The sequence below is a fragment of the Micromonospora sp. NPDC051924 genome, assembly GCF_055586005.1.
In genome coordinates, this window is record NZ_JBVJJA010000023.1 from 1 (window position 1) to 57,671 (window position 57,671).

The 57,671-nt window shown below is 72.9% G+C and carries 47 protein-coding genes (1 of these 47 running past the window's edge); 27 read left to right on the forward strand and 20 right to left on the reverse strand.

Annotation, left to right across the window (positions count from 1 at the left end; translation table 11 throughout):
- Positions 1–98 precede the first annotated feature (98 nt).
- On the reverse strand, positions 99–566 hold the full coding sequence (locus tag ACZ6S5_RS19170; RefSeq protein WP_466002140.1) for a cytidine deaminase family protein: 468 nt from the start codon (positions 564–566) through the stop codon (positions 99–101).
- Positions 567–631: 65 nt separating this feature from the next.
- Positions 632–1,192: a CGNR zinc finger domain-containing protein gene (locus tag ACZ6S5_RS19175; RefSeq protein ID WP_466002142.1), complete on the reverse strand. Its 561-nt coding sequence runs from the start codon at positions 1,190–1,192 to the stop codon at positions 632–634.
- Between the two features lie 58 nt (positions 1,193–1,250).
- On the opposite strand from ACZ6S5_RS19175, the gene ACZ6S5_RS19180 reads away from it, so the two are divergent.
- Together ACZ6S5_RS19180 and hrpA are read left to right on the forward strand one after the other, a co-directional pair.
- Entirely contained in the window at positions 1,251–2,552 is a 1,302-nt protein-coding gene (locus tag ACZ6S5_RS19180; RefSeq protein WP_466002144.1) for an MFS transporter, read from the forward strand.
- Positions 2,553–2,596: 44 nt separating this feature from the next.
- Positions 2,597–6,592 (forward strand): ATP-dependent RNA helicase HrpA, encoded by a 3,996-nt coding sequence (gene hrpA, locus ACZ6S5_RS19185; protein ID WP_466002146.1) that lies wholly within the window; start codon positions 2,597–2,599, stop codon positions 6,590–6,592.
- Between the two features lie 3 nt (positions 6,593–6,595).
- On the opposite strand, the gene ACZ6S5_RS19190 is transcribed toward hrpA, so the two are convergent.
- Complete coding sequence (locus ACZ6S5_RS19190; protein WP_466002148.1) at positions 6,596–7,525, reverse strand: LysR family transcriptional regulator; 930 nt, start codon at positions 7,523–7,525, stop codon at positions 6,596–6,598.
- A gap of 35 nt (positions 7,526–7,560) precedes the next feature.
- Between ACZ6S5_RS19190 and ACZ6S5_RS19195 the strand changes: the two genes are divergently transcribed.
- The 4 genes from ACZ6S5_RS19195 (at position 7,561) to ACZ6S5_RS19210 (ending at position 12,634) form a co-directional block, all read left to right on the forward strand.
- The gene (locus ACZ6S5_RS19195) at positions 7,561–8,292 is read left to right on the forward strand and encodes a succinate dehydrogenase cytochrome b subunit (protein ID WP_466002150.1); all 732 of its coding nucleotides are present in this window, start codon (positions 7,561–7,563) and stop codon (positions 8,290–8,292) included.
- Between the two features lies 1 nt (position 8,293).
- The gene (locus tag ACZ6S5_RS19200) at positions 8,294–10,228 is read left to right on the forward strand and encodes a fumarate reductase/succinate dehydrogenase flavoprotein subunit (RefSeq protein WP_466002152.1); all 1,935 of its coding nucleotides are present in this window, start codon (positions 8,294–8,296) and stop codon (positions 10,226–10,228) included.
- Positions 10,225–10,986 carry a succinate dehydrogenase/fumarate reductase iron-sulfur subunit gene (locus ACZ6S5_RS19205; RefSeq protein ID WP_466002154.1) on the forward strand — a complete coding sequence of 254 codons (762 nt, stop codon included), beginning with the start codon at positions 10,225–10,227 and terminating at the stop codon, positions 10,984–10,986. The genes ACZ6S5_RS19200 and ACZ6S5_RS19205 overlap by 4 nt, the downstream gene beginning before the upstream one ends.
- Before the next feature lie 505 nt (positions 10,987–11,491).
- Entirely contained in the window at positions 11,492–12,634 is a 1,143-nt protein-coding gene (locus tag ACZ6S5_RS19210; protein ID WP_466002156.1) for an MBL fold metallo-hydrolase, read from the forward strand.
- 12 nt (positions 12,635–12,646) lie between these two features.
- Here ACZ6S5_RS19210 and ACZ6S5_RS19215 read toward each other — a convergent pair whose 3' ends face one another.
- Positions 12,647–14,158: a deoxyguanosinetriphosphate triphosphohydrolase family protein gene (locus ACZ6S5_RS19215; protein WP_466002158.1), complete on the reverse strand. Its 1,512-nt coding sequence runs from the start codon at positions 14,156–14,158 to the stop codon at positions 12,647–12,649.
- Between the two features lie 87 nt (positions 14,159–14,245).
- Here ACZ6S5_RS19215 and ACZ6S5_RS19220 point away from each other — a divergent pair, with 87 nt between their 5' ends.
- Positions 14,246–16,750, forward strand: a complete 2,505-nt coding sequence (locus ACZ6S5_RS19220; protein WP_466002160.1) for a Tex family protein — start codon at positions 14,246–14,248, stop codon at positions 16,748–16,750.
- Between the two features lie 227 nt (positions 16,751–16,977).
- Positions 16,978–17,406, forward strand: a complete 429-nt coding sequence (locus ACZ6S5_RS19225; protein WP_466002328.1) for a hypothetical protein — start codon at positions 16,978–16,980, stop codon at positions 17,404–17,406.
- On the opposite strand, the gene ACZ6S5_RS19230 is transcribed toward ACZ6S5_RS19225, so the two are convergent.
- A complete protein-coding gene (locus ACZ6S5_RS19230; RefSeq protein ID WP_466002162.1) occupies positions 17,369–18,379 on the reverse strand; it encodes a DUF389 domain-containing protein in 1,011 nt (336 codons plus the stop codon). The genes ACZ6S5_RS19225 and ACZ6S5_RS19230 overlap by 38 nt on opposite strands.
- A 235-nt stretch (positions 18,380–18,614) precedes the next feature.
- On the opposite strand from ACZ6S5_RS19230, the gene ACZ6S5_RS19235 reads away from it, so the two are divergent.
- Positions 18,615–19,544, forward strand: coding sequence for an NAD(+)/NADH kinase (locus ACZ6S5_RS19235; protein ID WP_466002164.1), 930 nt, complete (start codon positions 18,615–18,617; stop codon positions 19,542–19,544).
- Between the two features lie 3 nt (positions 19,545–19,547).
- Here the strand turns inward: ACZ6S5_RS19235 and pgm are convergent, their stop codons facing one another.
- Together pgm and glgC are read right to left on the reverse strand one after the other, a co-directional pair.
- Positions 19,548–21,191 (reverse strand): phosphoglucomutase (alpha-D-glucose-1,6-bisphosphate-dependent), encoded by a 1,644-nt coding sequence (pgm, locus tag ACZ6S5_RS19240; RefSeq protein ID WP_466002166.1) that lies wholly within the window; start codon positions 21,189–21,191, stop codon positions 19,548–19,550.
- A gap of 28 nt (positions 21,192–21,219) precedes the next feature.
- Positions 21,220–22,452, reverse strand: a complete 1,233-nt coding sequence (gene glgC / locus ACZ6S5_RS19245) for a glucose-1-phosphate adenylyltransferase (RefSeq protein ID WP_466002168.1) — start codon at positions 22,450–22,452, stop codon at positions 21,220–21,222.
- A gap of 95 nt (positions 22,453–22,547) precedes the next feature.
- Between glgC and glgA the strand changes: the two genes are divergently transcribed.
- Positions 22,548–23,756, forward strand: coding sequence for a glycogen synthase (gene glgA / locus ACZ6S5_RS19250; protein ID WP_466002170.1), 1,209 nt, complete (start codon positions 22,548–22,550; stop codon positions 23,754–23,756).
- 8 nt (positions 23,757–23,764) lie between these two features.
- Here glgA and ACZ6S5_RS19255 read toward each other — a convergent pair whose 3' ends face one another.
- The gene (locus ACZ6S5_RS19255; RefSeq protein WP_466002172.1) at positions 23,765–24,706 is read right to left on the reverse strand and encodes a LysR family transcriptional regulator; all 942 of its coding nucleotides are present in this window, start codon (positions 24,704–24,706) and stop codon (positions 23,765–23,767) included.
- A 71-nt stretch (positions 24,707–24,777) separates the two neighbouring features.
- Between ACZ6S5_RS19255 and ACZ6S5_RS19260 the strand changes: the two genes are divergently transcribed.
- From ACZ6S5_RS19260 to glgB, 4 genes are read left to right on the forward strand one after another with little or no spacing between them, the layout of a single operon-like run.
- The gene (locus ACZ6S5_RS19260) at positions 24,778–25,722 is read left to right on the forward strand and encodes an NAD-dependent epimerase/dehydratase family protein (RefSeq protein WP_466002174.1); all 945 of its coding nucleotides are present in this window, start codon (positions 24,778–24,780) and stop codon (positions 25,720–25,722) included.
- Positions 25,715–26,596 (forward strand): aldo/keto reductase, encoded by an 882-nt coding sequence (locus ACZ6S5_RS19265; protein ID WP_466002176.1) that lies wholly within the window; start codon positions 25,715–25,717, stop codon positions 26,594–26,596. The genes ACZ6S5_RS19260 and ACZ6S5_RS19265 overlap by 8 nt, the downstream gene beginning before the upstream one ends.
- A gap of 59 nt (positions 26,597–26,655) precedes the next feature.
- Positions 26,656–28,752 (forward strand): alpha-1,4-glucan--maltose-1-phosphate maltosyltransferase, encoded by a 2,097-nt coding sequence (locus ACZ6S5_RS19270; protein WP_466002178.1) that lies wholly within the window; start codon positions 26,656–26,658, stop codon positions 28,750–28,752.
- Entirely contained in the window at positions 28,740–30,842 is a 2,103-nt protein-coding gene (glgB, locus tag ACZ6S5_RS19275; RefSeq protein WP_466002180.1) for a 1,4-alpha-glucan branching protein GlgB, read from the forward strand. The genes ACZ6S5_RS19270 and glgB overlap by 13 nt, the downstream gene beginning before the upstream one ends.
- Positions 30,843–30,897: 55 nt before the next feature.
- Here glgB and ACZ6S5_RS19280 read toward each other — a convergent pair whose 3' ends face one another.
- Positions 30,898–31,938 carry an App1 family protein gene (locus ACZ6S5_RS19280; RefSeq protein WP_466002182.1) on the reverse strand — a complete coding sequence of 347 codons (1,041 nt, stop codon included), beginning with the start codon at positions 31,936–31,938 and terminating at the stop codon, positions 30,898–30,900.
- 290 nt (positions 31,939–32,228) lie between these two features.
- On the opposite strand from ACZ6S5_RS19280, the gene tnpB reads away from it, so the two are divergent.
- The 5 genes from tnpB (at position 32,229) to ACZ6S5_RS19305 (ending at position 37,916) form a co-directional block, all read left to right on the forward strand.
- The gene (gene tnpB, locus ACZ6S5_RS19285; RefSeq protein ID WP_466002184.1) at positions 32,229–33,608 is read left to right on the forward strand and encodes an IS607 family element RNA-guided endonuclease TnpB; all 1,380 of its coding nucleotides are present in this window, start codon (positions 32,229–32,231) and stop codon (positions 33,606–33,608) included.
- A gap of 17 nt (positions 33,609–33,625) precedes the next feature.
- Positions 33,626–35,236, forward strand: coding sequence for a hypothetical protein (locus ACZ6S5_RS19290; RefSeq protein WP_466002186.1), 1,611 nt, complete (start codon positions 33,626–33,628; stop codon positions 35,234–35,236).
- A 22-nt stretch (positions 35,237–35,258) separates the two neighbouring features.
- Positions 35,259–36,056 (forward strand): peroxide stress protein YaaA, encoded by a 798-nt coding sequence (gene yaaA / locus ACZ6S5_RS19295; protein ID WP_466002188.1) that lies wholly within the window; start codon positions 35,259–35,261, stop codon positions 36,054–36,056.
- Between the two features lie 104 nt (positions 36,057–36,160).
- Positions 36,161–36,832 (forward strand): hypothetical protein, encoded by a 672-nt coding sequence (locus tag ACZ6S5_RS19300; RefSeq protein WP_466002190.1) that lies wholly within the window; start codon positions 36,161–36,163, stop codon positions 36,830–36,832.
- Positions 36,833–37,013: 181 nt separating this feature from the next.
- Positions 37,014–37,916 (forward strand): TAXI family TRAP transporter solute-binding subunit, encoded by a 903-nt coding sequence (locus ACZ6S5_RS19305; protein WP_466002330.1) that lies wholly within the window; start codon positions 37,014–37,016, stop codon positions 37,914–37,916.
- Positions 37,917–37,931: 15 nt separating this feature from the next.
- Here the strand turns inward: ACZ6S5_RS19305 and ACZ6S5_RS19310 are convergent, their stop codons facing one another.
- The 3 genes from ACZ6S5_RS19310 to ACZ6S5_RS19320 all read right to left on the reverse strand — a co-directional run bounded on the left by ACZ6S5_RS19310 (position 37,932) and on the right by ACZ6S5_RS19320 (position 40,410).
- Positions 37,932–39,353, reverse strand: coding sequence for a sensor histidine kinase (locus ACZ6S5_RS19310; protein ID WP_466002192.1), 1,422 nt, complete (start codon positions 39,351–39,353; stop codon positions 37,932–37,934).
- 10 nt (positions 39,354–39,363) lie between these two features.
- Positions 39,364–40,032, reverse strand: a complete 669-nt coding sequence (locus ACZ6S5_RS19315; protein ID WP_466002194.1) for a response regulator transcription factor — start codon at positions 40,030–40,032, stop codon at positions 39,364–39,366.
- A gap of 66 nt (positions 40,033–40,098) precedes the next feature.
- Positions 40,099–40,410 carry a hypothetical protein gene (locus ACZ6S5_RS19320; protein WP_466002196.1) on the reverse strand — a complete coding sequence of 104 codons (312 nt, stop codon included), beginning with the start codon at positions 40,408–40,410 and terminating at the stop codon, positions 40,099–40,101.
- Between the two features lie 56 nt (positions 40,411–40,466).
- Between ACZ6S5_RS19320 and ACZ6S5_RS19325 the strand changes: the two genes are divergently transcribed.
- Positions 40,467–40,805 (forward strand): DUF952 domain-containing protein, encoded by a 339-nt coding sequence (locus ACZ6S5_RS19325; protein WP_466002197.1) that lies wholly within the window; start codon positions 40,467–40,469, stop codon positions 40,803–40,805.
- Between the two features lie 151 nt (positions 40,806–40,956).
- Positions 40,957–41,499: an acyltransferase gene (locus ACZ6S5_RS19330; protein ID WP_466002199.1), complete on the forward strand. Its 543-nt coding sequence runs from the start codon at positions 40,957–40,959 to the stop codon at positions 41,497–41,499.
- Positions 41,500–41,562: 63 nt separating this feature from the next.
- Here the strand turns inward: ACZ6S5_RS19330 and ACZ6S5_RS19335 are convergent, their stop codons facing one another.
- Complete coding sequence (locus tag ACZ6S5_RS19335; protein WP_466002201.1) at positions 41,563–43,320, reverse strand: CDP-glycerol glycerophosphotransferase family protein; 1,758 nt, start codon at positions 43,318–43,320, stop codon at positions 41,563–41,565.
- A 463-nt stretch (positions 43,321–43,783) separates the two neighbouring features.
- Here ACZ6S5_RS19335 and ACZ6S5_RS19340 point away from each other — a divergent pair, with 463 nt between their 5' ends.
- Positions 43,784–45,814: a DUF6541 family protein gene (locus tag ACZ6S5_RS19340; protein WP_466002203.1), complete on the forward strand. Its 2,031-nt coding sequence runs from the start codon at positions 43,784–43,786 to the stop codon at positions 45,812–45,814.
- Between the two features lie 71 nt (positions 45,815–45,885).
- On the opposite strand, the gene ACZ6S5_RS19345 is transcribed toward ACZ6S5_RS19340, so the two are convergent.
- Together ACZ6S5_RS19345 and ACZ6S5_RS19350 are read right to left on the reverse strand one after the other, a co-directional pair.
- Entirely contained in the window at positions 45,886–46,845 is a 960-nt protein-coding gene (locus ACZ6S5_RS19345) for a Gfo/Idh/MocA family protein (protein ID WP_466002205.1), read from the reverse strand.
- Positions 46,842–47,942 carry a DegT/DnrJ/EryC1/StrS family aminotransferase gene (locus ACZ6S5_RS19350; RefSeq protein WP_466002207.1) on the reverse strand — a complete coding sequence of 367 codons (1,101 nt, stop codon included), beginning with the start codon at positions 47,940–47,942 and terminating at the stop codon, positions 46,842–46,844. The genes ACZ6S5_RS19345 and ACZ6S5_RS19350 overlap by 4 nt, the downstream gene beginning before the upstream one ends.
- A 220-nt stretch (positions 47,943–48,162) precedes the next feature.
- Between ACZ6S5_RS19350 and ACZ6S5_RS19355 the strand changes: the two genes are divergently transcribed.
- The gene (locus tag ACZ6S5_RS19355) at positions 48,163–49,305 is read left to right on the forward strand and encodes a lysylphosphatidylglycerol synthase domain-containing protein (RefSeq protein ID WP_466002209.1); all 1,143 of its coding nucleotides are present in this window, start codon (positions 48,163–48,165) and stop codon (positions 49,303–49,305) included.
- A gap of 69 nt (positions 49,306–49,374) precedes the next feature.
- On the opposite strand, the gene ACZ6S5_RS19360 is transcribed toward ACZ6S5_RS19355, so the two are convergent.
- From ACZ6S5_RS19360 to ACZ6S5_RS19375, 4 genes are read right to left on the reverse strand one after another with little or no spacing between them, the layout of a single operon-like run.
- Positions 49,375–50,559 (reverse strand): glycosyltransferase family 4 protein, encoded by a 1,185-nt coding sequence (locus tag ACZ6S5_RS19360; protein WP_466002211.1) that lies wholly within the window; start codon positions 50,557–50,559, stop codon positions 49,375–49,377.
- Between the two features lie 11 nt (positions 50,560–50,570).
- A complete protein-coding gene (locus ACZ6S5_RS19365) occupies positions 50,571–51,038 on the reverse strand; it encodes an acyltransferase (protein ID WP_466002213.1) in 468 nt (155 codons plus the stop codon).
- The gene (locus ACZ6S5_RS19370; protein ID WP_466002215.1) at positions 51,035–51,967 is read right to left on the reverse strand and encodes an NAD-dependent epimerase/dehydratase family protein; all 933 of its coding nucleotides are present in this window, start codon (positions 51,965–51,967) and stop codon (positions 51,035–51,037) included. The genes ACZ6S5_RS19365 and ACZ6S5_RS19370 overlap by 4 nt, the downstream gene beginning before the upstream one ends.
- 29 nt (positions 51,968–51,996) lie before the next feature.
- On the reverse strand, positions 51,997–53,133 hold the full coding sequence (locus tag ACZ6S5_RS19375) for a DegT/DnrJ/EryC1/StrS family aminotransferase (protein ID WP_466002217.1): 1,137 nt from the start codon (positions 53,131–53,133) through the stop codon (positions 51,997–51,999).
- Between the two features lie 118 nt (positions 53,134–53,251).
- Between ACZ6S5_RS19375 and lhgO the strand changes: the two genes are divergently transcribed.
- Positions 53,252–54,448, forward strand: a complete 1,197-nt coding sequence (lhgO, locus tag ACZ6S5_RS19380; protein ID WP_466002219.1) for an L-2-hydroxyglutarate oxidase — start codon at positions 53,252–53,254, stop codon at positions 54,446–54,448.
- A 126-nt stretch (positions 54,449–54,574) separates the two neighbouring features.
- Here lhgO and ACZ6S5_RS19385 read toward each other — a convergent pair whose 3' ends face one another.
- A complete protein-coding gene (locus tag ACZ6S5_RS19385; RefSeq protein WP_466002332.1) occupies positions 54,575–55,183 on the reverse strand; it encodes a TetR/AcrR family transcriptional regulator in 609 nt (202 codons plus the stop codon).
- Positions 55,184–55,403: 220 nt separating this feature from the next.
- Between ACZ6S5_RS19385 and ACZ6S5_RS19390 the strand changes: the two genes are divergently transcribed.
- The 3 genes from ACZ6S5_RS19390 to ACZ6S5_RS19400 form a co-directional block, all read left to right on the forward strand.
- Positions 55,404–56,297 carry an ABC transporter permease gene (locus ACZ6S5_RS19390; RefSeq protein WP_466002221.1) on the forward strand — a complete coding sequence of 298 codons (894 nt, stop codon included), beginning with the start codon at positions 55,404–55,406 and terminating at the stop codon, positions 56,295–56,297.
- Complete coding sequence (locus ACZ6S5_RS19395; RefSeq protein ID WP_466002223.1) at positions 56,290–57,108, forward strand: ABC transporter ATP-binding protein; 819 nt, start codon at positions 56,290–56,292, stop codon at positions 57,106–57,108. Before ACZ6S5_RS19390 ends, ACZ6S5_RS19395 begins: the two co-directional genes overlap by 8 nt.
- 143 nt (positions 57,109–57,251) lie before the next feature.
- A protein-coding gene (locus ACZ6S5_RS19400) for an SDR family NAD(P)-dependent oxidoreductase (protein WP_466002225.1) crosses the window boundary here: on the forward strand, positions 57,252–57,671 show its start. It continues 1,092 nt past the right edge of the window; only the first 420 of its 1,512 coding nucleotides appear in the window; it begins with the start codon at positions 57,252–57,254; its stop codon lies off the right edge, out of view.

Below are 57,671 nucleotides of genomic sequence, written 5' to 3' on the forward strand. Positions count from 1 at the left end.
ACATCGACCGCCGCACCTACAAGGCCACCACCAACATCGACGTCGTCACCAACGAACCTTGACAGGCCAGCCACCGGCCTAACTGAACGGCGTTGGGACTAGCCCTCCGCGCTCTGCCGGCTACCCGGCACGACCGGCATCGGCCACACCCCGGTACGCGGCGCCGCCGGCACCTCCACCTGGTGATCCGACCAGACGTACGTCTCCGGCAGCAGGTCGGCCACGGGGACCGCGCGCAGTCCGTCCGGCGGGCCGACGATCACCTTGATCGACGGGAAGTAGTCGAGGAGCACCTGGCGGCAGCGGCCGCAGGGCGGGATGACGCCCCGACCCCGGTCGCCGACCGCGACGATGGCCTCCACCTCGCCCGCGCCCGCCGTGGCGGCCGCGCCGATCGCCACCACCTCGGCACAGGGTCCGCCGGTGAAGTGGTAGACGTTCACGCCGCTGAAGACCCGGCCGTCGGTGGTCCGCACGGCGGCGGCGACGGTGTGGTTGTCGCTGCGGCACCGCAGCTTGGCGACGGCGGTGGCGGCCTGCACGAGCGCCCGGTCGATGTCCCGCATGATCAGCCCGTCCCCTCGTCGACCCCGGTCGGCGAAACTCTAGCCCGTCCGGGCCGCGACCCCGCTCAGGCAGGCCGGGCCCGCTGCCGGTACGCCCGCATCTTGGCCCGGCTGCCGCAGATGCTCATGGTGCACCAGCGGCTGCGCCCGGCCGGGCTGCGGTCGTAGTAGACCCAGCGGCACTCGTGCGCGGTGCACGCCTTCAACCGGGGCCAGGTGCCGTCCGCGACCGCGGTCAGGATGCTCCGGCCGACCTCGGCGACCACCGCGGACACCCCCGGCAGTCCCGGCAGGGGCACCGGACGCGCCTGCCCGGCGGGATCGATGCGGACGGTCAGCGGCGCCTGGCGGAACTGCGCGTCCAGCGCGGCGAGCACCTCGGCCGGCACGTCGGTGCCGGTGTGCGCCTGGCAGACGGCGCGGATCGCCTCCCGGAGCCGGCGCGCCGCGTCGACGTCGGCCGGGCCGAGGGTCAGCCCTGGCAGGCCATGTGCCGCGCAGAAGGCCGCCAGGTCGTCGACGGTGCGCAGATTGTCGCGGGCCATCTCGATGTCGACCGTGTTCGCCAGGTCCTGCACGAGCGCCAGCGCCGCTGGGGCGGGAGCACGGTCGCCGGGCTGGGTCACCACAGCAGCTTACCGCTATGGCACCATCATCCGGTAACCGTTACTGGAAGGAGCCGCAATGGTGGTAACGAGGTCCAGCCTGTTCGCCCGCAACCGTGACTTCCGCCGGTTCTGGGCCGGCCACACCGTGTCGGTGGTCGGCACGCAGGTGACCGCGGTCGCGCTGCCCCTGGTGGCGTCATTGACCCTGGCGGCCGGGACGGCCGGCGTGGCCGCCGTCGCCACCGCCGCGTACCTGCCGAACCTGCTGCTGCCACTGCTGGCGGGGCACTGGCTGGAACGCCGCCGGCGGCGGCCGGTCATGGTGGTGGCGGACCTGGTACGCGCCGCCGCGCTGACCGTCGTCCCCGTCGCCCACCTCGCCGGCGTTCTCTCCGTACCGCTGCTGGTCGCGGTCGCCCTGGCCGTCGGCGCGGCGAGCGTGCTGTTCGACATCGGCAGCTTCGCGTACGTGCCGTCGCTCGTCGACGAGGCCGACCTCACCGCGGCGAACCGGGCCATCCAGGGTTCCAGCACCGCCGCCCAGGTGACCGGGCCCGGGCTGGCCGGCGGGCTGACCCAGCTCGTCGGGCCGCCGCTGGCCGTGGCCGTGGACGCGGTGAGCTACCTCGCCAGTGCCGTCGGGGTGGCCGGGGCACGCCGGCCCGAGCCCGTCCCGCCCCGGGACGACGCCACCGGAATCCTCGCCGGGCTCCGGGCCGTCACGGTCAACCCCTGGCTGCGGGCGCTCACCGCGCACGCCACGATCTACAACGGCGCGAGCCAGATCCTGACCGTCAACCTGGTCGTGTACGCCGTCACCGACCGCGGCCTCGGCCCCGGGCTGTTCGGCCTGGCACTGAGCGCCGCCGGTGCCGGTGCCTTCCTCGGCGCCCTCGCCGCGCCCCGGGTGGCCACCCGGCTCGGCTACGGCCGGGCGTTCGCCGCCGCGCTGACGCTCTCCACCGGGACGCCGCTGCTGATCGCCGTCCTGCCCGGCACCGGGCTGGCCGCCACCCTCGCACTGGTGCAGTTCGCCAGCGGGGTCGGGCTCGGCACCGCGAACGTCCTGTCGGTGACGCTGCGGCAGATCGTCATGCCGCGCGGCGGCCTGGCCCGGAGCAACGGCGGGTACCGCCTGCTCACCTTCGGCGTGCTGCCGCTCGGCAGCGCCCTCGGTGGGGTGCTCGGGCAGACCGCGGGCAACCGGATCGGCGTGGCGGTCGGCGCAGCCGGCCTGGCCCTGTCGGCGGTGCCGATGTTCACCCGCCGGATCCGGTCGCTGCGCACCCCGGCCGACGCGCGGGCGGGGACCGCCGGGCCGATGGTCGAGGCAACCGGCCGGGAGCACGACCGGGCACGCCCGGCCGGTCGCCGGTAACCCGGGAGCGGTACGGCGCGCGCCTGCCTATCCTTGGCGACGACATGCAGAATCCAGCCGCACCCGCCGTACCCGAGACCGCCCGCGACCTGCACCGCCGCCTCTCCCCCCTGATGTTCCGCGACCAGCGCCGGCTGCAGCGACGCCTCGACGGGGTCCGGAAGCTGCGGGACCCCCAGCGGCGCGACGCGGCGCTCGCCGACATCGCGGCCGAGGTGGCCCGGGCCGAGGCGCGGCTGGCCGCCCGGCGGGCCGCCGTGCCGACCATCACCTACCCGGCGCAGCTGCCGGTCAGCGAGCGCAGGGACGACATCGCCGCCGCGATCCGCGACCACCAGGTGGTGATCGTGGCCGGCGAGACCGGGTCCGGCAAGACCACCCAGCTGCCCAAGATCTGCCTGGAGCTGGGGCGCGGCATCAACGGCCTGATCGGGCACACTCAGCCGCGCCGGCTGGCCGCCCGGACGGTCGCCGACCGGATCGCCGAGGAACTCGGCACCGAGCTGGGCGACGTGGTCGGCTACAAGGTCCGCTTCACCGACCAGGTCAGCGAGCACAGCCTGGTCAAGCTGATGACCGACGGCATCCTGCTGGCCGAGTTGCAGACCGACCGGATGCTGCGCCAGTACGACACGCTGATCATCGACGAGGCGCACGAGCGCAGTCTCAACATCGACTTCATCCTCGGCTACCTCAAGCAGCTGCTCCCCCGCCGCCCCGACCTCAAGGTGGTCATCACCTCGGCGACCATCGAGACCGACCGGTTCGCCAAGCACTTCGCCGACGCCGAGGGCAACCCGGCGCCGATCGTGGAGGTGTCCGGCCGGACCTACCCGGTGGAGGTGCGCTACCGGCCGCTGGTCGAGGTCACCGAGGCCGAGGAGGAGGACGAGGCCGACGAGGAGAACGTCCGGGACCAGATCCAGGCCATCGGGGACGCGGTCGAGGAGCTGGCCGCCGAGGGGCCCGGCGACGTCCTGGTCTTCCTCAGCGGCGAGCGGGAGATCCGGGACACCGCAGACGCGCTCGGCAAGCTGGTGCAGAAGAAACGCGCACTGCTGGGCACCGAGATCCTCCCGCTGTACGCCCGGCTCTCCACCGCCGAGCAGCACCGGGTCTTCGCCCCGCACACCGGGCGCCGGGTGGTGCTCGCCACCAACGTCGCGGAGACCTCGCTGACCGTGCCCGGCATCAAGTACGTGGTGGACCCGGGCACGGCCCGGATCTCCCGCTACTCCAGCCGGCTCAAGGTGCAGCGGCTGCCGATCGAGCCGGTGTCCCAGGCGAGCGCCAACCAGCGCAAGGGCCGCTGCGGGCGTACCTCCGACGGCATCTGCATCCGGCTCTACGACGAGCAGGACTTCGCGTCCCGGCCGGAGTTCACCGACCCGGAGATCCTGCGCACCAACCTGGCCTCGGTCATCCTCCAGATGACCTCGATCGGGCTCGGCGACATCGGCGCGTTCCCGTTCATCGACCCGCCGGACCGGCGCAACATCACCGACGGCGTCAACCTGCTGCACGAGCTGGGCGCGCTGGACCCGGCGGAGGCCGACCCGGCGAAGCGGCTCACCGCGCTGGGCCGGCGGCTGGCGCAGCTCCCCGTCGACCCCCGGCTGGCCCGGATGGTCCTGGAGGGCGAGCGCAACGGCTGCGCCACCGAGGTGATCGTGATCGCCGCCGCGCTCTCCATCCAGGACCCCCGCGAGCGGCCGGCGGACAAGCAGGCCCAGGCCGACCAGGCGCACGCCCGGTTCGCCGACAAGGAGTCGGACTTCGTCGCGTACCTCAACCTGTGGCGGTACCTGCGCGAGCAGCAGCGGGCCCTGTCCTCCAGCGCCTTCCGCCGCATGTGCAAGGCGGAGTACCTCAACTACCTGCGGGTCCGCGAGTGGCAGGACATCGTCAGCCAGTTGCGCCAGGTGCTGCGTACCTCGGACAAGGGGGACGGCCGGCGCGGGGCCGGCGCGGACCTGCCGGAGGAGATCGACACCCCGAAGGTGCACCAGTCCCTGCTGCCCGGCCTGCTCTCGCACATCGGGCTCAAGGACGCCCAGAAGAACGAGTACCTGGGGGCGCGCGGCGCGAAGTTCGGGATCTTCCCCGGCTCGGCGCTGTTCCGGAAGCCGCCGCGCTGGGTGATGGCCGCCGAGCTGGTGGAGACCTCCCGGCTCTGGGGCCGGGTGGCCGGCCGGGTCGAGCCCGAATGGGTGGAGCCCCTCGCGCAGCACCTGGTCAAGCGCAGCTACAGCGAGCCGCACTGGGAGAAGAAGCAGGCCGCGGTGATGGCCTACGAGAAGGTCACCCTGTACGGCATCCCGCTCGTCACCTCTCGCAAGGTCAATTTCGGTCGGATCGACCCGAGCCTGAGCCGTGAGCTGTTCATCCGGCACGCCCTGGTGGAGGGCGACTGGCAGACCCACCACCAGTTCTGGCAGGACAACCAGCGGCTGCTCGCCGAGGTGGAGGAGCTGGAGAACCGGGCCCGGCGGCGGGACATCCTGGTCGACGACGAGACCATCTTCCAGTTCTACGACCAGCGGATCCCCGCCGACGTGGTCTCCGGCCGGCACTTCGACACCTGGTGGAGGAAGACCCGCCGGGAGCGCCCGGACCTGCTCACCTACCACCGTGACCTGCTGATCAACTCCGGTCGCGGCGCGGTGGACGAGGCCGACTACCCGGACGAGTGGCGGGCCGACGCGGTGACCCTCCCGCTGACGTACACCTTCGACCCGGGCACCCCGACCGACGGCGTCACCGTGGACATCCCGCTGCCGCTGCTCAACCAGGTGCCCGGGGAGAGCTTCGACTGGCAGGTGCCCGGCCTGCGGGAGGAGCTGGTCGTCGCGCTGATCCGGTCGCTGCCCAAGGCGATCCGGCGCAACTTCGTCCCGGTGCCCGACTTCGCGCGGGCCGCCCTGGCCGCGATCACCCCCGGCGAGGAGCCGCTGCTGGACGCGCTCACCCGGCAGCTGCGCCGGATGACCGGCGTGACCGTGCCGCCGGAGGCCTGGGACCTGACGAAGCTGCCGCCGCACCTGCGGGTGACCTTCCGGGTGCTCGGCGAGGACGACAAACCGGTCGCCGAGGGCAAGGACCTGCCGGCCCTGCAACGCCAACTCCGCCAGGAGGTACGCCAGGTCGTCGCGGCCGCCGCGCCGGACGTCGCCCGGACGGGCCTCCGTGAGTGGAGCATCGACGATCTTCCTCGCACCATCGAGCAGGTCCGCGCCGGGTACGCGGTGACCGCGTACCCGGCGCTGGTCGACGAGGGCGCCACCGTCGGGGTGAAGGTGTTCGACTCCCCCGGCGAGCAGGAGGCCGCGCACTGGGCCGGCACCCGCCGGCTGCTCCGGCTCACCGTGCCCTCCCCGGCGAAGTTCCTCCAGGGGCGCCTCTCCAACGAGGCCAAGCTGGCGCTGTCTCGCAACCCGCACGGCGGGGTGCAGGCGCTGATCGAGGACGCGGCCGGGGCCGCGATCGACAAGCTGATGGCGGACGCGGGCGGCCCGGCCTGGGACGCCGAGGGCTTCGCCGCGCTGCGCGACAAGGTCCGCGCCGACCTGGTCGACACCGTGGTCGAGGTGATGAACCGGGTCCGCCAGGTGCTTGCCGCCGCGTACGCGGTGGAGCAGCGGCTCGGCGCGACGCGGAACCTGGCCGTGGTGGCCGCCCTGGCCGACATCCGCAACCAGCTCACCGGCCTGGTGCACGCCGGCTTCCTCACCGAGGCCGGCTACGCACGCCTGCCCGACCTGCTGCGCTACCTCACCGCGATCGAGCGCCGGCTGGACCGGCTGACCGGCAACCCGCAGCGGGACAAGCAGCAACAGGACCGGATCGCCGTGGTGCAGCGCGAGTACCAGGACATGCTGGCCGCGCTCCCGCCGGCGAAGCGGCAGTCGGCGGCGGTCCGGCAGGTCCGCTGGATGATCGAGGAGCTGCGGGTGAACGTGTTCGCGCAGGCGCTGGGCACCCCGTACCCGGTGTCGGAGCAGCGCATCTACCGGGCGATGGACGAGGCCGAGGGGCGCTGACGATCAGAGCGGCTCCACGCCCGCCGGGAGCTGGTCGGCCGCGGTCGCGTCGTGGACGTACTCGAGCAGGATCCGGCGCAGCTCGCGCCCGGCGTGGGTGGGCACCACGTCCCGGCGGCGGGCCACCGCGATGGTCCGGCGTACGCCGGGCGGGGCGAGCCGGGTGACCCGGATGCCGGCCCGCCGGGCCACCACGATGCCGGGGACCAGGGCGGCGCCGAGCCCCGCCTCGACGAAGCTGAGCACGGCGTCCATCTCCCCGCCGTCCACCGACAGGGTGGGCTCGAAGCCCGCCTCGCGGCACGCCTGGAGGGTGGCGTCGCGCAGGTCGTAGCCCTCGCGGAACATGACCAGCGGCTGGTCGCGCAGGTCGGTGATGCGCAGTTCGCCGGTGACCGGGTCGGCGGGCAGCGGCTCCACCGAGGCGACCACCAGGCTCTCCCGCAGGATCGGGTCGGCGCGCAGGCCGGGGTCGATGCCGGCGGACGGCATGATGATCAGCGCCAGGTCGAGGTCGCCGCGGAGCAGGTCGCGGACCAGGTCCTGCGAGCCGCCCTCCTCCACCCGCAGGTCGACGGTGGGGTGGGCGTCACGGAACCGGCGCAGCACCGGGGGCGCCAGCGACGTGGCCAGGCTGGGGGTGGCGCCCAGCCGGACCCGGCCCCGGCGCAACCCCACCAGCTCCTGCACCTCGCGGGTGGCGGTGTCGACGTCGGCGAGGATCCGCTTGGCCAGCGGCAGCAGCACCTCGCCCGCGGCGGTGAGGGCGATGTTGCCCCTTACCCGTTCGAAGAGCGGGGCCCCGAGGTCGGTCTCCAGGGCGTGAATTTGCTTACTCAACGAGGGCTGGGTGATGCCGACAAGGTCGGCCGCTTGGGTGAAATGTCGTACTTCTGCGACCGCGACGAAGTACCGGAGCTGGTGGAGCTGCATCTAGATAGCTTATGGCTATCAAGACTGCGAGGTCGATGCATTGGACGACTGATCAAACTGCTCATAGCGTCGGGCACGTGGTACTCACGAAAACTCGGTCGCCCATCCGCTCGAACGTCGGCCTCAAGGCCGTCATGGCGGTGACGGGCATCCTCCTTGTGCTGTTCCTGATCCTGCACATGCTCGGGAACCTGAAGATCTTCACGGGCGAGACCTCGTTCGACCACTACGCGCACTGGCTCCGTGAGATCGGAACGCCGCTGCTGCCGTCGACCTGGTACCTGTGGATCCAGCGCACCGTGCTCACCGTCGCGGTGCTCGCCCACATCACGTCGGCCACCGTGCTGGCGATGCGGGCCCGGGCCGCGCGGCCGGTGCCGTACGCGCACCGCAGGAAGATCCACGTGAACTACGCGGCCCGCACCATGCGCTGGGGTGGGGTGATCATCCTGCTCTTCGTGATCTACCACATCCTGGACCTGACCACCGGTCACCTGAACCCGCAGGGCGACCCGGCCAACCCGTACGGCAACGTGGTCGCCGACTTCGCTCCGGAGCGCTGGTACGTCACCCTCTTCTACGTCCTGGCCGTCGTCACCATCGGCTTCCACCTGCGCCACGGCGCGTTCAGCGCCTTCCGCAGCCTCGGCCAGCAGACGCCGAAGGGTGAGCGCCGGGCCAAGACCGCCGCGCTGGCGTTCGCCGTCGTGCTGACCGCCGGCTACCTGGTGGTCCCGTTCGCCGTACTCACCGGATTGGTGGCCTGACATGGATCTCTACACCGAGGGCGACCCGATCGCCGACACCCGGGCCCCGGGCGGCCCGATCGAGACCCGGTGGGAACGCCACCGGTTCGAGATGAAGCTGGTCAACCCGGCCAACCGCCGGAAGCTGACGGTGATCGTGGTGGGCACCGGCCTGGCCGGCGGCTCGGCCGCGGCGACCCTGGCCGAGCAGGGCTACCAGGTGAAGTCCTACTGCTACCAGGACAGCCCGCGCCGGGCCCACTCGATCGCCGCGCAGGGTGGCATCAACGCCGCCAAGAACTACCGCAACGACGGCGACTCGGTGCACCGGCTCTTCTACGACACCGTCAAGGGCGGCGACTTCCGCTCCCGGGAGTCGAACGTGCACCGGCTGGCCGAGGTCTCGGTCAACATCATCGACCAGTGCGTCGCCCAGGGCGTGCCGTTCGCCCGCGAGTACGGCGGCCTGCTGGACACCCGCTCCTTCGGCGGCGCGCAGGTACAGCGCACCTTCTACGCCCGGGGCCAGACGGGCCAGCAGCTGCTGCTCGGCGCGTACCAGGCGCTGGAGCGGCAGATCGGCCTGGGCAACGTGGAGATGAACGCCCGCCACGAGATGCTGGAGCTGGTGATCGTCGACGGCCGGGCCCGCGGCATCGTGGTGCGCGACCTGGTCACCGGTGAGATCAGCACCGAGATGGCCGACGCGGTCGTGCTCGCCTCCGGCGGCTACGGCAACGTCTTCTACCTCTCCACGAACGCCAAGGGCTGCAACGTCACCGCCTCCTGGCGGGCGCACCGCAAGGGCGCGTACTTCGCCAACCCCTGCTACACGCAGATCCACCCGACCTGCATCCCGGTCTCCGGCGACCACCAGTCGAAGCTGACCCTGATGAGCGAGTCGCTGCGCAACGACGGCCGGGTGTGGGTGCCGAAGGCCAAGGGCGACGACCGCGCCCCGCGGGACATCCCCGAGGGCGAGCGGGACTACTACCTGGAGCGGATCTACCCCTCCTTCGGCAACCTGGTCCCTCGGGACATCGCCTCCCGGGCCGCGAAGAACGTCTGCGACGAGGGTCGCGGCGTCGGCCCCGGCGGGCTCGGCGTCTACCTGGACTTCGCCGACGCGATCAAGCGGCTCGGCCGCACGGCCATCGAGGCGAAGTACGGCAACCTCTTCGAGATGTACGAGCGGATCACCGGCGAGGACCCGTACGAGGTCCCGATGCGGATCTACCCCGCCGTGCACTACACGATGGGTGGCCTCTGGGTCGACTACGACCTGCAGTCGAGCATCCCCGGCCTGTTCGTGATCGGTGAGGCCAACTTCTCCGACCACGGCGCGAACCGGCTCGGCGCCTCGGCGCTGATGCAGGGCCTGGCCGACGGCTACTTCGTGCTGCCGAACACCCTGGCCAACTACCTGGCCTCCGGCTCGCTGGAGAAGGTCGACGCCAGCCACCCGGAGGCGGTGGCGGCGCGTACCGAGGTCGAGGCGCGGCTGCAGAAGCTGCTGGCGATCAACGGCGACCGGACCGTGGACTCGTTCCACCGGGAGCTGGGCCAGATCATGTGGGAGCACTGCGGCATGGAGCGCAGCGAGGCCGGGCTGCGCAAGGCGATCGACGAGATCCGTACCCTGCGCGACGAGTTCTGGCAGCGGGTCCGCGTCCCGGGCGACGGCGAGGGGCTCAACCAGTCGCTGGAGAAGGCCGGCCGGGTGGCCGACTTCTTCGAGCTGGCCGAGCTCATGTGCATCGACGCCCTGCACCGCGAGGAGTCCTGCGGCGGCCACTTCCGGGCCGAGCACCAGACCCCGGACGGCGAGGCGCAGCGCGACGACGACCGGTTCGCCTACGCGGCGGCCTGGGAGTACACCGGCACCGGTCAGCCCGTGCTGCACAAGGAAGACCTGAAGTTCGAATACGTCCACCCGACGCAGCGGAGCTACAAGTGAATCTGACCCTGCGCATCTGGCGCCAGAAGGGCCCTGGGGACAAGGGTCAGATGGTGACCTACCAGGTGCAGGACGTGTCCCCGGACATGTCGTTCCTGGAGATGCTCGACGTGCTCAACGAGCGGCTGATCCTCGATGGCGGGGAGCCGGTCGCGTTCGACCACGACTGCCGCGAGGGCATCTGCGGCATGTGCAGCCTCATGATCAACGGTGAGGCGCACGGGCCGCAGCGCGGCACCACCGCCTGCCAGCTGCACATGCGGCAGTTCTCCGACGGGGACACGATCGACATCGAGCCGTGGCGGGCCCGGGCCTTCCCGGTCGTCAAGGACCTGGTGGTCAACCGGAACGCCTTCGACAAGATCATCGCCGCCGGCGGTTATGTCACCGCGCCGACCGGCAGCGCCCCCGAGGCGCACTCCACCCCGGTGGCCAAGGCCGACGCGGACGCCGCCTTCGAGTCGGCCGCCTGCATCGGCTGCGGCGCCTGCGTGGCCGCCTGCCCGAACGGCTCCGGCATGCTGTTCACCGCCGCCAAGATCACCCAGCTCTCACTGCTGCCGCAGGGCCAGCCCGAGCGGTACACCCGGGTGATCGGCATGGTGGACGCGCACGACGAGGCCGGCTTCGGCGGCTGCACCAACATCGGCGAGTGCGCGGCGGCCTGCCCGAAGGGCATCCCGCTCAACACCATCGGCCGGCTCAACCGGGACTTCCTCAAGGCGACGTCCAGGCGCGCCGGCACCCCCGGCTCCTGAGCCCCGCTTCGGCCCACCGCCGTCCGACCCACCCGACCGCCGTGCCCCGCACCGGGGCGCGGCGGTCGCCCTTTTCCGGGGTACGCGGATGCCTCCGCCGGGCGGCCACACGGTCCTCGACTACCCTTCGAGCGGAGTCGTTTGTGACGTCACCCGCTGGACGGCATCCCGGCCGGGTGCGGCGGCGCGGGAAGCGCGGCGTGAGTCGTTTGCGATATCCGCTCGAAAGGCGCGCAGAACCAGGTGACGCCCGCCGCGGGCCGGTTCAGGTCCCCCCTCGCGGGTAGCAGTCCCATGGACGGCACCGACGAGGGGACCCCCGAACCCGGCCGGCGAGGCGGTCCGGGGCGGCTGGCTGCCCGACCTGTCCCGGGCGGTCCGGGCGCTGGGCGGGGCGACGGCGACGGCCGGCGCAGCGGTGCTGCGCCGGCTGCGCTGAGGCCACGCGCGAACCCGGCGTCCGGGTGGATACGGTGTACTGCGGGAGACGGCGGAGGGACGGATCATGCAGGCACCGGCGGACCGGGCACTGGACCGGGCACTCGGCAGGCGGATGTGGCGGATGACGGGGCTGGCCGCGGTGGCCGGCCTGGCGTGGGCGGCCCGGGACGTCCCCGCCCAGCTCGGCGGCCGGCTCACCGGCGCCCGGGCGGAACGCGCCGCCCGCTCCCCGCAGTACCGGGACGGCACCTTCCACAACGCGGAGAGCACCCGCACGATGGTCGCCGACCCGGGTCGCAACCTGCTCAAGGAGCTGGTCTTCGGCAAGCAGAAGCGGCGGCCCACCGCGTCCGTCCCGCTGCTGCGCCCGGCCGAGGCGGCCCCGGCCGACACCGAGCGCGAGCTGGCCGTGGTCTGGTACGGCCACGCGTCGGCGCTGATCGAGATCGAGGGGCACCGGGTGCTGCTCGACCCGGTGTGGAGCGACCGCTGCTCCCCGTCCAACCTCATCGGCCCGCGCCGCATCCACCAGCCGCCGGTACGCCTCGACGAGCTGCCCCGGGTCGACGCCATCCTGATCTCGCACGACCACTACGACCACCTGGACCTGGACACGGTCCGGGGCCTGCTCGCCCACCAATCCGCGCCGTTCCTGGTCCCGCTCGGCGTCGGCGCCCACCTCGACCGGTGGGGCGTGCCGGCGGAGCGGATCGTCGAGCTGGACTGGTCGGAGCAGCACCGGCTCGGCGGGCTGACCATCACCGCCACCGCCGCCCAGCACTTCTCCGGGCGCGGGCTGCGCCGCGACGGCACGCTGTGGAGCTCCTGGGTGGTCGCCGGAGCGCACCGGAAGGTCTTCTACACCGGCGACTCCGGCTACTTCGACGGCTACGCCGCCATCGGTGCGGAGCACGGCCCGTTCGACGTCACGCTGATGCAGATCGGGGCGTACGACCGGGCCTGGCCGAGCATCCACATGTTCCCCGAGGAGGCCGTCGCCGCCCATCTCGACCTGCGCGGCGGGCTGTTCCTTCCGGTGCACTGGGCCACCTTCAACCTCGCCCTGCACGACTGGTCCGAGCCGGTGGACCGGCTCTGGGCCGAGGCGAAGGCCCGCGACGTCCGGCTGGCGGTGCCGCGGCCCGGCGAGCGGGTGGTGGTGGACGACCCGCCGCCGGTGGACGGCTGGTGGCAGGCGGTCGCCTGAACCGCCCAGGTCTCAGAGCACGAACGCGTCGGTCCAGAGGGCACCCGAGCGGCCGGAGAGGGCGTCCAGCATCGCCACCGCCTGGCCGTCGGTGAGCTGCGCGACGAAGTCGACGATCGCCCGCCCCCGGGCCCGGCCGATCCGGTCCGGCGTACGCGGGTGCAGCTCGGCCTCGGCCAGCTCGACCAGGTCGTGCAGCCGGCGGGGCAGCCGCGACTCCTCCTCCGGGTCCAGCAGCCACTCCCAGAGCGCCTCCACCAGGGTGCCCAGCAGCCGGGCCTGGCCGCGCTGGTGCAGGGCCAGGTCGGGGCGGGCCAGCACGAAGCGGTGGTGGACGAACTTGAGCACCTGCACCTCGTGCCACTGCGGCCGGGCCAGCAGCACGTAGCCGGAGCGGACGTCCGGGTCGGGGGTGACCGTGATGGCGTCGACGAAGCGGGTGGACCAGCGGGCGGAGAACCGGGCCACGTACTGCTCCGCCTCGATGGAGCCGTCGAAGGGCAGCGCCAGCAGCCCCTCCACCAGCTCCTCCCGGACGTGCTCGACGGCGGCGGCGAACGCCTCGTCGTCGGCGATCCAGGCGTCCTTGCGGTGCAGCTGGCGGCGCAGCCGCTCGATCGCGGCCCCGGGCCGCCGGCCGGCCGAGGTCAGCGCCGAGGAGGTGATCGACCGGAAGTGCCCGCACTCCCGTTGCCAGGCCATCAGCTCGGCCGCCACCGCGCCCTGCTGGAGCACCCCGACCCGGTAGAAGTCCTCCACGTCGTGAATGGCGTACGCGATGTCGTCGGCGGTGTCCATGACGGACGCCTCCGGGGTCTGCTGCCAGTCCGGGATGCGCCCGACGAACGGCTCCCGGGCCTGGCGCAGGTCGTCGACCTCGGTGCGGTACGCGCCGAACTTCACCGAGCCGCTCTCCGGGTCGTCTGGTGGGGCGGCCGCGCCGCGCGGCGCCGGGTCCAGGTGCCGCGGGTGCGGATCCGGATGGTCCAGCCGCGTCCACGGATACTTCAGCATCGCCGCCCGGACCGCCGCCGTCAGGTCCAGGCCGGTGGTGGCCGCACCGCGGATCTCGGTGCTGGTGACGATCCGGTACGACTGCGCGTTGCCCTCGAACCCGTCGGGCAGCCCGAGCCGCTGCCGGGCCAGCCGGTCCAGCACCCGCTCCCCCAGGTGCCCGAAGGGCGGGTGGCCGAGATCATGGGCGAGCGCGGCGGCCTCCACCACGTCCGGGTCGCAGCCGCCCAGCTTCTCCAGCAGGTCCCGGTGCGCCGGGTCGGCGGTCAGCCGCTCGGCGATCGCCCGCGCCACCTGGGCGACCTTGAGGCTGTGGGTGAGCCGGTTGTGCACCAGCAGACCCGAGCCGCCCGGGCTGATCACCTGGGTCACCCCGTTCAGCCGGGCGAAGAACGGCGACCCGACGATCCGGTCCCGGTCGGCCCGGAACGGGCTGGCGGCCAGGTCGCCCAGCGCCCGGGCGCTGCCGCCGAAGAGTCGGCGGGCCCGCGGATCCGCAGGTACGTCCATGATCGCCACGCTAGCGCAGCCGACCGGCCGGCAGCGACGGGTCCGGCCCGGCGGGTGCGGCGTGCGCCGTCGGGCGCGGGCGGCAGAATGCAGGACGGAACCCACCCGAGAAGGCGGATCAAGATCGTGACCCAGTCTGTTCATCAGCGGATCGCCGAGGAGCTCGGCGTCGCCGAACGCCAGGTGCGGGCGGCCGTGGAGCTGCTCGACGGCGGCGCCACCGTGCCGTTCATCGCCCGTTACCGCAAGGAGGCCACCGGCCTGCTCGACGACGCGCAGCTGCGCACCCTCGAGGAGCGGCTGCGCTATCTGCGCGAGCTGGACGAGCGGCGCGCCGCGGTGCTGGAGTCCATCCGCAGCCAGGGCAAGCTCGACGAGGCCCTGGAAGCGCAGATCATGGCCGCCGACTCGAAGTCCCGGCTGGAGGACATCTACCTCCCGTACAAGCCGAAGCGGCGGACCCGGGCGCAGATCGCCCGCGAGGCCGGCCTGGAGCCGCTGGCCGACACGCTGCTCGCCGACCCGTCCCAGGACCCTCGGGGCACGGCCGCCGGCTTCGTGGACGCCGAGAAGGGGGTGGCCGACGCCGCCGCCGCGCTGGACGGCGCCCGGGCCATCCTCATCGAGCGCTTCGGCGAGGACGCCGACCTGATCGGCACGCTGCGCGAGCAGATGTGGTCGCGGGGCCGGCTGATCTCCCGGGTACGCGAGGGCCAGGAGAGCGCCGGTGCCAAGTTCGCCGACTACTTCGACTTCGCCGAGCCGTACCCGAAGCTGCCCTCGCACCGGATCCTCGCCATGTTCCGGGGCGAGAAGGAGGGCGTGCTCGACCTGACCATGGACCCGGAGGCCGATGGCGACGCCGACGCCGTGGTCACCGGCCCGACCCGCTACGAGGCGGCGATCGCCGGCCGGTTCGGGATCAGCGACCAGGGCCGCCCGGCCGACCGGTGGCTGGCCGACACGGTGCGCTGGGCCTGGCGTACCCGGATCCTCATCCACCTCGGCGCCGACCTGCGGATGCGGCTCTGGCAGGCGGCCGAGGAGGAGGCCGTCCGGGTCTTCGCCACCAACCTGCGCGACCTGCTGCTCGCCGCGCCCGCCGGCGCCCGGCCCACCATGGGGCTGGACCCGGGCCTGCGCACCGGCGTGAAGGTGGCGGTGGTCGACGCCACCGGCAAGGTGGTCGCCACCGACACCATCTACCCGCACGAGCCGCGCCGGCAGTGGGACGCCTCGCTCGCCACCCTGGCCTCGCTGGCCGGGGCGCACGGCGTGGAGCTGGTGGCCATCGGCAACGGCACCGCCAGCCGGGAGACCGACAAGCTCGCCGGCGACCTGATCAAGCGGCACCCGGAGCTGAAGCTGACCAAGGTGGTGGTCTCCGAGGCCGGCGCGTCGGTCTACTCCGCCTCCGCGTACGCGTCGCAGGAGCTGCCCGGGCTGGACGTGTCGCTGCGCGGCGCGGTCTCCATCGCCCGCCGCCTCCAGGACCCCCTCGCCGAGCTGGTGAAGATCGACCCGCGCTCGATCGGCGTCGGGCAGTACCAGCACGACCTGTCCGAGGTGAAGCTGTCCCGGTCGCTCGACGCGGTCGTCGAGGACTGCGTCAACGGGGTCGGCGTGGACGTCAACACCGCCTCCGCCCCGCTGCTCACCCGGGTCTCCGGCATCGGCGCCGGGCTGGCGGAGAACATCGTGCTGCACCGGGACGCCAACGGGCCGTTCCGCACCCGCGCCGAGCTGAGGAAGGTGGCCCGGCTCGGGCCGAAGGCGTTCGAGCAGTGCGCCGGCTTCCTGCGCATCCCGGGCGGGGACGACCCGCTGGACTCCTCCAGCGTGCACCCCGAGGCGTACCCGGTGGTGCGCCGCATCCTGGCCCACACCGGGCAGGACCTGCGCGCCCTGATCGGGCGGTCGGCGATCCTGCGCGGCCTGCGGGCCACCGACTTCGTCGACGACACGTTCGGCCTGCCCACCGTCACCGACATCCTGGCCGAGCTGGAGAAGCCCGGCCGCGACCCGCGCCCCGAGTTCCGGACGGCCACCTTCGTGGAGGGGGTGGAGAAGATCAGCGACCTGACTCCGGGGATGGTGCTGGAGGGGGTGGTCACCAACGTGGCGGCGTTCGGCGCGTTCGTCGACGTCGGCGTGCACCAGGACGGCCTGGTCCACGTCTCCGCCATGTCGCACACCTTCGTCAAGGACCCCCGCGACGTGGTGAAGTCCGGCGACGTGGTCCGGGTCCGGGTGCTCGACGTCGACGTGCCGCGCAAGCGCATCTCGCTGACCCTGCGGCTGGACGACGAGGCCCCGGCCGGGGGCGGTCGTCCGCAGGGCGGCGACGGGCGCCGGGAGCGCGGCGGCGCCGCGCGGGGCGATCAGCGCGGCAGCGGCCAGCGGGATCGGGGCGACGCCGGCCGGCGCGGTGACGGCCAGGGCGGTGGTCAGCGCGGTGACGGCCAGCGCGGCGGCGGCCAGGGCGCGGACCGTGGCTCGCGCGGCGGGCCGCAGCAGCGGCAGGGACGCGGGGCTCCGGCCCCGGCCAACAGCGCGATGGCGGACGCGCTGCGCCGCGCCGGCCTGGCCTGAGGGCGACCGGTCCGCGGCGCCGGCCGGGCCCGACGAGGACCCGGCCCGCCGCCGCGCCCGCCGGTCGCGGACGGAGCCGGCCCGCCCGTTCCCGGCACGGCCGGGACGGCGCGGTTGGCGCGGCGGTCCGCCGGCAGAGGCCACCGGCACGGCCCGGACGGCGCGGGGTGACGCGGTTGGCCGCCGGAGCGGCCAACGGCGCGGGTCCGCGTACCGTGTCGGGCGTGGTGGACGACGGGCTGGAGTGGCGGGAGCGGCAGCGCCGCGCGGTGCGGGCGCACGCCGAGGCCGATGCGCGGCAGCGGGCGGCCGAGCAGGCCGAGGCGGCGCAGCTGGTGGCCCGGTTCGCCGCCGAGGCGAACCGCTGCGGGCTGCGCACCGAGCGGCTCACCGCGGCCTCCTACGACGGTCGTGGCCGCTACCGCACCCCGCTCGTCGGCTGGTACCTCGACCGGGCGCGGAGCCGGGCGGTGGACACCGACGGCCGGTTCTACCTGCTGGCCGTGCCGGCGAGTCTCCGGTCGCGGCTGCTCGGTGCCCGGCCGGAGCCGTCGGCGCCGCCGCTGGTCGTCGGCCGGGGCGGGCGCGACGGCGAGTCGCTGCCGCTGGCGACCCTGATCAGCCTGCGGCTCGAGGCGGGCGACGACTGGCGTTGACCCCGGCCGGCTCGCGGTCGAACCGCTGCCGGGGCACGCTCCCGCCGTTGCGCCGCTCGACCCGGCGCCACCAGCACCGCTGCGCGAACAGGGTGAGCAGGCCGGCCAGCACGATCGCGGCCAGGTTGACCACCAGCTGCAGGGCCGAGCCGGCCGCCTCGGGCCAGACCCCGTACGCGGCGGCCACCGCCACGTTCGCCGCCGCCGGGACGGTGGTCACCGAGATCAGCACGCCGACCAGAGAACCGGACTTCTTCGAGGTCAGCGAGAGCATGCCGGCGATCCCGGCCAGGATGCCCACCACCCAGGAGAGCGCGTCCGGACGCCAGATGAAGTCGGTCAACGGCCGATCGGCGAGCAGCATGTCCCGGCTGACCAGGCCGGCGGCCGTCAACGCCCAGGTGCTCAGGACGGTGACGCCCATGGCGACGAGGAAGCCGACCGTCAGGGCCTTGAGCGAGCGGCCGATGACCGCCGGCTGCCGGCGCAGCAGGGCGACGCAGAGCGCGGCGAGCGGCCCGAACTCCGGGCCGACCACCATCGCACCGACGATCAGGATCGGCTGGTCCAGCAGCACCCCGATACCGGCGATCATCGTGGCCACGATGATCAGCGCCAGGAAGGTGCCGGTGAGCACCGTCTGCTCGCCGGTCTTCGCCGCGATCTCGTCCCAGACCACGGCGTCCTCGCCGTGTCCGGGGGCGTCCTCGGCGGCCCGGTCGGCGGCCGCCGAGAGGGTCAGCTCCACGTCGTCGGCGGCGATCGCCCCGCGCGCCTCCACGCCCAGGTCCTGGAGCTGGCGCAGCACCCCGTCGGCGCTCTCCCGGACCACGTCGCAGGTGATGTAGTCACCGGCCGGCTGGCGGGCGGCCCCGGGCAGGACCACGAGGTGGGTGACGCCGGGGTCGGCGGCCAGCAGGTCGGCGACGGCGCGCGACTGGTCCGGGGGTGCGATCACCCGGAGGTGCAACATGCGCTGCTCCTGAGCGGTGGGACAGGCCGTCCGCGAGCCGGCACGGCCGGCAGCACTCTACCCCTGGACAGGACCGGGGGCAGTGGCACACGGACGGGACCGGCTCAGACCGGCAGCATCGGTATCCCGTCCGGCCCCGCTCCGGTGGTCGGCGTCCCGCCCCGACCCGGGAACCGACCCGGCGCGCCTCGCCGTACGCGCTACAGGCAGCCCGCCGGTGTGGTGAGCTGTACCGGTGGCGGGGTATGTGTTCGGGCTGGTGTTGCACCCTACCCGGGACGTCTCCGAGGTGGTGGGGATCATCGACCGGTGGGCGGCCTCGCACGGCAAGAGCCTGGCCGTCCGCGCTGAGGACCGGCACCGGGTGCCGCCGTCGGTGGAGCCGGTCCCGGCCGAGCAGCTTCCCGTCCACGCCGACGCGTTGATCAGCATCGGCGGGGATGGGACCATGCTGGGCGCGCTGCGCTCCGCGATCCGGGACCCGAAGCCGGTGCTCGGGGTGCACCTGGGCCGGCTCGGCTTCCTCGTCGAGGTGGAGCCGCCGGAGCTGCCGCGGGCGCTGGAACGGCTGGTCGCCCACGACTTCACCGTCGAGCAGCACGCCTGCCTCGCCTGTGACGTCTGCGGCGACGACGTGGTGGCGTTCAACGACATCGCCCTGGTCCGCCAGCCCGGCGCCGGCTTCGTCACCGCCACGCTGGCCGTCGACGGCCAGCGGTACGGCTACTACCGGTGTGACGCGCTCGTGGTGAGCACGCCGACCGGCTCCACGGCGTACAGCTACGCGGCCGGCGGCCCGTTGATCTCCCCGGCGACACAGGCGGTGGTGGTCACCCCGTCGGCCCCGATGGCCGGCATCTCCCGCTCGGTGGTGCTCTCCCCCGACGAGACCGTCCACCTGGAGCTGCGTCCCGACTCGGCGCCGGTGGCGGTGGAGGTGGACGGGCTGGTGATCCGGGACGCGGCGACCGAGGGCGCGGTGCACGTCCGGTACGTCCGGAACGCCGGCCTGGTGGTCCGCCTCGACCCGCGCCGCTACCAGGAGCGCAACCAGCTCAAGCTCAGCCTGCTCGACCTGCCGCTGCTGCCCGACCAGCTCCGGGAACTGCTGCCGGACGGGCTGCGGGAGCAGCTCAACCGGCGGGAGCTGCCCCCGCCCCGCTGACCGTCACGCGGTGGCGAGCACGTCCGAGACCAGCGCCTTCGCCTCCTCCTGGATCCGGGCGAGGTGCTCCGGCCCCTGGAACGACTCGGCGTAGATCTTGTAGACGTCCTCGGTCCCGGACGGCCGGGCGGCGAACCAGCCCGACTCGGTGCTGACCTTCAGACCGCCGATCGAGGCGCCGTTGCCGGGCGCGGTGGTGAGAATGGCGGTGATCGGCTCGCCGGCCAGCTCGGTCGCGGTCACCTGCTCGGGCGACAACTTGCCCAGGACCGCCTTCTGCTCCCGGCTGGCCGGGGCGTCGATCCGGGCGTACGCGGGCGCGCCGAAGCGGTCGGCCAGCTCGGCCCAGTGCTCGCTGGGGGTCCGGCCGGTGGTGGCGATGATCTCCGAGGCGAGCAGGCAGAGCAGGATGCCGTCCTTGTCGGTGGTCCAGGTGCTCCCGTCCCGGCGCAGGAAGGAGGCACCGGCGCTCTCCTCGCCACCGAAGCCGACCGCGCCGTCGAGCAGGCCCGGGACGAACCACTTGAAGCCGACCGGCACCTCCAGCAGCGGCTGGCCGAGGTCCGCGGCGACCCGGTCGATCATGGAGGAGGAGACCAGGGTCTTGCCGACCGCCGCCAACGGGCCCCACTGTTCCCGGGTACGGAACAGATGGCCGATCGCCACGGCCAGGTAGTGGTTGGGGTTCATCAGGCCGCCGTCGGGGGTGACGATGCCGTGCCGGTCGGCGTCGGCGTCGTTGCCGGTGGAGACCTGGAACCGGTCGCGGGCGGCGATCAGCGAGGCCATCGCGTTCGGCGAGGAACAGTCCATCCGGATCTTGCCGTCGCCGTCGAGGGTCATGAACCGCCAGGTCGGGTCGACCGTCGGGTTGATCACCGTCAGGTCGAGGCGGTGCCGCTCGGCGATCTCCCCCCAGTAGGCCACGCTCGCCCCGCCCATCGGGTCGGCGCCGATCCGCACCCCGGCGGCGCGGATCGCGTCGACGTCCAGCACGGCGGGCAGGTCGTCGACGTACCGGGCGAGGAAGTCGTACTCCCCGGTGGTGTCGGCGACGCGGGCCCGCGCGTACGGGATGCGCCGCACCTCCTTGAGCCCGGCGGCGAGGATGGCGTTCGCGCGGTCCTGGATCCACTTCGTGACGTCGGTGTCGGCCGGCCCGCCGTTGGTGGGGTTGTATTTGAACCCGCCGTCGTCCGGGGGGTTGTGCGACGGGGTGATCACGATGCCGTCGGCGAGCCCGCCGGTGCGGCCCCGGTTGTGGGTGAGGATCGCGTGCGACAGCGCCGGGGTGGGGGTGTAGCCGTCCCGGCTGTCCCGCAGCACGGTGACGTCGTTGGCGGCGAGCACCTCCAGCGCGCTGGCCTCGGCGGGGGCGGAGAGGGCGTGGGTGTCCCGGGCGAGGAAGAGCGGCCCGTCCAGGCCCTGCTCCCGCCGGTAGTCGCAGAGCGCCTGGGTGACGGCGAGGATGTGGTCCTCGTTGAAGGCGTTCCTCAGGCTGGACCCGCGGTGCCCGGACGTGCCGAAGGAGACCTGCTGCGCCGGGTCGGCCGGGTCCGGGTGCTCGGCGTAGTAGGCGGTCACCAGCCGGGGCACGTCGACCAGGTCGGCGGGCTCGGCGGGCTGGCCGGCGCGGGGGTGGGCCACTGCGGGATCCTCCTCGGTGTACGGGTGGTCAGAGCTCGACGCGCTGACCCTTGCCGATCACGACGATGCCGTTGTCGGAGACGGTGTAGCGCTGACGGTCCTTCTCCAGGTCGACGCCGATCTCGGCACCCTCGGGCACGTAGACGTTCTTGTCCAGGATGGCCCGGCGGACGACCGCGTGCCGGCCGATCTCGACACCCTCCATGAGCACCGCGCTGTCCACGTGCGCCCAGGAGTGGACCTTCACCCGCGGCGACACGATCGAGTTCTCCACCAGCGAGCCGGAGATGACCGAGCCGGGCGAGACCATCGAGGCCACCGCGCGGCCGACCCGCTCCCCCCAGGCGTGCACGAACTTGGCCGGCGGGTACGGCGGCTGGTTGCTGTAGATCGGCCAGTCGAAGTTGTAGAGGTTGAACACCGGGTGGACGTTGATCAGATCCATGTGGGCGTCGTAGAAGGAGTCGAGGGTTCCCACGTCCCGCCAGTAGCCGCGGTCCCGGTCGGTGCTGCCGGGGACCTCGTTGTCCTTGAAGTCATAGACGTTGGCCTCGCCCCGCTCGACCAGCATCGGGATGATGCTGCCGCCCATGTCGTGCTTGCTGGTCTTGTCCTCCGCGTCGCGCTCGACGGCCTCGCAGAGCGCCTTGGTGGTGAAGACGTAGTTGCCCATCGAGGCGTAGATCTGGTCGGGCGCGTCGGGGAGGCCGACCGCGTCGGTGGGCTTCTCGCGGAACGCGCGGATCCGCCGGCCGTCCTCGCCGACCTCGATCACACCGAACTGGTCGGCCATCGACAGCGGCTGGCGGATGCCGGCCACGGTCACCCCGGCGCCGGAGGCGATGTGGTCCTCCACCATCTGCCGGGGGTCCATCCGGTAGATGTGGTCCGCGCCGAAGACGATCACGTAGTCCGGTTGCTCGTCGTTGATCAGATTGAAGCTCTGGTAGATCGCGTCGGCCGAGCCGGCGAACCACCACGGGCCGCGGCGCTGCTGCGCCGGCACCGGAGTGACGTAGTTGCCGAGCATGGTCGACATCCGCCACGTCGTGGTGACGTGGCGGTCCAGCGAGTGGGACTTGTACTGAGTCAGCACGACCATCTTGAGATAGCCGGCGTTCGCCAGGTTGGACAGGACGAAGTCGACCATGCGGTACATCCCGCCGAAGGGGACGGCCGGCTTCGCCCGGTCGGTGGTGAGGGGCATCAGGCGCTTGCCCTCCCCGCCGGCCAGGACGATCGCGAGCACCTTGGCAGCCATGCCCAGACGCTATCCATCCTGCCCCGACTTCACCACTCGTACGGGCACAGTTCCGCACCCGGTGCGGGGCGCGTTTCTGCACTAGGGTGCCGGGCATGAGCGATTCCGCCCGGCTGCGTGTCGACCTGCTCACCCGCGAGTACCCGCCGGAGGTCTACGGCGGCGCCGGGGTGCACGTCGAGTACCTGGCGCGGGAGCTGCGCCGCCTCGCCGACGTGCGGGTGCACTGCTTCGGCGCGGCGCGCGACGAGCCGGGGGTCACCGCGTACGCCGAGCCGCTCGAACTGGCCGCAACCAACCCGGCGCTGCGGACCATGGGCGTCGACCTGGAGATGGCGGCCGGCTGCGCCGGCACCGACGTGGTGCACAGCCACACCTGGTACGCCAACCTGGCCGGGCACACCGCGAAGCTGCTGTACGGGGTGCCGCACGTGGTCACCGCGCACAGCCTGGAGCCGCTGCGCCCGTGGAAGGCCGAGCAGCTCGGCGGCGGGTACGCGCTCTCGTCCTGGTGCGAGCGGACCGCGTACGAGGCCGCCGACGCGATCATCGCGGTCAGCGCGGGGATGAGGCGGGACGTGCTGACCGCGTACCCGGACGTGGACCCGGACCGGGTGCGGGTGGTCTACAACGGCATCGACACCGCGCAGTACGCCCCGGACCCGGGCACCGATGTGGTGGACCGGCTCGGCATCGACCCGGGCCGCCCGAGCGTGGTCTACGTCGGGCGGGTCACCCGGCAGAAGGGCCTGCCGTACCTGCTGCGCGCCGCCCGGGAGCTGCCCGCCGACACCCAGCTGGTGCTGCTGGCCGGCGCCCCGGACACCCCGGACATCGCCGCCGAGGTGGAGGAGCTGGTCGCCGAGCTGCGGGCCAGCCGCTCCGGGGTGGTCTGGATCGCCGCGATGCTGCCCAAGCATGAGGTGATCCAGGTGCTCACCCACGCCACGATCTTCGTCTGCCCGTCCGTCTACGAGCCGATGGGCATCGTCAACCTGGAGGCGATGGCCTGCGAGACGGCGGTGGTGGCCACCGCCACCGGCGGCATCCCGGAGGTGGTCGCCGACGGCGAGACCGGCCTGCTGGTGCCGATCGAGCAGGCGACCGACGGCAGCGGGAAGCCGCTGGACCCGGAGCGCTTCGTGGCCGACCTGGCGGCGACGATCAACGAGCTGCTGGCCGACCCGAAGCGGACCGAGGAGTTCGGTCTCGCCGGCCGCCGCCGGGCCGTCGAGCACTTCTCCTGGGACACCATCGCACAGCGGACGCTGGAGGTGTACCGGTCGGTGGGCGCCGCCGGCTGAGCCGCGTGCTAGGCGATCGGGTCGCCCCCGACCACGACCGACGGCAGCCCGGGATCCGCACCGGCGCGCAGGGCCTCGACCAGCGCGTCGACGTACCCCTGCGACCGGCCGCTCCGCCGCCGAGTGACCACACCGATGTGCCGGGCCGGCCGGGGCGGTTCCAGGGGCACCACGGCCACCCCCGCAGGGGGCCGGTCGAGGGCGATCTGTGGGATGAGCGAGACACCCATGCCGGCGCCCACGAGCGCCATGGCGAAGAAGTAGTCGGTGGCGCTGCAGCAGATCCGGGGCTGGAAGTCAGCGAGCGCGGCGTACCGCTGCAGCAGGTCCGCGGTCTTGAGGCAGCCCAGCACCCACCGCTCGGCGGCGAGATCCGTCAATCGCAGACTCCGTGCGCCTGCGAACTGGTGGTGCACGGAGACGACGAGCCACAGCGGATCCTCCACCAGCGGGCTCCAGATCATCCCGGACCGATCGCCCTGCCCCACGAGCCGCGGCCCGTCGAAGTGGTAAGCGACCGCGAGATCAGCCCGCCCTTCGCGGACCATGGGCAGGCTGTCCTCCGGCTCACGTTCGAGGATGGTCAACTCAACCTCGGGGTGCTCGGCCGCGAACCGGGTGAGCGCGGGCGGGAGCAGGTGGCGGCCACCGCTGGAGAACGTAGCGATCGTCAGTGTCGCGCGCCCCGCCGCCAGTCGGTCGATCTGCTCCTCGGCGTGCCGTAGTTCGGCGGCGATGACGTCCGCGGCTTCGACCAGCAGCCGGCCCGGCTCGGTGAGCACGACCCCGCGGGTACTGCGCTCGACCACCGGCGTGCCGAGGGTCCGCTCCAGCGCGGCGATCTGCTGCGACACCGCCGACGGGGTGCACCGAAGCGCTCCCGCGGCCTGGTTGAAGCTCCCGGACCGGGCCACCTCACGGAGGACGCGGAGCCGCTGGGTATCGATCATCAGTTTCCCTACATGCGCAGTTAGTAGATCACCACTTCTGCTAACGACCGTACGCCTGCATGCTGGGGCTCATGATCGAGGCATGCGTCATCGGCGGCAGCCGCTACTTCGGGCGGCTGCTGACAGCGAGGCTGTTGGCCTCCGAGGTCCGGGTCACCGTGCTCAACCGGGGCTCCACGCCGGCCCCGCCGCGGGTGACCCACCTGCGCGCCGACCGGGACGACGAGGACTCCCTGCGCGCGGCGTTGGGTACCCGCACGTTCGACGTTGTCGTCGACCAGGTCTGCTACACCCCCCGGCAGGCGGCCATCGCGCGGCGGGCCTTCGCCGGCCGGACCCGCCGGTACGTCATGACCTCGACCATCGAGGTCTACGACCCGGTCGGCTCCGCCGCGGTCCCGCCCGCGTCGCCGGGCACGCCGGCCAGCGAGAGCGCCATCGACCTGGACAGCTGGCCGATCCGGCCGGACCTGCCGTGGCATGAACCGGACTTCCTCGAGGCCAACTACGGAGAGGGCAAGCGCCAGGCCGAGGCCCAGTTCAGCCGAGAATCCGAGTTCACGTTCGCGAGCGTACGCAGCGGGCACGTGCTCGGCGGCGGGGCGGACGATTTCACCGGCCGCCTCGACCACTACCTCCGGTGCGTCCGGTCGGGCCGGCCCATCGCGGTGCACCGCACCAACCACCGCTCGTCGTTCATCAGCCGGGACGAGATCGCCGACGTGCTGTGCTGGGCCGCGCAGGCGGACTTCGCGGGCCCGGTGAACGCCCGCTCGCACGGCGAACTGAGTGTCACCGACATCTGCCAGGCCATCGCTGCGGCGGGGTTGGGCCACCCCGTCTTCGCCGCTGTCGAACCCGGTGCCGAGGCATCCCCGTACGCCTTCGAGCGCTATTACGGTATGGACAACTCGCGCGCCGAACGGCTGGGGTTCAGGTTTTCCCACACCACCGACTGGCTGCCGCGAGTCATCGCGGAAGCGGCCGTGAACGAGAATGGGACCCGGGATGCATGACCGGCTGATCGGCGATGTCGCGGTCGGCGCGGTCGGCCTGGGCGCCATGCCGCTCTCCATCGAGGGCCGCCCCGACGAACGCCGGGCCGTCGCCACCGTCTACGCCGCGCTCGACGCCGGAGTCACGCTGATCGACACGGCGGACTCCTACCACTGGTACGCCGACGAGGTCGGCCACAACGAGCGGCTCGTGGCCCGGGCGCTGGCCAGCTGGGGTGGAGACACGAGCCGGGTCCTCGTCGCCACCAAGGGTGGCCGGGGCCGCCCCGGTGACGGATCGTGGACGGTGAACGGGCACCCGCGACACCTGAGGCGGGCGTGCCAGGAGTCGCTGAAGCGGCTCGGGGACGAGGCCGTCGCGCTGTACCAGTTGCACAAGCCGGACCCGGCCGTGCCGTACGCCGAGTCGGTCGGGGCCCTGCGGGAGCTGCTCGACTCCGGCATGATCCGGATGGCTGGCATCTCGAATGTGAACTCGGACCAGATTCTCGAGGCGCGGCGAATCCTCGGCGACCGGCTGGTCTCGGTGCAGAACCAGTTCTCCCCAGCGTGTCGGGACAGCGAGGCCGAGCTGCGGCTCTGCGCCGAGCTGGGCCTCGCCTTCCTGCCGTGGAGTCCGCTCGGTGGTATCTCCCACAGCTCGCTCGACGGCCCGAGCGTCCGGAGCGACCCGGCACATCCAGCCTTTCACGAGGTCGCCCGGGCCCACCGGGTGAGCCCGCAGCAGGTCTGCCTGGCCTGGCATCTCGCCAAGGCGCCCACGGTGATCGTCATCCCGGGCGCCAGCCGGCCCGAGACCATCCGCAGCTCGGCAGCGGCCGCCGATCTGGTCCTCAGCCCCGACGAGCTGGATCTCCTGGACGGCGCGAGTTGAGCCGAGCCAGGTGTCGGGCGAGCCGCGCGCGAAGCGATCTCGCGCAGTAGGTTGAACCGGTGACTGGACGGTTCCCGATCGAAGACGTCTCCCCCGTCGTCGCCTGCGGTCGCTACCCGGCCAAGGCGGTGGTCGACGAACTGGTGCCGGTGTCCGCCCGCGCCTACCGGGAGGGCCACGACGCGCTCGGCTGCAACGTGGTCTGGCTCGGCCCGGACGGCGCGGCCCGCCCGTTCACCCGGATGCGCCCCGGCGAGCCGGGCCAGGACCGCTGGCACGCCACCATCCGCCCGGACGCGGTCGGCGCGTGGCGGTTCACCGTCGAGGCGTTCCAGGATCCGTACCTGACCTGGCAGAACGCGGTCACCAAGAAGGTCGCCGCCGGCCAGGGCCCGGCCGAGCTGGCCAACGACCTGGCCGAGGGGGCCCGGGTGCTGGAAGCGGCCGTCGAACTGGTCCCGGACGCCGACCGGGCGCGGGTCCGGGCCGCGATGGTCGCGCTGCGTGACCAGGACCTCGACCTGCCCCGCCGGATCGACGCCGCACTCGACCTGGCCCCGCTGCTCTGGGACCACCCGGTCCGCGAGCTGGTCACCACCGGCGACGAGCGCCGGCTCTGGGTGGACCGCCCCCGGGCGCTCTTCTCCGCCTGGTACGAGTTCTTCCCCCGCTCCGAGGGCGCGGTCTCCGCCACCGTCGACGCGCCGGCGCGGTCGGGCACCTTCGTCACCGCGACGGACCGCCTGCCGGGCGTCGCGGCGATGGGCTTCGACGTGCTCTACCTGCCGCCGATCCACCCGATCGGCCGGGTCAACCGCAAGGGCCCCAACAACTCGCTCACCGCCGGGCCGGACGACGTCGGCTCGCCGTGGGCGATCGGCGCCGCCGAGGGCGGCCACGACGCCATCCACCCCGACCTGGGTACGCCGCAGGACTTCCGCGAGTTCATCGCCGCCGCCGCCGAGCAGGGCCTGGAGGTGGCGATGGACCTGGCGTTGCAGTGCGCCCCCGACCACCCGTGGGTGACCGAGCACCCCGAGTGGTTCACCACCCGGGCCGACGGGAGCATCGCGTACGCGGAGAACCCGCCGAAGAAGTACCAGGACATCTACCCGCTGAACTTCGACAACGACCCCGACGGCATCCGGGCGGAGATCCTGCGGGTGGTGCTGCACTGGGTCGGCGAGGGGATCCGGATCTTCCGGGTGGACAACCCGCACACCAAGCCGTTCGACTTCTGGCACTGGCTGATCCGGCAGGTCAAGCAGGTCGATCCGGACGTGCTCTTCCTCGCCGAGGCGTTCACCCGCCCGGCGATCATGCACGGGCTGGGCAAGATCGGCTTCACCCAGTCGTACACCTACTTCACCTGGCGCACGACGGCGGCGGAGATGCGGGCCTACTGCGCGGAGCTGGTCGCGGCGGCCGACTACATGCGGCCGAACTTCTGGCCGAACACGCCGGACATCCTGCACGAGTCGCTGCAGCACGGCGGCCCGCCGATGTTCAAGATCCGGGCGGTGCTGGCCGCGCTGCTCTCCCCCTCCTGGGGCATGTACGCCGGCTACGAGCTGTTCGAGCACGCGGCCCGCCCCGGCGCCGAGGAGTACCTGGACAACGAGAAGTACGAGCTGCGCCCCCGGGACTGGACGGGCGCGCAGGAGCAGGGCCGCTCGCTCGCCCCGTTCATCGCCACCCTCAACCGGGTGCGCCGCGACAACCCGGCCCTGCATCGGCTGCGCAACCTGCGCTTCCACGACATCGACAACCCGGCGCTGCTCTGCTGGTCCAAACACGACCCGGACACCGGCAACACCGTGATCGTGATCTGCTCCTTCGACTCGCACTCCGTGCAGTGGGGCAACACCACGCTGGACATGCCGGCGCTCGGCTTCGACTGGCACGAGCGGTTCACCGTGCACGACGAGCTGACCGGGGCGAGCTACGACTGGGGGCAGCGCAACGCCGTCCGGCTCGACCCGTACCTGCAACCGGCGCACGTGTTCACCCTGCGCCGACCCGTCCCGCCGGCCGAACCCGGGCCGCAGGCCCCGGCAGGGCGGGACCTGACCGTCGAAGACGTACCCGCCGACCTCTCCGGCGGCACCGCCCCGACCGCACCGGCCGCGAAGGACGAGGCACGATGGACCAGCTGATCGCCGGCGAGGCGTACGACCCGCACGCCGTGCTCGGCGCGCACCCCGCCGACGCGCGGACCACCATCCGGACCATGCGCCGCGGCGCGGGTGACGTGGCCCTGCTCGTCGGCGACGAGCGGCACCCGATGAAGCGGGTGCACGACGTCGGCGTCTTCGAGGCGGTGCTGCCCGGTGAGGTGCTCGACTACCGGGTCGAGGTGGACGGCGCCGTGCACGACGACCCCTACCGCTACCCGCCCACCCTCGGCGAGCTGGACCTGCATCTGATCGGCGAGGGACGGCACGAGCGGCTGTGGGAGGCGCTCGGCGCCCGGGTGTTCGACGAGGGCGTGGCGTTCACCGTCTGGGCGCCCAACGCGCGGGGCGTCCGGGTGGTCGGCGACTTCACCGGCTGGGGGCCGGACGACGGCTGGCCGATGCGCTCACTCGGGTCGAGCGGGGTGTGGGAGATCTTCGTGCCGGGCGCGCAGGTCGGCGCCCGCTACAAGTACCGCATCCTCGGCGCCGACGGGCACTGGCGCGACAAGGCCGACCCGCTCGCGGCCCGCACCGAGGTCCCGCCGGCCACCGCGTCGGTGGTGCACTCCTCCGTGTACGCGTGGGGCGACGCCGACTGGCTCGCGCGGCGGGCGAGGCGGCGGCCGCACCAGGAGCCGATGAGCGTGTACGAGGTGCACCTGGGGTCCTGGCGGCCCGGCCTCGGCTACCGGGAGCTGGCCGAGCAGCTCACCGCGTACGTGACCGAGCTGGGCTTCACCCACGTGGAGTTCCTGCCGGTGATGGAGCACCCGTTTGGCGGCTCCTGGGGCTACCAGGTCACCGGCTACTACGCCCCCACCGCCCGGTTCGGCGACCCGGACGACTTCCGCTACCTGGTGGACCGGCTGCACCAGGCCGGCATCGGGGTGATCCTCGACTGGGTGCCGGCGCACTTCCCCAAGGACGAGTGGGCCCTCGCGCGGTTCGACGGCACCCCGCTCTACGAGCACCCCGACCCGCGTCGCGGCGAGCACCCCGACTGGGGCACGTACGTCTTCGACTTCGGCCGCCGCGAGGTGCGCAACTTCCTGGTCGCCAACGCGCTCTACTGGTTGGCGGAGTTCCACGTCGACGGGCTGCGGGTCGACGCCGTCGCCTCGATGCTCTACCTGGACTACTCCCGCCAGGAGGGGCAGTGGGTGCCCAACGTGCACGGCGGCCGGGAGAACCTGGAGGCCATCGCGTTCCTGCAGGAGGTCAACGCCACCGTCTACAAGCACCACGCCGGGGTGGTGCTGGTCGCCGAGGAGTCCACCGCGTGGCCGGGAGTGACCCGGTCCACCGCCGAGGGCGGGCTGGGCTTCGGCTTCAAGTGGAACATGGGCTGGATGCACGACACCCTGCTCTACACCTCGAAGGACCCGATCTACCGGCAGCACCACCACCATCAGCTCACCTTCTCCCTGGCGTACGCCTGGAGCGAGAACTACGTGCTGCCGATCAGCCACGACGAGGTGGTGCACGGCAAGGGCTCCCTGGTCGGCAAGATGCCCGGCGACACCTGGCAGCGGCTGGCCAACGTCCGGGCGCTGCTGGCGTACATGTGGGCGCACCCCGGCAAGCAACTGCTCTTCATGGGCTGCGAGCTGGCCGACGACCGGGAGTGGAGCGAGGAGCGCGGCCTCGACTGGTACCTCACCCACGACCCGGCCCGGGCCGGGGTGCAGCGCCTGGTCGGCGACCTCAACCGGGTCTACCGGGCCACCCCGGCGCTCTGGGCCCAGGACACCGAGCCGGCCGGCTTCCGCTGGATCGCCGGCGACGACGTCGCCAACAACACGGTCTCGTTCGTCCGGATCGCCCCGGGCGGCGCGACCCTGGTCTGCGTGGCGAACTTCTCCGCCCGGCCCCTGGAGGGCTACCGGGTCGGGCTGCCCGGCGCCGGCACCTGGACCGAGGTGCTCAACACCGACGCCCACCACTACGGCGGTTCCGGCGTGGGCAACCTGGGCGCGGTGCACGCCGAGAACGTGCCGTGGCACGGGATGGTGGCCTCGGTGGCGCTGCGGGTGCCGCCGCTCGGCGTCCTCTGGCTCCGCCGCGACTGAACCCCGGCCACCTCGAACACCAACCGACCCGCCTCCGGGGTGGGGGCGGGAGGGGTCAGACGAGGCCGGCTTCGCGGAGGAGTTTCCAGAGGCCGGCGCCGTCGGGGGCGGAGAGCCACTTCTGCCCCACCGGGCCGGCGGACGGGCGATCGGCGGGGGCGGGCAGGGTGCCGGCGAGCACCGCCTGGGTGGGCGACAGGCGGCGGATCGCCACCCCGGCCACGTTGTCCGGGTGCGCGGCGGCGAACTCGCGGTAGATCTCCTGATCGTGCTGCCCGTCGTCGCCGATCAGCAGCCAGCGCACGTCCGGGAACTCCCGGGCCAGCCGGGCCAGGGTGGCCCGCTTGTGCTCCCGGCCGCTGCGGAACCAGCGGTCGGCCGTCGGCCCCCAGTCGGTCAGCAGCAGCGGCCCGGCCGGGTAGAGGTGGCGGGAGAGGAACCGGGTGAGCGTCGGCGCGACGTTCCAGGCACCGGTGGAGAGGTAGAAGACCGGGGCGCCCGGGTGGGCGGTGACCAACCGTTCGTACAGCACGGCCATGCCGGGGACCGCGGCCCGGGCGTGCTCGTCGAGGACGAAGGTGTTCCACGCGGCGAGCAGCGGCCGGGGCAGCGCGGTCACCATCACCGTGTCGTCGATGTCGGAGAGGATGCCGAACCGGACGTCCGGGTCGAGGATGCGGACCAGCGCCTCGATCGGCTCGGCGTCGGGCACGCTGAGGCGTACGCAGGCCCAACCGGGGGTGAAGTTCGCCCGGACGATGGTGTCCACGAATCCGCTGCGGTCGGCGGTCGCCTCCGTGCGCACCCCGTCGGCCTCGATGGTCACGGTGGCGTACTTGGCGGGCAGGGTGGCGAAGCTGCGCCAGCCGCGGACCTTCTCCAGCCGCCCCCCCTGCCGGGTGTCGGGGCGGCCGAGCAGCACCCGGCAGAGCACCCGCGCCCAGCCCGGGGCGCCGTACCCGGCGTACGCGATGATGTTGACCTGCCACCCGGTGCGCCGCAGCCGGCGTTCCACCAGGCCGTGCACGGCGTCCTCGATGCGTGCGGCCCGGTGCAGCTGCGGTACAGCCAGTTGGTCCGGTGGTGTGGGTGGCACGCTGCCACCCTGCCACAACCGGACGATACCGGCCACGCGAGTCGTCTGCGCCGATCCATACCGCCGCACGCCGCCACCGTGACAGACTGCGGTCGGAGGCGACGAGGGTGGAGCCTGCTCAGGACGAAGGGTGCTGTAGCGCTCGTAAGCAAATCATGGTTCCCGCAGGGAACGGTTGGCGGTGTGGCCCTCCCTTGCTCGCCCATCGGGATGCGAAAAATGTCGTACGGGTGGTGTTGGCTTGGGTTTGTGGCTGCTGGTCGGGATGCTGCGGTCCTTCGGGTGGCGGCGTGAGGACGTTTCAGGCGTACCGGTTCACCCTTGATCTGACTCCCGCTCAGGAGCGGACGGTGCTTGCCCATGCTGGTGCGGCCAGGGTGGCGCACAACTGGGCCCTCGCCAGAGTGAAGGCCGTCATGGATCAGCGGGCTGCTGAACGCAGCTACGAGATTGCTGAGGCGGACCTGACGCCAACGATCGGGTGGTCGCTTGCGGCGTTGCGGAAGGCGTGGAATCAGGCGAAGCCGGAGGTGGCACCGTGGTGGCCGCGGTGTTCGAAGGAGGCGTTCAACACCGGACTGGACACCCTGGCCCGGGCGTTGAAGAACTGGTCCGACTCCCGCAGAGGTGAGCGGGCGGGGCAGCGCGTCGGGTTCCCGCGGTTCAAGTCCCGCCGCCGCGCCACGCCGTCCGTCCGGTTCACCACTGGTGCGATCCGGGTGGAGCCGGACCGCAAACATGTGGTCCTGCCCAGGTTGGGGCGGCTGAAGACCCACGAGTCGACCCGCAAACTCGCCCGCCGGCTTGAGGCCGGCACGGCCCGGATCCTGTCCGCGACCGTCCGGAGGGACGGTTGCCGGTGGCATGTCGCGTTCTGCGTCGAGGTCGACCGCGTCGATCGAACCCCCACCCGGCCCGACGCTGTCATCGGTGTGGACGTCGGGATCACCCACTTGGCGGTGCTGTCCACCGGCAAGATGGAGCCCAACCCTCGCCCCCTGGAGACTGCAGCACGGCGTATGCGTCGCCTCGCCCGGCGCCTGTCACGCCGGGTCGGCCCGGACCGGCGCACCGGACAGCGGCCCTCGAACCGGTGGGAACGCGCCCGCAGGCAGGTGGCCCGGGCACACGCGCGGGTGGCGAACCAACGCCGCGACGGCCTGCACAAACTCACCACCCGCCTCGCCCGCGAGTACGGCACGATCGTGGTCGAGGACTTGAACGTCGCCGGCATGCTGCGCAACCGGCGCCTCGCCCGGCGTGTCGCCGACGCCGGGTTCGCCGAGCTGCGCCGTCAACTGGCGTACAAAACCCGATGGAACGGCGGCCACTTCGTGATGGCCGACCGCTGGTATCCCTCCAGCAAGACCTGCTCGGCCTGCGGCACGGTGAAAACCAAGCTGGCCCTGTCCGAGCGCACCTACACCTGCACCACCTGCGGCCTCGTCCTCGATCGGGACTTGAACGCCGCGCGCAACCTCGCTGCCCTCGCAGCGCAGTACGACATCGCCGGGAGTGGCCCGGTGGCAGGACGTGGAGCCGACCAGAAGACCCGCCCCGGCAGGCAGGTGGCAACGAAACGTCAACCCGGCACCCCAATCGGGGGCAAGACCGGGACCGTCCCTCCGCAAGGCGGGACTACCACCCGTGTGTCCGCCAGGGCACACTGAAGGGTAACGGCGTGGTCGTGTCGACACCAGTGCGGGGCCCGGGGCGCCGGCGTCCCGCGCTGGACCGGCCGGCGCTGGTCGCGCTGCTGCTCGGGGCGGCCGGGGTCGGCTACCGGCTGGTCCTGACCCTGCTGACGCTGCCCACCTCGAACAGCGACGAGGCGACCTTCGGGCTCGCCGCGCTGCACATCGCCGGCGGCCACGAGCGACCGGTCTTCCTGTACGGCCAGCGCTACATGGGGATGCTCGAGTCCTACCTGGCGGCGCCGCTGGTCTGGCTGGCCGGGCCGCGCTGGCCGGTGTTGCGGCTGCCGCTGCTGGCGCTCTACGCGGCCTTCCTCTGGTTGGCGTACCGGCTGACCCGCCGGCTCTTCTCCCCGTGGCTGGCCGCCTTCGTGGTGGGCCTGCTGGCGCTCGGCTCGGAGCGGGTGGTGCGCGACCAGCTCACCGTGGTGGGCGGGCGGCCCGAGGTGAAGCCGGCCGTGCTGGCGATGCTGCTGCTCGCGATGGCGCTCGGCGAGGGCCGGGTGCGGCACCGCTGGCTGGCCACGGGCCTGTTCGGGCTGCTCGCCGGGGTGGCGCTCTGGTCCGACTGGCTGATCGTGCCGTACCTGGCGGTGGCCGGTGTGGTGCTGATCTGGGCGGCGCCCCGGGACCTGGTCGGCTGGCCGGGGGTGCTGCTGGTGATCGGGTTCCTGGTCGGCGTCACCCCGATGATCAAGGACAATCTGGTCGCCCCGGACGGGCAGGACTCGCTGTCGGTGTTCCGGGAGATCAGCACCAAGGACGGGGTGGCCCCGTCGGTGTCGGAGCGGCTGCACGGCGGGCTGCTGGAGGGGGTGCCGCTGGCCTCCGGGCTCTGCCCGACGGCCGGCTGCGGCCGGTGGCAGGAGTGGTTCGGCCTGCTGTACCCGCTGCTGCTGGTGGCCGCCGCCGGGCTCGCCGTGGTCGCGTACCGGCGGGCGGCGGGAGGGTCCGCCCGGGTCCGGGCGGTCACGCAGCTCGCCCTGGTCGCCGGGGCCGCGCTGACCCTGCTCGGGTACGTGCGCAGCCCGCTCGCCGCCACCGATCCGCTGGGCAACGCCCGGTACCTGTCGGTGCTGCAGGTCTCGCTGCCGGCGGTGCTCTGGCCGCTCTGGCTGGCCGCCCGGCACGCCCTGCGGGGCACGGCGGGCGTGGCGGCCCGGCTCGGCGGTGCGGCGGCGGGTCTGGTGCTGGCCGCGCTCACCGCCGCCGCGCTGGCCGCCACCGTGGCGTTCGTCGCCGACACGCCGGGGCTGCGGGCCGAGGAGCGGCGGGCCCGGGAGCTGGCCGACACCGTCCGCCGGGCCGGCCTGCACGAGGTGTACGCGGACTACTGGACCTGCCACCGGCTGATCTTCAACACCGGTGAGGCGGTGGTCTGCGGGGTGCTGGACGGCAACCTGACGCCGGGGCAGAACCGCTACCCCGCGTACTGGAAGCGGGTGGGGCGGGCGGCCCGGCCCGGGTACGTGCTGGCGGTCGGGTCGTCGGCGGAGCGGGAGCTGCGCCGGCTGCTCGGTGACCGGGCGGACGCGGCCGTGGTGGCCGAGGTGGGCGGCTATCGCGTGTACCACCCGGACAGCGCCGTGCGGCCGTGGCGCTGAGCGCGGGCCGTACGCTGATCCGATGCTCATCCTGCTGCCCCCGTCAGAGGGGAAGGCCGAGGCCGGCACGGGCCGGCGGCTGGACCTGTCCCGGCTCTCCCTGCCGGAGCTGGCCCCGGCCCGCGAGGAGGTGCTGACCGCCCTGGTGGGGCTCTGCGCCGGGCCGGACGAGGCGGCGGCCCGCGCCGCGCTGGGCCTGAGCGAGGGGCAGCGCGGCGAGCTGCGGCGCAACGCGCGGCTGCGGGAGGCGGCCACCGCCCCGGCCGGGCGGATCTACACCGGGGTGCTCTACGAGGCGCTCGACCTGGCCAGCCTGCCGCCCGCGGCGGAACGGCTGGCCCGCCGCTCGGTCCTGATCAGCTCCGGCCTCTGGGGCGCGGTACGCCTCACCGACCGGATCCCGCCCTACCGCTGCCCGGTCGGGGCGAAGCTGCCAGGCGTCGGCGCGCTGTCGGCGTACTGGCGGACGGCGCTCGGGCCGGCGATGGCGGCGGCCGCCGGCGGCGGGCCGGTGCTGGACCTGCGCTCCGGCGCGTACGCGGCCACCTGGACGCCGCGCGGGGCGGTCGCCGACCGCACGGTGACGGTCCGGGTGCTGCACGAGCGGGAGGTCGACGGGGTGCCCACCCGCTCGGTGGTGAGCCACTTCAACAAGGCCACCAAGGGCCGGCTGGTCCGCGACCTGCTGACCGCCGGCGCCCGGCCGCGGACCGCCGCCGCGCTGGTCGGGGCCCTGCGCGACCTCAAGTACACGGTCGAGGAGCAGCCCACCGCGACCGGCCGGCCACGGCAGCTCGACATCGTGGTCGCCGAGCTGTAGTGCCGGCGCCAGCCGCAAATTTTGCTCAAGGCTCGGGCGCAGCGGTTCCGCCGTACCGGCGGTGGGGGTCACGGTAGGGGAACCCTCGACGCAAGGAGCACCAGATGGCCCCCGAATCCATCAGTCTGCTCGACCGGCGCCGCCCGTCGCCCGTACCGCCGCCGCTGGACTGGCTGACCCTCGCCGACGCGTTCGAGGTGGCCTGCCTGGTGCGCTGCACCCCGCCCCCGGCCACCGAGGCCCGCCGGCCCGCGGTCGGCACGTATCGGGGCGGGGTCGCCGAGTTCAACCGCGAGGACGCGGCGCGCCGGATGCGGCAGCTGCTCGGCCGCCTCGGCGTGCCGGTCGAGCACGAGCTGGCCACCGGCGGGCTGCGCCGCCGCTACGAGCTGCACCGGCTGTACGTGCCCCGGGAGCACCGGTCGACGTACGCGGCGCTGCTGGAGACCGGCTGGCGGCAGGGCCGGCGGGAGCTCCTCGGGGGCCCGGTCCCCGGCGCCTCGACGGCCCGGCGGGTGTGGCGGCCCCGGCTGGCCGCCGCCGCCTGGCGGGCGGCCATGCTGGCCGGCGGTCGACACGTACGCCGGCACAGCCTCGGCATCCGGCTCGCCGACCGGGACCTGGCCGCGGTGCTGGTCCGCGGCGCGGCGCTGCTGGAGGTGCCCGCGATGCTCCGGCCTGGCGCCGGGTGCTTCCTGGTCAGCGTCCCCAACGGTCCGCACCGTACCCGGATCGTGGACAGCGTGACCCTGGTCCCCGCGGCGACGGCCTGCTGAGCCGTACGCCCGGCCGTCGACCGCCGCGCGCCGGCACCGGGGGGAGCCGACGCGCCGTGCTGGCGGACCACTGACCTGCCGGGGTTGCGCCGCGGGCGGTGCACGACGCACAGTGCTGCCCGTGAGCCGACACTGGTCTGCGCCCGGGCGGCGCCGGGTCGCGGCGCCGGTGGCGCTGCTGATGCTGCTGCTACCGGCCCTGGTCGGGGTGGCCGGCTGCCGGGACGAGCCGCGCGATCCGGTACAGATCCGGATCGCCACCGGCAGCCCGACGGCCGTCTACCACGCCTTCGGCCAGTCGCTGGCGGCCATCCTCAATCGCGAGCTGCCCGGGGTGCGGGCCAGCGTGGTGGTCACCGCCGCCTCGGCGCAGAACGTCCGGCTGGTCGGCTCCAGGCAGGCGGAGCTGGGGTTCACCCAGGCCGACGTGCTGCCGCCGCGCTCCCCCGAGCATCCGGCGGTGCTCGCCGTGGCCCGGGTCTACGACGACCTGCTGCACCTGGTCACCACGGCCGGCGGCCCGGTACGGACGCTCGCGGACCTGCGTGGCCGGCGGGTGTCGGTGGGCGCCGACGGCTCCGGCACCGAAGTCACCGCGATGCGACTGCTCCAGGTGGCCCACCTCGACGGCGACCAGGTCCGCCAGGAGCACCTGGGCCTGGACGACTCGGTGGCGGCGCTGCGCGCCGGCCGGATCGACGGGTTCTTCTTCTCCGGCGGGCTGCCGGTGCGTGGCGTAGCGCAGCTGGCCGGCAGCACCGCCGTGCGGATGGTCGACCTGGGCGAGTGGACCGAGCCGCTGCGCCGCGGTTACGGGCAGGTCTACGTGACCCGGGACATCCCCCGCTCGGTCTACGGAACCGACCCGGTGAGCACGGTGGCGAACCCGAACTATCTGATCGTCCGCGCCGATCTGCCGGAGCCGCTGGTCCGGGAGGTGACCCGGCTGCTGATGGAACGCCGGGCCGAGCTGGCCGCCGCACATCCGGCGGCCGGCCGGATGAGTCCCCGGTCGGCGATCGTCACCACCCCGCTGCCGCTGCATCCCGGCGCCGCGGACTGGTACGTCGCCAGCAAGCCCTGACGGTCCGGGCGCGGCTCAGGCCCGGACGGCCGTGGCGCCGACCGACCCACCGTCGAGGTCGGCGGCCTCGTCCGGGGCGGGGAACCACAGCTCGGCGACGAGCCCCCGGGGCTCGCCCTGGCGCATGGTGAGCCGCCCGTCGGAGGCGTCGACCAGCACCGCCACGATGGTCAACCCCAGCCCGACCCCGTCCACGTTCTGCGCGTCGGGTGCCCGCCAGAACCGCTCGGTGGCCTGGTCGAGCTGGCTGGCCGTCATGCCGGGCCCGGTGTCCCGCACCTCCAGCGCGATTCCGCCCCCGGCCGGGCGGACGGTCACCGTGACCTCTCCCCCGGCGCCGCTGAACTTGACCGCGTTGTCGATCAGCGCGTCGAGGGCCTGGTCGATCGCCGTCGGCACGGTCCGGGCGTACGCGGGGACGTCGGGGACGTCGAGCCGGAGGGTGACCGACCGGTGCCGGGCCAGCGGCAGCCAGGCCGACACCCGGGAGGCGGCGATCCCGGCCGCGCCCACCGTGACCCGCTGGTTCTCCTCGCGTTCGGCCCGGGCCAGGGTGAGCAGCGCGTCGAGCACGGTGGCCAGCCGGTCGGTCTCCTCCAGCGCCAGCCGGTGCTCGGCCCGGCCGTCGGCGTCGGCCAGGCTCGGTCCCAGCTCCTCCACCCGCAGCCGCAGCGCGGTGAGCGGGTTGCGCAGCTGGTGGCTGGCGTGCGCCACGAAGGCCCGCTGCCGGTCCATCACGTCCGAGACCACGTCGGCCATGTTGTTGAAGCTGGCCGCCAGCCGGCGCAGCTCGGGCGGACCGAGCCGGAGGCGGACCCGGGCGGCCCGGCGCCCCTCGGCGATCTCGTGAGTGACCGCGTCCAGCTCGGTGACCGGGCGCAGCACCCAGCCGGCCAGCCCGAACGCGGTGGAGACGCAGGCCAGCACGGCGAGCAGGCCGATCCCGGCGAGCAACAGCCACCACGCGGTGACGGTGCGGCGCACCTTCCCGGCCGGGGTGGCGGTGACCACCGCGCCGAGCACCTCGCCACCGTCGTTGATCGGTACGGCCACCACCAGCGGGCCGTCCACCCAGGGCCACACCGAGTCCGGGCCGCTGAACTGCTGACCGGCCAGCGCGGTGTCCAGCGCCGTGTCGGCGCCGGTGCCGAACTCCCAGCTCACCGAGGCGGTCACGGTGCGCCGGTCCCGGTCGACCACCGCCGCCCCGATGCCGTAGAGGTCGTCGTAGGCGGCCAGTTCCGCGTCGAGCGGGCCGGGGCCGCCGCCGCGCAGCGCCGGGCCGGCCAGCGAGGCGAACCGGGTGGCGTCGGCGAGCCGGTCCGCGCGTACCCGCTCGGTCTCCCGGGTGGCGAGGGTGGCCGCCAGCGGGGTCTCCAGGGCCAGCAGCACCAGCACCATCAGGAGCAGGTAGCTGATCACGAGCCGGCGACGCACCCCGGCCTCCTCACTCGCCGCGGAGCCGGTAGCCGACCCCGCGTACGGTCTCCACCAGGGTCGGGTCGCCGAGCTTGCCGCGCAGCGAGCCGACGTGCACCTCCACCGTGTGCCGGTCGGCCCAGGTGGTGCCCCAGACGTCGAGCAGGATCCGGTCCCGGGGCACCGCCACGCCGGGCTGCCGGGCCAGCGAGAGCAGGATGTCGAACTCCTTGCGGGTGAGGGTGACCGCCCGGCCGGCGACGCTGACCGTGCGGCCGCCCACGTCGATCCGGACCGCGCCCGCCTCGATCAGGTTGCGCTCCGGCACGGTGTGCGCGGCGCGGCGCAGCACCGCCTCGATCCGCGCCTGGAGTTCCACCATGGAGAACGGCTTCACCACGTAGTCGTCGGCGCCCAGCCGCAGGCCGAGCACCCGGTCCCGTTCCTCACCCCGGGCGGTCACCGCGATGATGCCGAGTTGGCTGCTGCGCCGGCGCAGCTCCCGGCACAGGTCGGTGCCGTCGCCGTCGGGCAGGGTCAGGTCGAGCAGCACCAGGTCGCAGGGGGCGGCGGAGAGCGCCGCCTCGACGGTGGCCGCGTGCTCCACCTGGTAGCCGCGCCGGGTCAGGGCGGACGAGAGGGCGGCCGCCACCCGGCGGTCGTCCTCGACCAGGAGGATCCGCACCCGTGTCTCCATCCGCTCGACGTGCTGCCCTGCGAATGGTGGCAGACGTGGCGGCGGGACGGGAGGGCCGGCCTCGGGTCAGAGTCCGAAGACCTCGTCGGCGGTGGCGTCCCGCACCCCGTCCACGAAGCCGCGGAAGCCGGGGTCGTCGTGGCTGGCCGGCACGCTGGTGACGTTCTCCCCGGTGGCCTGGGTGACGGCGTCGACCAGCGGCGGGTAGTCGGTCTCGGCGTCGGTGAAGCTGTCGTCGTCGGCCTGCCCGAGGTTGATCGCGTGCTGGACGTCCTCGGTGGGGGTGTCCGGGTCGGCGGCCCACTCGGTGCCGTACCGGTAGCACTCGTCGTAGACGGCCCGCTGGCCGTCGGTCCAGTCGTCGTCGTAGCTCTGCATCCCCATCCCTCCGCGGGCCTCCACCCGAGCATGCCGGAACGCCGTAGGCTGCGGTGGTGATCTACAAGATCCTCACGACCAGCGAGTGGGTTCGGGCGCAGGCGGCCGGGGAGTTCACCGGCACCGAGATGGACCGCCAGGACGGCTTCATCCACCTTTCCGCGGCCGACCAGGTGGTGGAGACCGCCCGGCGGGTCTTCGCCGGGGTCACCGGCCTCACCGTGCTCGCCGTCGACCCGGACCGGCTCGGCGCCGCGCTGCGCTGGGAGGTGTCCCGGGGTGGGGCGCTCTTCCCGCACCTGTACGCGGCGCTGCCGGTCGGGGCGGTGGTCGCGGTACACCCGTTGCCGGCGGACCGGCCGGCCGCCGACGCGGTCGCCGAACTGCTGCCCTGACGGCTCGTTATGCTGCGTCGAGCCCGCGCCGCCACCGGGAGCCCGGGGTGGCCGGGTGGTCCTGGCCCGGGCGGGCCCGCGGCGGTACGCCGGCGCGGTCGCCCGGCACCATCGGCGCGACGACGCGCCCCTGCGACGATGCGAGAAGACAATGACTGACACCAACGACCGGTCCGCCTCCGTCTTCGTCCACCCGACGGCCGACGTGGAGGAGGGCGCCCAGGTCGGCGACGGCACCAAGGTCTGGCACCTGGCCCACATCCGGTCGAGCGCGCAGGTCGGCTCCGGCTGCGTCATCGGCCGCAACGTGTACGTCGACGCGAACGTCACCGTCGGCGACCGGGTGAAGATCCAGAACAACGTCTCGGTCTACCAGGGCGTCACCATCGAGGACGAGGTCTTCGTCGGCCCTTGCGCCGTCTTCACCAACGACTTCCGGCCGCGGGCCCAGAACCCGGACTGGACGATCACCCCGACCCTGGTCCGCCGGGGCGCCTCGATCGGCGCCAACGCCACGCTGGTCTGCGGCATCGAGGTCGGCGAGTACGCGATGATCGCCGCCGGCTCGGTGGTGACGAAGGACGTCAAGCCGTACCAGCTGGTGGCCGGCAACCCGGCCCGGCCGAAGGGCTGGGTGGACGAGAAGGGCGAGGTCGTCTCCCGCGACGTCGACAACCCGCCGCACCAGGGCTGAGGCCCGCACACGACGAACGGGGAGGGCACCGGCCCTCCCCGTTTCCGTGTCCGCCGCGGCGGCTCAGCCGCAGAGCCGGCCGATCTCCGCCCGGAACCGCTCCATCGAGTTCGGCTCGTCCGGCCCGAGCAGGTACGTCTTCAGCTCCCGCCGCGCCTCGGTCATCGGGTCGTCGCCGGCCCGGGTCAGCGCGAGGATCTTCTCCAGCTCGCCGCAGTCGGCGGAGAGCAGGTACGCCGCCCGCGAGGTCGGGAAGTCGCGCCGGAACTCGTCTTCCGGCAGCCCGCTCGGGTTGGCCACCACGTACGGGCGCTGGCTCTGCACGAAGTCGGAGACCACACTGGACACGTCGCTGATCAGCAGGTCGGTCTGGTTGAAGCAGTCGAACAGCGCGGGCGTCCGCCCGGTGACCACCCGGTGGCCGGTGCCGTCCAGCGAGGACGCGTCGGGGTCGCCGCCGGCGGCCCGGATCAGCCGCACCACGCGCTCGTGCACCGCCTTGGCCTCCTTGGACCGGGAGCCGGTCAGCGGGTGCGGCTTGTAGATCAGCCGCACCGAGGGGCGGCTCTCCAACAGGCCCTTGACGATCCGCTCCCCCATCAGCACCAGCGAGGTGTGGTACGGGTCGTCGTCCAGCCAGCCCTCCCAGGTCGGCGCGTAGAGCACGGTGAACGGCCGGTCGACCGACTCGGCGCCGAAGGTGTGCACGCCGGTGAGCTGCGGCCGTCCGATCTCGACGATGTCCTCGTCGCGGACCCCGACGGCGGCCCGGGCGTAGCGCTCCCGCCCGGCCAGACCGGCCACCCAGACCTCGTCGTACACCTTGCTGTACGGGTTGACGCTGGCCTGCTTGTCGCTGTCGCCGTGACCGACGAAGACGTGCTTCATGCCGGGCTCACGGAGCATGTGGATGTTCGCGCCGACGTTGGCGGCGTAGAGCGCGGCGCGGACGCTGCCGAGCTCCAGGTTCATGAAGTCCGGACCGGTGGGCACGCAGATCACCGGCAGCCGGGTGTCGGCCAGTTCGTTGAACGCCTCCCGGCTGCGCATCAGCACCACCGCCGGCCGCTCCAGCGCCTCGGTCGGGGCCAGCCACATGTTGGCCTGGTAGACGTCCTTGGCCGGGCCGGCGAAGTAGAGGGCCACCTCGGGCCGGTAGCTGTCCAGCCAGCGCTGCACCGCGGGCAGCAGGGTCGGCTGGCCGCTGCCCCGGCCGCGCAGCCAGGTCGCCGCGACCACCAGGCCGACGACCGCGGTGACCAGGGTGGCCATCCCGGCGGCGACGAGCGCGGGGGCGACGTCGTCGGCCACGGCGGCGGCCACCGCGCCGGGGATCAGCAGGACGTTCAGGAAGGGCAGCCGCTCACCGGCGACGCCGGCGGCCCAGGACGGCGGGCGGGGCGCGGCGCGCATCGGGCCGAGGTCGATGTTGCGGACCAGCGCGGAGAGCGGGTTACGCCGGTCGATCATCGTGTTCAGCGCGCCGGCGAAGATGGCGATCACCCAGACCGCGGCCACCAGCAGCATCAGCCAGGTGACCGGGACCGCGCCCGGGCGCACCGCGGAGACGACCAGCAGCACGCTCGCCAGGTCGCGGGTGAGCTGACGGTAGGACTTCGTCAGGCCGACCTTCTCCAGCAGCACCTCGGACGCCGTCGACCACCGCATCATGGCGAACTCGCCGAGCACGGCGAGCGTGCCCGCCACGGCGAAGAGAACCGGTTGGCCGAACGCACCGGCCAGCAGCGTGACCAGGTAGCACAGCACCACCAGCGCGCCCCGGGCGGCGACGCCCGCCGGCCCCATCAACTTGCCGAACAACGAGTACGCTCCCTACGAGATCGACAACTGGCGTGGCCGGCGCGGGCCGGCGCGGACCCGGGTCCGCTGCCACGGGCGGGCTGGCTGATCGGCGCCGGCGCTTCCCGGCGGGCCGCCGCGAGAACGGACCCGCCGCGCGCATGCCGCTCCATCATCGTCCCCCACCGGACCGCGTCGACGCCAACCGCGGGCCCCTGCCGCAGCGTAGGTGTGACCTTAACGTGAGGGAAGCCACCGGTATCGCTGGGGTGTCGCCATCTGACGCCGTTGCTCCTATTCGTCCGCGTCCCCGCCGCCCCATCGCGGCGGCGGGCCACGGCGTCAAGGTCGCGTTCCTATACTGGTCCGGCCGTTCGCCGACCAGGCCGCCACGGCAGCAGCGGCCACACCGGGCGCGGCACGTCGACACGGGCCGGCCGGCCGCCGCCGGAGACCTGGCGTCCCCTCGAAAGGATCCACGGGTTTGACGACCTTGATCGCGCTCGCCGTCGCCATCGTGCCCGGCGCGTTGCTCGGCTTCGCCCTTCCCCCGGGGCGCTACCGGTGGGCGGCCTGGGCAGCGTCGCCCGCGCTCACCCTCGGCCTGACCACCCTGGCCATGTCGTGGCTGCCGAAGCTCGGCCTGCCGCACAGCGCGCTGGCGGTGCTCGTCGCCGAACTGCTCCTCGCCGGCCTGGCGGTGCTCGGCTCCCGGCTGGTCGCCCGCGGGCTGGTCGAGTCGGCCGAGGACGGCACCCGGCCGGGGCTGCGCGCCCGGCTGCGCCTGCCTTCCGTCCGGCCGCACTGGTCGGACCTGGTGGGGGTCACCGTGCCGGCGCTGGTCAGCGTGGCGTTCGGCTGGCTGATCCTGGGCCGGCTCAACGCGCCGCCCGGATGGGACGCGATGAACCACGGCTTCCTCACCCGACGGATCATGGACACCGGCAGCGTGCTGATCTCCTCGGCGTGCACCACCGGCGCCACCGACACCGCGCTCTCCTGCTCGTTCTATCCCCTGGCGGCGAACGTCTCCTGGGCCCAGGCCGCCGAGCTCTCCGGCGGCCGGATCAGCACGGTGATGACCGCCTGGTCGATCATCCTCGGCCCGCTCGCCCTGGTCGCCGGGGTCTACGCGGCGGTGCGCGCGCTCGGTGGCCGGCCGATCGTGGCGGCCTGCGCCGCGGCCGCACCGGCGGTGCTCGGGCCGATGTGGCTCTCGGTGGTCACCGGACGGATCACCGAGCAGACCGCGCCCAGCGTGGCCGGCGCGGTCGCCCTGCTCATCGCCCTCGCGCTGCGCGGCACCCACCCGGTGCGGGTGGGCCTGCTGGCCGGTCTGGCCGGCGCCGGAATCGTGATGACCCACACCTACGACGTGCTCTTCATCGGGGTGCTCGCCCTGGGCATGGCGGCGACGCTGACGGGCCGGCCGGTCTGGCGCCGGATGGGCGCCGGCCTCGCCGCGATGGTCGTGGCAGGGCTGGTGCCGCTGCTGCCGTTGATCGGGGTCCTGCTCGGCGCGAACGGCGAACGGATCTCCAACCCGCCGCCGCTGCTCGGCAGGTACGGCGAGTCCTGGGAGTACTGGGTCACCGACCCGCAGCGCTACATCCTGTTCGGCTTCCCGCAGGTGGGCGGCCGGGACTACCAGCTCGACGTGCCGACCATCCAGGTCGGGCTCTGGATCGTGATCCCCTGCCTGCTGCTGTCGCTGTTCGCGCTGGTGCTGCGCCCGCTGCGCTGGGCCCGCCCGTGGCTGGTCGCCGGGGTGATCTTCACCCTGATCGGCTACTGGACCTCGGCGTCCGACTCGCCGGCCGCGACCACGCTGTCCAGCCTCTGGTACGGCGTCCGGGAACGGGTCCGCTCGATGATCTTCCCGGTCTACGGGTTGCTGACGGTGGCCGGCGCGGTGGTGCTCGGGCTGGCCATCGCCTGGCTGGTGAGCCTGGTGGCGGCCCGCGCCCGGGCGCTGCGCGGCTCGCCCGTGCCGGCCGCGGTCGCCGCCGTGCTGGTGGTGCTGACCCTGCTCGGTCTCGGCGCGGCGCCGGACAGCTGGCGCGCCATCCGCGACGAGATGAAGAGCCGGACCCCGCTGGGCAAGTCCTATCCCGAGGCGTTCCGCTGGCTGCAGGAGAACAACCCGCCCGGCAGCGTGGTCGCGTACGACCGGCACCGCGAGTTCATGAGCTGGTCCTACGCCGACTACGACGTGCCGCTGCTGTTCGGCATCCCGCCGCTGCCGGGGCTGCCCGCCGAGAACTACGAGAAGCGCTGGGACGCCTGGAACTGGCTGGTGAACAGCGAGGACGCCAGGCCGGCCGGGTGCGAGGTGCGCCGGCTCAACATCAGCTACGTGGTGACCGGCAAGCGGAAGATGCCGGGCGCCTGGGAGAAGCACTACGAGCCGGACCGGCTGGTCGCCAGCAACCGGCTCGAACTGGTCCACCAGGTCGGCGGCATCCGGATCTACCGGGTCACCGACGCCGGGCGGGCCTGCCCCGGGACGAGCTGACGGCGTCGTCCGACGACGGCGAACGGCCCCTGACCGATCCGGTCAGGGGCCGTTTCCGATGACGCCGGGAATCAGCGGCCGGCGAAGAGCGCGCCGACCGCCCGGTGCGCCGGCAGGATCCGCCGCCGCTCCTCGTCCGCGTCGGCGGTGCCGGCGAGGATGTCCAGGAAGTGGTCGAGCTGGGCGGCGAGCGGCTCCCGGTTGGTGATCAGCTCAGGTACCTCGATGATGCTCTGCTGCCGGTAGCCCCGACCGTCCGGGGTGGCGGCGTCGGAGGAGACGTGCCGGTAGATGGTGACGTCCTTGCGGATCAGGTCGGCCTCGATCAGCCGGTCGACCTCGCTGATCACCAGGGTGCGCACCTTGCGCTGGCCGATCCGGCTGGCCGAGACGTTGGCCAGGGCGCCGTCGCCGAAGCTGAGCACCGTCTCCGCCACGTCCTCGGCCCCGGTGACCGAGTCCGGGTGGAAGAAGCCCATGGTGCCGTGCACGGTGACCGGCTCCTGGCCCCGGAACGCCTGGATGGCCAGGTCCACGTCGTGGATGAGCAGGTCCCAGGCGACGCCGGTGCGGATCCGCGGCGCGTACGGCGAGTGCCGGGTCGCGGTCAGGTGCACCGGGCGGTCGACCAGCGCGAGCGCCGTCCGCACCGCCGGGTTGAACCGCTCCAGCAGGCCGCAGAGCAGGGGTACGCCGCGCTTCTCGGAGACGGCGACGATCTCCTCGGTCTCGGCGAGGCTGCCGCAGACCGGCTTCTCGATCAGCAGCGGCTTGTCGGCGCTCAGCACCTGGTCGGCGAGGCCGTGGTGGATCTCGGTCGGCGCGGCGACGACCACCGCGTCGACGTCCGACAGGTCGGCGAGGTCGGGCGCCCAGGCGGCGCCGTAGCGCTCGGCGACCTGCTGGCCGACGGACCGGCGCGGCTCGATCACCTTCGCCAGCTCGGCGCGCTCGGACTGGGCGATCACGCGGGCGTGCAGCGAGCCCATCGCGCCGGTGCCGACGAGGGCGAGACGCAGCTTGGCGGTCACGCGCCCACCGCCTTCCGGACGGCCTCGATCACCTGGTCGACCTGGCTGTCGGTGAGGTGGTGGTGCACCGGGATGGAGACGCACTGCCGGACGACCCGCTCGGTGACCGGGGCCGGGTCGGCGATCACCCGAGGGTGGTCGCGGTAGCACTCGTAGTCGTACACGGTCTTCGGGTAGTAGATGCCGCACCCGACGCCGGCCGCGGTGAGCCGGTTGATGACCTCGTCCCGGTCGACCGGCGCCTCGTCGGTGACCAGCAGCGTGTACTGGTGCCAGACGTGCGAGCGGCCGGGCAGCTCGGTGGGGAGCCGCAGGCCCGGCACGTCGGCGAGGCCGGCGGAGAGCCGGGCGGCGTTGTCCTTGCGCCGCTTGACGTTGTCGCCGTACGCGGCCAGCTGCGGGATGCCCAGCGCCGCCTGCAGGTCGGTGAGGCGGTAGTTGTGGCCGGCCATCTCGTACTGGTAGCGCGCCCGCATGCCCTGGTTGCGCAGCACTCGCAGCTTGTCGGCCAGCGCCGCGTCGTTGGTGGTGATCATGCCGCCCTCACCGGTGGTGAGGTTCTTGGTGGCGTAGAGCGAGAAGGTGCCCAGGCCGAAGCTGCCCGCGCCGCGGCCGGAGATGGTCGCGCCCAGCGACTGCGCGGTGTCCTCCACGATCGAGAGGCCGTGCTGCTGGGCCAGCGGGACGATGGTGTCCATGTCGGCGGGCTGCCCGTACAGGTGGACCGGCATCAGCACCCGCGTACGCGGGCCGACCGCAGCCGCGAGGGCCTGCGGGTCGACGCAGAAGTCCTCCTCGCGGATGTCCGCGAAGCGCGCGGTGGCACCCGCCTCCAGGATCGCGTTGAGGGTCGCGACGAAGGTGAAGGGGCTGGTGACGACCTCGTCGCCGGGCTCGAGGTCGAGCACCTGCAGGGCGGCGACGAGGGCGGTGGTGCCGTTGTTGACCGCGACCGCGTGCTCGACACCGACGAGATCGGCGAACTCACGCTCCAGCCGGGCCACCATCGGGCCCTGCGCCAGCACGCCCGAGCGGATCACCTCGACCGCCAACCGTTCGGCCGCCTCGTCGAGCTTGACGACGGAAATCGGGATCACCGGAGTTCTCCTCCTTGAGATGGTGGGGGCCTGGGAACGGTAGCAGCGCGCGAGACGAGGGGCACACCTGGACCGGCGCGAGGAGCGCTACGCCACGCTCCGGACGGGCGGACTCGCCGCGCCGGCCGGATTCGTGGCGGCGGGGAACCTGCGCTACCCTCGGCGTTTGCTCGTCCCAGTCCATCCGAACGGATAAAAGCGACGCGGAGGCATGAAGGCCGTGGCAGAGACCGCGACGCAGGTCGACGACCTGAACCCCCCGGCCGGGCAGGCCGGCGCCACCTCGAAGTCGACCGGCCGGCTCTCCCTCGCCGTACGCGTCGTGGTGATCGCCCTGATCGCCGCGGGCATGGTCTGGAGCGTCGTGCACCAGTGGCCCGACGTGCGGGAGACGTGGCTCCACCTGGCCTGGCCCTCGGTGGTGCTGGCCGTGCTGGCCGTGCTGGCCGGCATGTTCGCCAACTCGATGGCCTGGCGGGCCGCCGCGGACGACCTGGAGCACCGGGTGTCCGTGCCGGCCGCGCTGCGCATCTGCATGGTGGGCCAGCTCGGCAAGTACATCCCGGGCAGTGTCTGGGCGTACGTGCTCCAGATGGAGCTGGGCCGGCGCGCCGGCCTGCCGCGCGCCCGCGCCTTCCTGGCCACGCTGGTGGCGCTCGGCCTGGGCGTGGTCGCCGCGCTCGGCCTGGGCCTGCTCAGCCTGCCCGCGCTGCTGGACGCGACGGCCGCGAACGGCTCCGAGTACGCCGAGCCGGTCCGGGTGGCGCTGTGGATCGTGGCGATCCTCTTCCCGATCGCGCTGATCTGCGCCATCCCGGCGGTGCTCACCCGGCTGATCCAGCTCACCCTCAAGGTGCTGCGCCGGGAGCCGCTGCACCACCGGCTCACGCTGCCCGGCGTGCTGCGGGTGATCGGCTGGAGCGCGCTCGGCTACACCATGTTCGGCGTGCACCTGTGGCTGCTGGCCAACGCCCAGGCGGCGCCGGGCGTCGGCGGGCTGCTGCGCAGCATCGGCTCGTTCGCCATCGCCATCACGGTCGGCATGTTCGCCTTCCTGTCCCCGTCCGGCCTGGGCGTCCGGGAGGCGGTGCTGGTCGCCACCCTCGCGCCGTTCCTCGCCGACGCGGGCGGCGTCGGCGCCGCCACCGGGATCGCGCTGGCCTCCCGGCTGATCTTCACGGTGGCCGACCTGCTGGGCGCGGGCATCGCCGCGCTCTCCGGGATGCGGCAGGTCCGGCAGGCCACCGGGGAGGAAACCGCCGTGACGGCGACGGAGCCGGCCGAACCGGCCGCCCCGGTGGTCCGGACCCCGGCGCCGCGTTCCGGCGAGGAGCAGCCGGAGAGCGCGCCCGCCGCCCGCTGACCCGCGCGAGCCACCCCGAACCGAACGAGGCCCCCGACCTGCTGGTCGGGGGCCTCGTGGCGTACGGGGTCAGCGTCGGGCGGCGGCCATCTCGCCGAGCACCTCGAGGTGCCGGTCGAGGACCCGCTCCAGGCTGAACCGCTGCCGGATCAGGGCCTGCCCGTTCACGCCGATCTGCTTGGCCACCACGGGGTCGGTGAGCGCGGCGATCAGCCGCTCGGCCAGCCCGCCGACGTCGCCGGGCTCACAGAGCAGGATGTTCTCCCCGTCCCGCAGGGCGATGCCGGGGAAGTTGTCCGCCCGGGCCGGCGCGACCACCGGGACACCGGCCGCCATCGCCTCCAACGTCGCCGTGCCGAGGCCCAGGCCCTGCTCGTGCGACTCGACGGTGGCGGCGGCGAGCAGGTCGGGGATCTCGCTCTTGGGCACCTTGCCCGCGGTGACCACCGCGTGCTCGACGCCGAGCGCCCTGGCCCGCTCCTGGAAGACCGGGTAGTAGATCTGGCCGGCGACCAGCAGCTTCGCGTCCGGCACCTTGGCCAGAACCTCGGGCAGCGCCTCGACGAGCGCGATCCGGTCCCGCAGCGGGATGACGTGGCCGACCGAGAGGATCACCGGCGAGTCGCCCAGGCCGTACCGCTCGCGGACCCGCTGGCCGTTGCCGCCGGTCACCCACTCGGGATCGACGCCGACCGGGATCGGCACCAGGCCGGAGTGCGCGCCCTGGTAGCGCTGCTGGATGTACTCCTGCATGAGCACGTCCATGACCACCAGCCGGGGCTTGGACCGCCGCATGAACGGCTTGACCATGGCGGCGTCCAGGCCGCGGAAGACCTTGGCGTACCGGGCCTGCGGGTTCTCCAGCCGGGTGTGGATGGACAGCAGCGTGGGGACGCGGCGCTTGCGCGCGTACAGCGACGTCGCCCAGGTCAGGTCGAAGAACTGGCCGTGCTGGTGGATGGCGTCCGGCCGGAAGTCGTCGAGCAGCTTGCGGACCTGGCGCAGCAGGCTGGGCCGGCTGGTGAACGAGATGTCGAAGCTCACCGCCAGCCGGGTCTGCGGCAGCATCCAGGCGGGCAGCCGGACGATCCGGAGGCCGTCACGCTCCTCCTCGGCCGGCGCGTCCTGGTAGGCGGCCGTGAGCACGAGCACCTCGTGGCCGGCCGCCGCGTAACCCTTGGCGAGCGACTCGGACAGGTGCGAGCTGCCGCCCGCGCGGGGCGGGAAGAAGTTGTTGACCACTGCGATACGCACGGGGGTAACTCCTAGCTCTCCACGACCGGCACGAACCGGACGTCGGCACCGTCCAGCTCGACTGTGGACACCACCCGGGCCGGCACCCCGGCCACGACCGCCCCCGCCGGCACATCCCGGGTGACCACGGCGCCGGCGCCGACCACCGCGCCGTCACCGATGGTGACGCCCATCATCACCGTCGCGTTCGCGCCGATGAAGACCCGGTCACCGATGCGGACCGGTGCCCGGTCCACCGAAGCATAGGCCCGGCCGGAGACGCAACGGCGAGCCGTGGAATGCGTGTAGATCTGCGCTCCGCAGCTGATGTCGCAGCCCGCGCCGATGGTCAGGCCGCCGGAGCCGTCGATGACGGTGAACGCGCCGATCCAGGTCCCCGACCCGATCTCGGGCTCACCGATGACCCAGGCGTGCGGGTTGTATGGATTCGCCGGGAGCCCGTGCGACGACGGGCCCCCGGCGGACGGCGGCTGGGTCACGCCACCTCAGTCTTGATCAGGTCGGTCATCCCGTCCCCGACGGCGATGGTCGGCTCCCAGCCGAGCACCTCCTTGGCCCGGGTGATGTCCGCCGCCCGGCGGCTGACCAGCACCTCACGCGGGTTGAACTGCGGCTGCACGTCGACGCCGACCGCGCTGATGAGGATCTCGGCCAGGGTGGCAATCGAGGTGTCGATACCGGTGCCGATGTTGATCGGCACGTTGCCCTGCTCGGCCTCCATGGCGGCGACCACCGAGCGGGCGATGTCGTGGACGTGGATGAAGTCCATCGACTGCTCGCCCTTGCCGTCGATGACCGGCGGCTCGCCGTTCTTGAGCCGCTTCACGAAGTGGTTGATCACCGAGGTGTAGTACGCGGTCGGCTTCTGGCCCGGGCCGTACACGTTGAAGAAGCGCAGGGCGATCCAGTTCAGGCCCTTGCTGCGCTGGTAGAAGCCGAGCAGGTCCTCACCGGCCCGCTTGGAGATGCAGTACGGGGTCAGCGGGTCGAGCCGGTCGTCCTCGTGCATCGGCAGCTTCTTCGGGTCGCCGTACACGGACGCGGACGACGCGAAGACCAGCCGCTTGACGCCGTGGTCGGCGGCGGCGGCGAAGACGTTGTGGTTGCCGACCATGTTGATGTCGATCGACTCGTAAGGGTCGGCCTGGCTCTTGTTGATCGAGACCGCGGCGAGGTGGATGACGTAGTCGCAGCCCTTCATGGCCGCGTGCACGGCGCCGCCGTAGCGGACGTCCTGGTCGATCAGCTCGACGTCGCCGGTGGCCACCAGCTCGGCGATCCGGTCCCGGTCACCGCGGAACATGTTGTCGAAGATGCGGACCTTGTAGCCCTTCTCCAACAGCATCGGGACCACGTGCAGGCCGATGAAGCCCGCGCCTCCGGTGATGAAGACGGTCTGCTTCGACATGGTGGACGGTGTCCTTCCTGAGGGGGTTGTCAGCGGGTGGCGATGGAGTCGACGACCTCGGTGAGCGTGGCCGCGACGGTCTCGACCTGCGCGTCGGTGAGGTTGGCGTGCATCGGGATGGCCAGGTGGCGGGCGAAGAGGTCGGCCGACACCGGGCACGGGTCGGTCTGGCCGTAGAGCGGCTGGGCGTGCGACGCGTAGGTGCCGAAGGTGCACTGCACGCCGCGCTGACGCAGCTCCATCGCCACCGCGCCGCGGTCCACCCGCGGGTCGAGGGTGACCACGTAAGACTGCCAGGGGTGCTCGCGGTCCGGCGCCTCGTACGGCGTGGTGATCAGCTCGTGGTCCTTGAGCAGCTCGCCGTAGCGGGCGGCGATCGCGCGCTTGGTGGCCAGCAGGTCCGGCAGCCGGTCGAGCTGGGCGATCATGATGGCCGCGGCGACGTCGGAGAGCCGGTAGTTGTAGCCCAGCTCGGTGAAGCTCGGGATGGGCAGGTTCGACAGCTCGGCCCGGGTGAGCGCGCCCTCGACGCCGTAGGTGTGCAGCTTGCGGGCGTGCGCGGCCAGGTCGTCCCGGTTCGTGACGTACGCCCCGCCCTCGCCCGCGGTGATGCCCTTGCGGCCGTGGAAGCTGAAGGTGGCGACGTCGGCCAGGCTGCCGGCGGGCCGGCCCTTGTAGGTGGCGCCGGCGGAGCAGGCGGCGTCCTCGACCAGGAACAGCCCGTGCTTGTCCGCGATGGCGCGCAGCTCGTCGTAGTCGGCCGGCTGGCCGAACGCGTCGACGGCGATGATGCCGACGGTACGCGGGGTGATGGCGGCCTCGACCGCGGCCGGGTCGACCGTCCAGGTGTCCGGACGGACGTCGGCGAAGACCGGCTTGGCCCCGGTCCACATCACCGAGTGGCCGGTGGCCGGGAAGGTGTAGTCGCCGACGATGACCTCGTCGCCCGGCTTGGCACCGAGAGTGAGCAGCGCCAGGTGCAGCGCCGAGCCGCAGTTGCTCGTGGCGAGCGCGTGCTTCGTACCGACGGCGGCGGCGAACCGCTCCTCGAAGCGACGACTGGTGGGCCCGGAACCAGCGAGCCAGCCCGAGGCGAAAACCTCGGCGATGGCGGCGAGTTCGGCCTCGCCGACCGTGGGCTGACCGAGCGCGATGACCTCAGACATAAGACTCCCCGAGTGATGGACCCGGTGAAGTGTAGGCCACCCCCGGGGGTCGGGCGCGAGTCGGGCGCACGGCCCCCTTCGTTACCATCGGTCGCGGCGTCGGCCTGGGGAGATGATGATGACAAGGTTCGTGGTCGTGGGTGGCGGCATCGTCGGGCTCGCCGTGGCGCACCGGCTGGTGACCGACCGTCCCGGGGACTCGGTCACCGTGCTGGAGAAGGAGTCCGGCTGGGCCGCGCACCAGACCGGGCACAACTCCGGGGTGATCCACGCCGGCGTCTACTACAAGCCGGGCAGCCTGAAGGCCACGCTCTGCAAGGCCGGCAGCGCGTCGATGAAGGAGTTCTGCGCCGAGCACGGCCTGGCGTACGACGTCTGCGGCAAGCTCATCGTGGCCACCGACGAGGCCGAGCTGCCCCGCCTGCACGACCTGCACCAACGGTCGCTGGCCAACGGGCTGCCGGTGAAGCTGATCGGCGCCGACGAGGCCCGCGAGTACGAGCCGCACGTGGCGGCGGTGGGGGCGCTGCACGTCGCCTCGACCGGCATCGTCGACTTCGGCGCGGTCTGCCGCAAGCTCGCCGAGCTGCTCGACGCGGGCGGCGCGGACCTGCGTACGGGCACCGAGGTGACCGGGGTCACCAACCGGGGTGGCGAGGTGGTGGTGAGCACCACGCGGGGCGAAGTGGCCGGCGACGTGCTGATCAACTGCGCCGGCCTGCACGCCGACCGGATCGCCCGACTGTCTGGAGTGTCCGCTCCGGTCCGGATCATCCCGTTCCGTGGCGAATACTACGAACTCGCCCCGCAACGCCGGGACCTGGTCCGGGGGCTGATCTATCCGGTGCCGGACCCGCAGTTCCCGTTCCTCGGGGTGCACCTGACCCGCATGATCGACGGCAGCGTGCACGCCGGCCCGAACGCGGTGCTCGCCACCGCCCGCGAGGGGTACTCGTGGGGCCGGATCAACCTGCGGGACGTCTGGGACGAGCTGACCTACCGCGGCCTCTGGGCGCTGGGCCGCAAGCACTACCGGTACGGCCTCACCGAGGTGGCCCGCTCGCTGTCGAAGAAGCGCTTCACGGCCAGCCTCGCCCGGCTCGTGCCGGAGCTCACCCCGGCGGACATCGTGCCGGCCGGCGCGGGCGTACGGGCGCAGGCGATCCTGCCCGACGGTGGCCTGGTGGACGACTTCCTGATCGTCGAGGGCGACCGGCAGGTGCACGTGCTGAACGCCCCCTCCCCGGCGGCGACCAGCTCGCTGGAGATCGCCCGGCACATCGTCTCCCGGCTCCCGGTCGACCAGCCCGGCTGACCGCCCGCCCACCCCGCGGGGCCGGCCGTCGCCCGCTGTGCGGCAGGTCGGGGTCTCACCGGCGTGGGACCGGCCGCGTTGCGGCAGATCGCGGCCTCCCGCCCGACCGGGTACGCAGGGTGGCGGTCAGACCGCCGGGTCGGGCACCGCGACGTCGCGCTGGCGGGGCACCGCCGGGGCCGCGGCCAGCCCGGTGGCCACCGCCTCCACCAGAGCCTCCAGGTACGCGTCGGTCGGCGCCGCCCGGACGATGGCCAGCCGCCAGTAGAGCGGCCCGACGATCAGGTCGACCGCGGCGTCCAGGTCCACCCCGGCCGGCAGCTCGCCGCGGCGTACCGCCCGCTCGACCAGCCGGCCGCCGATCTCCTGCTGCTTGCTGCGCAGCACCTGCTGGAGCGCCTGGTCCAGGGTGGGGTTCCGGGCCGCCTCGGCGAGCAGGTCGGGAATGATCTGGGAGGCCAGCGGGTGGCGCAGGGCGTGCGTGACGACCTGGAACAGCAGGTTGAGGTCGCCCCGCAGGCTGCCGGTGTCCAGCGCCGGCAGCTTGCTGCCGGCGGCCGCGACGACCGTCTCCAGCACCAGCTCCAGCTTCGAACTCCAGCGCCGGTAGACCGCGGTCTTGCTCACCCCGGCCCGGCGGGCGACCGCCTCGATGGAGAGCCGGCCGTAGCCCACGGCGGCGAGTTCCTGCATCAGGGCCTTGCGAATGGCCGTGGTGATCTCGCCCCGCAGCACCGCCGCACCGGCGGGTGCGCGCCTCTTCCCGGTCGTCACGTGAGACTCTTCTCGGCTGTCACGTGGGACAATGTACCGTAACGACGATACGGTTGCGTCCCGACGTGTTTTGGACTACCGTCCACCCCGCGACGAGCCCCCTCCGGCACCCGCGGGCGCACCGGACCAGCTCATCGTCACCCCCCGTCCCGTTGGTACGAAAGATCGGAGCGCCCAGCTCATGGCCAACACCGCCCTGGCCGGCCCCGACGCGGGCCTGACCCAGGCGCAGCTGGCCGCTCGACACGGCCTGCGGGTCGCCGGTGAGCGGCCGTCGCTGGTCGAGTACAGCCGCCGACTCTGGGCCTACCGGCACTTCGTTGCCGCGTACGCCAACGCCAAGCTCGTCGCCTCGTACAGCAACGCCAAGCTGGGCCAGGTCTGGCAGGTGCTGACCCCGCTGACCAATGCCGCGGTCTACTACCTGATCTTCGGCCTGGTGCTCGCGCAGAACACGATCCCGAACTTCATCGCGTACCTGACCACCGGCCTGTTCATCTTCAACTTCACGCAGAGCGCGATCCTGGCCGGCACGCAGTCGATCAGCGGCAACCTCGGGCTGATCCGGGCCCTGCACTTCCCCCGGGCGAGCCTGCCGCTGGCCGCCACGCTCACCCAGTTCCAGCAGCTGCTGGCCTCGATGGTCGTGCTGATCGGCATCGTGCTGGTCACCGGCGAGCCGCTCACCCTGGAGTGGCTGCTGCTGCCGCCGGCGCTGCTGCTCCAGGCGGTGTTCAACGCCGGCGTGGTGCTGATCGTCGCCCGGATGGGCGCCAAGGCCAGCGACCTGAAGCAGGTCATGCCGTTCATCATGCGCACCTGGATGTACGGCTCCGGCGTGCTCTACAGCGTGCGGCTGTTCAACCGGCTGCCGGAGTGGGCCGCCACGCTGATCGAATTCAACCCGATGCTGGTCTACATCGAGCTGGCCCGGTACGCCCTGCTGGAGCAGGCGCCGATGCTCAACGAGTCGCTGACCCAGCTCTGGCTGGTGGCGGCCGGCTGGGCCCTGCTGACCGGCATCGGCGGGTTCATCTACTTCTGGCGCGGCGAACAGGAGTACGGCCGTGGTTGATCACTTCACCGGTTCCAACGAGGCCACGCAGGCGCTGCCCACCCTCCAGGCGCGGATCCCCACCGTGGTGGTGGACGAGGCGCACATCGTCTACCGGGTGCACAAGGGCGCCACCGGCGGCAGCACCCCGGTCGCCGCGCTGCGCCGGCTGGTCAAGCGCACCCAGGCGCCGAACGTGCGCGAGGTGCACGCGGTCAAGGGGGTCAGCTTCACCGCGTACCGGGGCGAGGCGATCGGCCTGATCGGCAGCAACGGGTCCGGCAAGTCCACCCTGCTGCGGGCGGTCGCCGGCCTGCTCCCGGTCGACCGGGGCGCGATCTACACCCAGGGCCAGCCGTCCCTGCTCGGCGTCAACGCGGCGCTGCTCAACGACCTCTCCGGTGAGCGCAACGTCACGCTGGGCTGCCTGGCCATGGGCATGCCGCCCGAGGAGGTCGCCCGGCTCACCCCGGAGATCATCGAGTTCTCCGGCATCAACCAGCGCGGCGACTTCGCCTCGCTGCCCATGCGCACCTACTCCTCCGGCATGGCCGCCCGGCTGCGCTTCTCCATCGCCGCGGCGAAGAAGCACGACGTGCTGCTCATCGACGAGGCGCTGGCCACCGGCGACAAGGGCTTCCGCAAGCGCAGCGAGCAGCGGGTCCGGGAGCTGCGGGAGGGAGCCGGCACGGTGTTCCTGGTCAGCCACCAGCTCTCCTCGATCCGGGACACCTGCGAACGGACGATCTGGCTGGAGTCGGGCGAGCTGCGCATGGACGGCCCCACCGACGAGGTCATCCGGGCCTACGAGGACTTCTCGAACGGCAGGTAACGTCGAAGTGCCCACCCGGTGGCCAGGGGACGCCGACATGCGCCGTCACCGGTGTGGGTCATCCGAACAGACACGTTAGGGTTCATCCGGTCGCCCGGCGGCCATCCCCCATCGTTGGGCATCGTTGAGAGTGAGGATCGGCAATGACGCAGGACCACACCACCAGCCCGGACACCGCGACGGCGGCGACACCGTGGCGGCCCTCGCGGACGGTGGCGGTGGTGCTGGCCGGCGGCACCGGGACCCGGCTCGGCCTGGGCATCCCCAAGCAGCTGCTGAAGATCGCCGGTAAGCCGATCATCGAGCACACCCTGGCCGTCTTCGAGGCCGCGCCCGAGATCGACGAGATCATCGTGCTGATGGCCACCGGCCACGTGGCCGAGGCCCAGCAGATCGTCGACAAGGCCGGCTTCCGCAAGGTCAGCAAGGTCATCGAGGGGGGCGACACCCGCAACGCCACCACCCGGATCGCGCTGGACGCGGTCGGCGAGGGCGACGTCAACATCCTCTTCCACGACGCGGTCCGCCCGCTGGTCAGCGCCCGGATCGTCCGCGAGTGCGTG

Bases quoted from the DNA above. Each gene is read 5' to 3' on its own strand.
- ACZ6S5_RS19170 (WP_466002140.1), bottom strand. From the start codon at position 566: ATGCGGGACATCGACCGGGCGCTCGTGCAGGCCGCCACCGCCGTCGCC.
- ACZ6S5_RS19180 (WP_466002144.1), top strand. From the start codon at position 1,251: ATGGTGGTAACGAGGTCCAGCCTGTTCGCCCGCAACCGTGACTTCCGC.
- hrpA (WP_466002146.1), top strand. From the start codon at position 2,597: ATGCAGAATCCAGCCGCACCCGCCGTACCCGAGACCGCCCGCGACCTG.
- ACZ6S5_RS19190 (WP_466002148.1), bottom strand. From the start codon at position 7,525: ATGCAGCTCCACCAGCTCCGGTACTTCGTCGCGGTCGCAGAAGTACGA.
- ACZ6S5_RS19195 (WP_466002150.1), top strand. From the start codon at position 7,561: ATGCATTGGACGACTGATCAAACTGCTCATAGCGTCGGGCACGTGGTA.
- ACZ6S5_RS19200 (WP_466002152.1), top strand. From the start codon at position 8,294: ATGGATCTCTACACCGAGGGCGACCCGATCGCCGACACCCGGGCCCCG.
- ACZ6S5_RS19210 (WP_466002156.1), top strand. From the start codon at position 11,492: ATGCAGGCACCGGCGGACCGGGCACTGGACCGGGCACTCGGCAGGCGG.
- ACZ6S5_RS19215 (WP_466002158.1), bottom strand. From the start codon at position 14,158: ATGGACGTACCTGCGGATCCGCGGGCCCGCCGACTCTTCGGCGGCAGC.
- ACZ6S5_RS19220 (WP_466002160.1), top strand. From the start codon at position 14,246: ATGCAGGACGGAACCCACCCGAGAAGGCGGATCAAGATCGTGACCCAG.
- ACZ6S5_RS19230 (WP_466002162.1), bottom strand. From the start codon at position 18,379: ATGTTGCACCTCCGGGTGATCGCACCCCCGGACCAGTCGCGCGCCGTC.
- glgC (WP_466002168.1), bottom strand. From the start codon at position 22,452: ATGGCTGCCAAGGTGCTCGCGATCGTCCTGGCCGGCGGGGAGGGCAAG.
- glgA (WP_466002170.1), top strand. From the start codon at position 22,548: ATGAGCGATTCCGCCCGGCTGCGTGTCGACCTGCTCACCCGCGAGTAC.
- ACZ6S5_RS19255 (WP_466002172.1), bottom strand. From the start codon at position 24,706: ATGATCGATACCCAGCGGCTCCGCGTCCTCCGTGAGGTGGCCCGGTCC.
- ACZ6S5_RS19260 (WP_466002174.1), top strand. From the start codon at position 24,778: ATGATCGAGGCATGCGTCATCGGCGGCAGCCGCTACTTCGGGCGGCTG.
- ACZ6S5_RS19265 (WP_466002176.1), top strand. From the start codon at position 25,715: ATGCATGACCGGCTGATCGGCGATGTCGCGGTCGGCGCGGTCGGCCTG.
- glgB (WP_466002180.1), top strand. From the start codon at position 28,740: ATGGACCAGCTGATCGCCGGCGAGGCGTACGACCCGCACGCCGTGCTC.
- yaaA (WP_466002188.1), top strand. From the start codon at position 35,259: ATGCTCATCCTGCTGCCCCCGTCAGAGGGGAAGGCCGAGGCCGGCACG.
- ACZ6S5_RS19300 (WP_466002190.1), top strand. From the start codon at position 36,161: ATGGCCCCCGAATCCATCAGTCTGCTCGACCGGCGCCGCCCGTCGCCC.
- ACZ6S5_RS19305 (WP_466002330.1), top strand. From the start codon at position 37,014: ATGCTGCTGCTACCGGCCCTGGTCGGGGTGGCCGGCTGCCGGGACGAG.
- ACZ6S5_RS19315 (WP_466002194.1), bottom strand. From the start codon at position 40,032: ATGGAGACACGGGTGCGGATCCTCCTGGTCGAGGACGACCGCCGGGTG.
- ACZ6S5_RS19320 (WP_466002196.1), bottom strand. From the start codon at position 40,410: ATGCAGAGCTACGACGACGACTGGACCGACGGCCAGCGGGCCGTCTAC.
- ACZ6S5_RS19330 (WP_466002199.1), top strand. From the start codon at position 40,957: ATGACTGACACCAACGACCGGTCCGCCTCCGTCTTCGTCCACCCGACG.
- ACZ6S5_RS19370 (WP_466002215.1), bottom strand. From the start codon at position 51,967: ATGTCGAAGCAGACCGTCTTCATCACCGGAGGCGCGGGCTTCATCGGC.
- ACZ6S5_RS19375 (WP_466002217.1), bottom strand. From the start codon at position 53,133: ATGTCTGAGGTCATCGCGCTCGGTCAGCCCACGGTCGGCGAGGCCGAA.
- lhgO (WP_466002219.1), top strand. From the start codon at position 53,252: ATGACAAGGTTCGTGGTCGTGGGTGGCGGCATCGTCGGGCTCGCCGTG.
- ACZ6S5_RS19390 (WP_466002221.1), top strand. From the start codon at position 55,404: ATGGCCAACACCGCCCTGGCCGGCCCCGACGCGGGCCTGACCCAGGCG.